The organism is Pseudomonas sp. 3296 (assembly GCF_031456615.1).
Classification (GTDB): Bacteria; Pseudomonadota; Gammaproteobacteria; order Pseudomonadales; family Pseudomonadaceae; genus Aquipseudomonas; species Aquipseudomonas mucoides.
In genome coordinates this window covers 346,029-403,699 of sequence record NZ_JAVDUY010000005.1, presented here as the reverse complement: position 1 = coordinate 403,699, position 57,671 = coordinate 346,029, and the positions used below count along the sequence as shown (strand labels likewise).

Sequence of the window (57,671 nt, the reverse complement as noted above, 5' to 3'; positions counted from 1 at the left end):
TCCTGAACAATTACGGCAGTTTCCTCTTCGAGGAAAAACGCTATAAAGAGGCGTACGAGCGCTTTGAACAGGCCGCCGCCGATACGCTGTATCCTGAGCGTTCGCGAGTATTCGAGAACCTGGGCATGACCGCTTCAAAGCTGGGCGAGCGTGATCTTGCACAGCAGCAACTTGAAAAAGCCCTGCGTTTGAATCGCCAACAGCCACGTGCATTGCTCGAAATGGCTGAGTTGTCCTTCGAAGACAGGCATTATGTGCCCGCGCGTGACTATTACGATCGTTTTAGCCTGCTGGCCGAGCAAAATGCACGTAGTCTATTGCTCGGCGTTCGGCTGGCAAAAGTGTTCGAAGATCGCGACAAGGCTGCAAGTGCAGGCCTGCAACTAAAACGACTCTATCCCGGTACGCCGGAATATCAGCAATACCTGTCGGAGCAATGATGAAAGCGGCGCATCCCGAAGTTGTAGCAGCGAATCGCGTTAACCCCGGTGAGACTTTGCGCCAGGCCCGCGAAAGCAATGGCTGGTCGCTGGCCGAAGTGGCCCTCAAGCTCAACCTCACCGTCACCTCCTTGAGCAATCTTGAAGCCGGCGCATTCGACAAGCTGCCTGGGCATACCTTTGCTCGCGGTTATATCCGTGCGTACGCCAAATTGCTGGGCATGGACCAGGCCGTTCTCGTCCAGCAGTTCGACCAGTCCACCGGCACCGATTCCCAGGGCAGCAGCGTTCACAGCCTGGGGCGCATCGAAGAGCCGGTGCGGGTTTCCCATACTATTTTGCGCATCGTCAGCCTGTTGCTGCTTATCGCGGTGATTGGTGGTGGTTTTGTCTGGTGGCAGGATCAAACCTCGCTGCGCACCAAGGATTCGATCGGCCTCGCCCCGGAACATGTGGAAGTTGAAGGCGCCGACGGCACCACCCAGATCCATCCGCTGGACGAGCCGGAAGACCAGGCCGTCGCGGAAGGTCAGGCGGAAGGCACTACGTCGCTGGCATTGCCACAAGCCGAGACCTCCTCTGAAGCACCGGCTGAAGCTGAAGCAACCGTACCGGCTGCTCCGGTAGTATCGACACCGGTGGCTCCGACGCACAACGCCGCTCCTGTTGTTGCTGCTCCAGCCCACAACACCGCCCCAGTGGTTGCGACGCCGACGGCTCCAGCGCCGGCTGTTCCAGCGGTTCCGGCACCGGTTGTGACCGCTCCGGTTGCTCCTGCCGTACAAGCGCCGGTTGCAACAGCTCCAGTGGCCGGCCAGGGCCAGGTTCAGCTGCAGTTCACCGCCGATTGCTGGACGCAAGTGACCGATGGCACCGGCAAGGTGCTGTTGAGTGGTCTCAAGCGTAAAGGCGATAGCGTTTCCGTCAGCGGCAAGCCGCCGTTTGCCGTGCGCCTGGGCTTCGCCCGTGGTGCGCAGGTCAGCTACAACGGCCAGGCGGTTGATGTCGCTCCGTTCACCAGTGGCGAGACTGCTCGCCTGAAGTTGGGTCAATAAGTCATGCACGGCGAATCTCCAATCAAACGTCGCGAATCCCGCAAGATCTGGGTCGGTAACGTGCCTGTTGGCGGCGATGCGCCTATCGCTGTGCAGAGCATGACCAACAGCGATACCAATGACGTCGCCGCCACCGTGGCCCAGATCAATCGTCTGGAAGCCGCTGGCGTCGATATCGTGCGCATTTCCGTGCCGGACATGGATGCCGCTGAAGCCTTCGGCAAGATCAAGAAACTGGTCAAAGTGCCCTTGGTGGCCGACATCCACTTCGACTACCGGATCGCATTGCGCGTGGCCGAGTTGGGTGTGGACTGCCTGCGGATCAACCCGGGCAACATCGGTCGCGAAGACCGCGTCCGCGCGGTGGTCGATGCCGCCCGTGATCGCGGGATTCCGATCCGCATCGGCGTCAACGCCGGTTCCCTGGAAAAAGACCTGCAGAAGAAGTACGGCGAGCCGACCCCGGCAGCGCTGGTTGAATCTGCCCTGCGTCACGTCGAGCACCTCGAACGCCTGAATTTCCAGGACTTCAAGGTCAGCGTGAAGGCCTCTGACGTGTTCATGGCGGTCGAAGCCTACCGTTTACTGGCCAAGGAAATCGTCCAGCCGCTGCACCTGGGTATCACCGAAGCGGGTGGTTTGCGTTCAGGCACAGTGAAATCCGCCGTGGGCCTCGGTATGCTGCTCGCCGAAGGGATTGGCGATACTATTCGCATCTCGTTGGCGGCTGACCCGGTCGAGGAAGTGAAAGTCGGCTACGACATTCTCAAATCCCTGCATCTGCGTTCCCGTGGCATCAACTTCATCGCCTGCCCGAGTTGCTCGCGGCAGAACTTCGATGTGGTCAAGACCATGAACGAGCTGGAAGGGCGCCTCGAAGACCTGCTGGTGCCGCTGGATGTTGCGGTCATCGGATGTGTGGTCAACGGGCCGGGTGAAGCCAAGGAAGCCCATATCGGCTTGACCGGCGGCACGCCAAACCTGATTTACATCGACGGCAAGCCGTCGCAGAAACTGACGAATGACAATCTGGTGGATGAGCTTGAACGCTTGATCCGCCAGAAAGCGGCCGAGAAGGTCGAAGCTGACGCTGCCGTTATTGCGCGTGGCTGAGCCGGGCTCAAGAGCCGAACCAATTTAAGGATTTATTGTGAGCAAGTCTCTGCAAGCCATTCGTGGCATGAACGACATCCTGCCCGAACAGACTCCCCTGTGGCGTCATTTCGAGGGCACTGTTTCGCGTCTGCTGGATAACTACGGTTACAAGCAGATTCGGATGCCGATCGTCGAGTTCACCGAGTTGTTCAAGCGCTCCATCGGTGAAGTGACCGACATCGTCGAAAAAGAGATGTACACCTTCGAAGATCGCAACGGCGACTCCCTGACCCTGCGTCCGGAAGGCACGGCTGCGTGCGTGCGAGCAGTGCTCGAGCACGGCATCACCGGCGGTGGCCAGGTGCAGAAACTCTGGTACATCGGCCCGATGTTCCGCCACGAACGTCCACAGAAAGGCCGGTATCGCCAGTTCCACCAGATCGGTGTCGAAGTGTTCAACCTCGACGGTCCGGACATTGATGCCGAGCTGATCGTGCTGACCTGGCGCCTGTGGGGCGAGTTGGGCATCCGTGATGCGGTCAAGCTCGAGCTCAACAGCTTGGGCACTGCCGAGTCCCGTGGTCGCTACCGCGAAGCGCTGGTCGAGTTCCTGTCCGCGCATCTGGACAAGCTGGACGAAGACAGCCAACGCCGTCTGAAGACCAACCCGCTGCGGGTTCTGGACACCAAGAACGCCGACACCCAAGCGATCCTGGTCGACGCGCCGAAAATGGCCGACTACCTGGACGACGAGTCCCGCGTGCACTTCGAGGGCCTCAAGGCTCGTCTGGACGCCGCCGGCATTCCTTACGTGATCAACCCGAAGCTGGTTCGCGGGCTGGATTACTACAGCAAGACCGTTTTCGAATGGGTCACCGACAAGTTGGGCGCCCAGGGCACCGTGTGTGCCGGCGGTCGTTACGACGGTCTGGTCGAGCAGATGGGCGGCAAGCCAACCACGGGCGTTGGTTTCGCCATGGGCATTGAGCGTCTGGTGCTGTTGCTTGAGACCCTGGAGCAGATCCCGGAAGAAATCTCCCGTCAGGTCGATGTCTACCTCTGCGCCTTCGGCGAAGCGGCGGAACTCGCCGGCCTGACCCTGAGTGAACGCGTTCGTGATCAATTGCCCAACCTGCGCCTGCAAGTCAATGCCGGCGCCGGCAGCTTCAAAAGCCAGTTCAAGAAGGCCGACAAGAGCGGTGCGCTGTATGCGCTGATCCTCGGTGACGATGAGATGGCCCAGCAAGTGGTAGGTTTCAAACCCCTGCGTGGCCAGGGCGAACAACAAAGCATTGCCTGGGATGCGCTTGCTGCACACCTGGCCACCTGCGTCGTGCAGGGTTGAAGCTGTCAAACAGCCGATTTAGCGATTAAGGAGTATTGGGGTGTCGAGTACCGAAGACGAACAACTGGCGGATTTGAAGGACTGGTGGTCACGCAACGGCAAGCCCCTGGTTACTGGCGGCCTGCTGGCGCTGGTCATCGTGTTCGGCTGGCAAGCCTTTCACAAGTATCAGAGCAATCAGTCGCAAGGCGCCTCGATGCTCTATCAGCAACTGCTCGAAACCACGCTGACGCCTGACGGCAAGCCTGACGCAGCCCGTGTTGCCGACCTGGCTGGCAAGCTCAACAGCGAGTTCGCCGGCAGTGCCTACGCGCAATACGGCAGCCTGTTCGTGGCGAAAGTCGCGGTCGACAGCGCCAAGCTGGACGACGCCGCCACCGAGCTCAAAGCCATTGTCGCCAAACCGGCCAACCCGGCGCTGGGTGAAATCGCCCGTCAGCGTCTGGCGCAGGTACTGGCCGCGCAGAACAAGGCCGATGAAGCCCTGAAGTTGCTCGAAGGCGATGCCGACAAAGCATTCCTGGCCACTCGCGAAGAACTCAAAGGCGACCTGCTGGTGCAGTTGGGTCGTACCGACGAAGCGAACACGGCGTATCAAAAAGCCAAGGCAGCCCTGTCGGATGAAGCGGCGGTCGGCGGCCTACAAATCAAGCTGGACGATCTGGCCAAAGGGGATGCGTGACGTGATTCGTTGGAAACATGCAGCATTGCTGGCCCTGGCCATTTTGGCCGCGGGTTGCAGCAGCAACAGCAAAAAAGAATTGCCGCCTGCCGAGCTCGTCGACTTCAAAGAAGAAGTGGTCTTGCACAAGCAGTGGAGTCGTTCGATCGGTGACGGTCAGGGCGAAACCTACAACATGCTGGTACCGGCGATTGATGGCGACACCATCTATGCTGCCGACGTCACTGGTGTGGTGGTCGCGATGGATCGCAGCAATGGCGACGTGAAATGGAAGAAAGATCTCGAACTGCCTGTATCCGGCGCCGTTGGCGTGGGTTACGGGCTGGTCATGATCGGCACGCTCAAAGGCGAAATCGTTGCCCTGGACGCGATCAACGGTGAAGAGAAATGGCGCGCTCGCGTGACCAGTGAAGTCCTCGCACCGCCGGCCAACAACGGTGACGTGGTTGTCGTTCAGACTCAGGATGACCGTCTGATCGGTCTGGATGCCGCGACCGGCAACCAGCGCTGGTTGTATGACAGCACCCCTGCGGTCCTGACCCTGCGCGGCACCAGCGCACCGATCGTCACCAACCGCCTTGTGCTGGCTGGCCTGTCGACCGGTAAAGTGGTTGCTCTGGACATCACCAACGGCGTGCCGGTGTGGGAACAGCGAGTGGCGATTCCACAAGGTCGTTCGGAGCTGGAGCGTGTGGTCGATATCGACGGCGGCTTGCTGCTGTCCGGCGGTACTTTGTACGTTGCCAGCTATCAGGGTCGCGTTGCGGCACTGGACCTGGAAAGCGGTCGTCAGCTCTGGCAGCGTGATGCTTCCAGCTATGCCGGTGTCGCCCAGGGTTTTGGCAATGTCTACGTGAGCCTGTCTTCGGGCACCGTTGAAGGCGTCGACGAGCGTTCCACCACTGCATTGTGGAGCAACGATTCGCTGGCCCGTCGTCAACTGTCGGCTCCGGAAGTGTTCTCCAGCTACGTTGCAGTCGGCGACATGGAAGGCTACCTGCACCTGCTGAGCCAGGTAGATGGTCGTTTCGTCGGCCGCGAAAAGATCGACAGCGACGGCCTGCGTGCCCGTCCGCTGGTGGTGGGTGACACGATTTATGTGTATGGCAACAGCGGCAAACTGGAAGCCCTGACCATTAAGTAAAGGTTTGACTATGCTTGGGGTTAATCCCCAGGCAGCCCCGTTGTACGGGGTTCGCAGCGCCCTCAAGCGTTGCCCCGAGCACCAGCCGCTGCCTCGCAGCGGCTTTTGTATTTTCTGAAATAACGAAGTGGAGAGCCGCATGGTTCCCGTAATCGCCCTGGTGGGCCGACCGAACGTCGGCAAGTCCACCTTGTTCAACCGCCTGACCAGGACTCGTGACGCCATCGTCGGCGACTTGTCCGGTCTGACCCGTGATCGCCAATACGGTGAGGCCAAGTGGCAAGGGCGTTCCTACATTCTGGTCGACACCGGCGGTATCTCCGGTGACGAGCACGGTATGGACGAAAAAATGGCCGAGCAGTCGCTGCTGGCCATTGAAGAAGCGGATGTCGTTCTGTTCCTGGTAGATGCCAAGGCTGGTTTCACCGCCGCCGACCAGATGATCGCCGAGCATTTGCGCAAACGTAACAAGCGCTCCTACGTGGTTGCCAACAAGGTCGACAACATCGACCCTGAAATGGCCCGCGCCGAGTTCGCCCCGTTGGGCATGGGCCACGCGATTCCTATCGCCGGTGCTCATGGTCGTGGCATCACCCAGATGCTGGAAATCGCCCTGAGCGATTTCCCGAAAGACGAGGAAGAGCCGGAAGACGGCGAAGAAGAGATCGTTGCCGAAGGCGAGGAAGCCAAGCGCATTCCTGGCCCAAGCGAAAAAGACGGTATCAAGATCGCCATCATCGGTCGCCCGAACGTCGGCAAGTCGACTCTGGTCAACCGCATGCTCGGTGAAGACCGGGTAATCGTGTATGACCAACCCGGCACCACCCGCGACAGTATCTACATCCCGTTCGAGCGTAACGAAGAGAAGTACACGCTGATCGACACCGCCGGTGTGCGCAAGCGCGGCAAGATCCACGAAGAAGTTGAAAAGTTCTCCGTGGTCAAAACCCTGCAAGCGATCAAAGACGCCAACGTGGTGATCTTCGTCATGGACGCCCGCGAAGGCGTGGTGGACCACGACCTCAACCTGCTGGGCTTCGCCATTGAGTCGGGTCGCGCGCTGGTGATCGCGATCAACAAGTGGGACGGCATGACGCCGAGCGAGCGCGACTTCGTGAAGGTCGAGCTGCAACGCCGACTGTTCTTCGTTGATTACGCCGACATCCACTTCATCTCGGCCCTGCACGGCACGGGCGTGGGCAACCTCTACGCCTCGGTACAGAACTCGTTCAAGTCCGCCGTGACCCGCTGGCCGACCAACCGCCTTACCCAGATTCTGGAAGATGCGGTCGGCGAGCACGCGCCACCGATGGTCAACAACCGCCGGATCAAGCTGCGTTACGCCCACTTGGGTGGTGCGAACCCGCCGATCATCGTGATCCACGGTAACCAGATCGAGAAGGTGCCGAAGTCTTACGTTCGTTACCTGGAAAACACGTACCGTCGTGTCTTGAAGCTGGTTGGTACGCCGATCCGCATCGAGTTCAAGGGCGGCGAGAACCCGTTCGAAGGCAAAAAGACCACGCTGACCGACCGCCAGGTCAACAAGAAGCGTCGCATGATGTCGCACCACAAAAAGGCCGACAAAAAGCGTCGCGATAAGAAATAGAAGCAGCTTTAAGTTTCAAGCTGCAAGTTAACGCAAGAAAGGGTCCTGTTCGGGACCCTTTTTTGTGCCTGAAGGTTTGAGGCTTGACCGCTCGCAGCTTGTCGCTGGAAACTTGCAGTTCACCTGCAGGGGCTACCGATGATCACCAGTAAGCTGCCGAATGTCGGCATCACTATCTTCACTCAGATGTCTCAACTCGCGGCGCAAACCGGGGCGATCAACCTGTCCCAGGGTTTTCCCGATTTCGACGCCCCGCAAGCCCTGTGCGATGCGGTTGGCCGGCACATCGCCAAGGGCCATAACCAATATTCGCCAATGACCGGCCTGCCAGCGCTGCGCCAGCAAGTGTCGGCGAAAATCGCTCGCAGCTATGGCATCAACGTCGATGCCGATCACGAAGTCACCATCACTCCCGGCGCCACGCAGGCGATCTTCTGCGCGATTCAGGCGGTTATTCACAACGGCGACGAAGTCATCGTGTTCGATCCTTGCTACGACAGTTATGAACCGTCGGTGGAACTGGCCGGTGGACGCTGCGTGCACGTGCAGCTCGGGCTGAACGATTTCTCCATCGACTTCCAGAAACTGGCTGACGCCATTACCCCGCGCACGCGGATGATTGTGCTCAACTCGCCGCACAACCCGAGTGGGGCGTTGATCAGCCGGGCCGAGCTGGATCAGTTGGCGGATTTGATTCGCGGTCGCGACATCTATCTGGTCAGCGATGAGGTCTACGAGCACCTGGTGTTCGACGGCGTGCCTCATGTCAGCGTGCTCAATCACGAAGAGCTGTATCAGCGCGCGTTCGTGGTCAGTTCCTTCGGCAAGACTTATCACGTTACCGGCTGGAAAACCGGCTATGTGGTCGCTCCACCGGCGCTCACTGCCGAGCTGCGCAAGGTACATCAATACGTCAGTTTCTGCGGCGTTACTCCGCTGCAATTTGCCTTGGCCGACTTCATGGCGGAGCACCCGGAACACATCGAAGAGTTGCCAGGTTTCTATCAAGCCAAGCGTGATCTGTTCTGCGACCTGCTGGCGCCATCGCGTTTCAGTTTCACTCGCGTGACCGGCACTTATTTCCAGTTGGTCGACTACTCGCAGATCCGCCCGGACCTCAATGACGTCGAGGTGGCGCTGTGGATGACCCGCGAACATGGCGTGGCGAGCATCCCGATCTCTGTGTTCTACCAGACCCCACCCGAAGGCCAGCGCCTGGTGCGCCTGTGCTTCGCCAAACGCGAGGAGACCCTGCGCGAAGCAGCGGCAAAACTATGCGTGATCTAAGTGCACTGCCCAATCTGAATGTCGCGTTGATCCAGACCACGCTGGCCTGGCACGACCGGCAAGCCAATCTGGAGCATTTCGAACAGTTGCTGGAACAGGCGCGCGGCGCGGACCTGATTATCCTGCCGGAAATGTTCACCACCGGTTTCTCCATGGCGTCGGAAACGCTGGCGGAGGCGGAAAACGGTCCGACCAGCAAGTGGCTGCGCGTTCAGGCGGCGAAGCTCGACGCGGTCATCACCGGCAGCATCATTGTTCAAGCCGCAGACGGCAGTCATCGCAATCGCCTGCTGTGGGCGCGGCCGGACGGGGAGGTGTGGCACTACGACAAGCGCCATCTGTTCCGTATGGCCGGCGAACATAACCACTACACGCCGGGCGAGCGTCAGGTGCAGTTCGAACTCAAGGGCTGGCGCGTGCGGCCACTGATTTGTTACGACCTGCGCTTTCCGGTCTGGAGCCGCGATGCCCAGGACACTGATTTGCTGCTGTACACCGCCAACTGGCCGGGGGCCCGGCGTCAGCACTGGAATCGTTTGCTGCCAGCGCGAGCGATCGAGAACCTTTGCTATGTGGCGGCGGTGAATCGCGTGGGTACTGACGGAAAGGGTTTTGCCTACACCGGTGATAGCCAGGTGTTGGATTTCCAGGGGGAGACCTTGCTTAGCGCAGGCGAGGCGGATGGGGTGTTTCAGGTTGTTCTGAATGCAGCCGACCTTCAAGCTTATCGCACGCGGTTTCCGGCGAATCTGGATGCCGATACCTTCGAGTTCACGTAAAACGCTCTGCGTGGGAATGTCTCTACGGACGCTCTGCGTTCAGCTTCTGATGGGACGCGGAGCGTCCCGGGTTGCATTCCCACGCAGAGCGTGGGAACGATCAAAGCAAACAAAAGGCCCCGAGGTTCGCACCCCGGGGCCTTTTGCATTTCGGCGAAGGTTTACGCCGCTTTCGCTTCCGGCTGGCTCAGCGAGCGGTTGAGCGCGCTGAACAAAGCCTTGAAGCTGGCAGTGGTGATGTTTTCATCAATACCTACACCGTGCACCGCACGCTCGCCGTTCACACGCAGTTCAATGTAGGCCGCTGCCTTGGCATTGGTGCCCGCGCCGATCGCGTGTTCGTTGTAGTCCATGATCTCCACCGGAATCGGCAGGCCGGCCACCAGGGCTTCCAGCGCGCCGTTGCCCTTGCCGCGCCAGTGCAGGTTGGTTTCGCCCTGACCTTTGCTGGAGACTTCCACTTCCACGGCGCTGTGACCGTTTTCTTCCTGCAAGCGATGGCTGACCAGCGCGTACGGGGTGTTGGCCTGCAAGTACTCGCTATGCAGCAATGCGTGGATCTGCTGAGCGGTCATTTCCAGGCCCAGGCGATCGGTTTCACGTTGTACAACCTGGCTGAACTCGATCTGCATGCGGCGCGGCAAGTTGATGCCGTATTCCTGTTCCAGCAGGTAAGCGATACCGCCCTTGCCCGACTGACTGTTGACGCGGATCACCGCCTCGTAGCTGCGACCGATGTCGGCCGGGTCGATCGGCAAGTACGGCACTTCCCACAGGGCATCCGGTTTCTGCTGAGCGAAGCCCTTGCGGATCGCATCCTGGTGGGAGCCGGAGAACGCGGTATGCACCAGGTCGCCAACGTACGGATGACGTGGGTGCACCTGGATCTGGTTGCACTCTTCGACGACCTTGCGCACGCCGTCGATGTCGGAGAAGTCCAGCTCAGGGTGCACGCCTTGGGTATAGAGGTTCAGCGCCACGGTCACGAGGTCGACGTTACCGGTACGCTCGCCGTTACCGAACAGGCAGCCTTCGACACGGTCGGCGCCGGCCATCAGGCCCAATTCGGTAGCGGCAACACCGGTGCCACGGTCGTTGTGGGTGTGCAGGCTGATGATCACGCTGTCACGACGGTTGATGTGACGGCCGAACCATTCGATCTGGTCGGCATAGATGTTCGGGGTGGCGCATTCGACGGTGGCAGGCAAGTTGAGGATCATCTTGTGCTCAGGCGTCGGGTTCCAGACCTCGATCACGGCATCGCAGACTTCCTTGGCGAATTCCAGTTCAGTAGCGCTGAATGTTTCTGGCGAGTACTCGAAGGTCCACTCGGTGTCTGGCTGCTGGGCGGCGTATTTGACGAACAGCTTGGCAGCGCTGACGGCGATTTCCTTGATTCCGTCCTTGTCCTGATTGAAGACAATCCGGCGGAAGGAAGGGGAGGTCGCGTTGTACAGGTGAACGATGGCTTTCTTCGCGCCACGCAAGGATTCGAAAGTGCGTTCGATCAAGTCTTCACGGCCCTGGGTCAGCACCTGAATGGTGGTGTCGTCCGGGATGTGGTTGCCTTCGATCAGGGTACGCACGAAATCGAAGTCGGTTTGCGATGCGGCCGGGAACGAGGCTTCGATTTCTTTCACGCCGACAGCCACGAGGGTTTTCCAGAAGCGCAGCTTCTTGACCGCATCCATTGGCTCGATCAGCGACTGGTTGCCATCACGAAGGTCAGAGCTGCACCAGATCGGAGCGGCGGTGATGGTCTTCGACGGCCAGGTGCGATCAGGGATATCGATGGTCGGGAACGCGCGGTATTTCGAAGACGGGTCTTTGAGCATGCTCATCGGGGTAATCCTTATTGTGTGGGCCGAAAAAAGGCGGCCTGCCGGTGGATCAAATGTTCTTGGGGAAAAGCGTGGGGCGAGGCACCGCGATTCAGCCTGGCAGTCGTGCGCTGACGAGGCACAAGCTGCGGTGCTGGCGAAGCTGAATGAGGGTGTGAAAGGTTTTCATGCCTTCAACCCTAACCGCGAGGGTGAAGGATGGCAAGCGGTCGAAAAAAATTGAGAGGAATACCCGAAAAGGCAGTTTTATCGAGATTTTATTGCTGTGAGCGGCGCTGATTGTTTTGATGATTGCGCGAGGTTTGAGCCCTGCGCAATTGTAGAATTGCGATGGCGACCGCTTGAGCGCGGCTATGCTTAAAGCCTGATCAAGGCAGGAGTCGGACATGAACGAGTCGGACTGGAAGCGGTATAGCGCGTTGCGGCCGTTGGCCCATGAGCGGATGTGTATCCGGATCATGGAGGAGGTCGAGCGCACCGTGGCGGATAAAAGCCTGACGCCTTACGAGCGGATTGAAGCCACTGAAGAGCTGCTTCAGTGCAGGCAAAAGGAGCTGTATTGGGCGTTTGGTGTGTTCAGGTTTTCACGGCATGAGGCGCGCTCGCACTTGCTTGGGTTGTGCGCGCGGGAGTTGATTACGTCTGAGGAACTGGCGGGGTTCTCGGCGGAGACTCAGGAATGGATCAGGCATTGCCTGGCGGACCGGCAAGCCCATGGGATTGAGGATCTTGAAGCTGAATAGAAGGCGTCTGTGATGCCGCCATCGCGGGCTTGCCCGCGAAGAGACCATCAGCCTTTCCACAAAATTCAGGGTTGAAAGGCCCCAATAAAAATCGCCGGATCCACCCGCGCATCATTCAGGCTGACATTCCAGTGCATATGCGGCCCGGTCGCACGGCCCGTCGCCCCGACTTTCCCGACCACTCCACCACGCGCCAACTGCTGCCCAACCTTCACATCGATTTTCGACATATGGCAGAACATGCTGATAAAGCCCTGGCCATGATCGACAAACACCGTGTTGCCGTTGAAGAAGTAGTTGCCGATCAGAATCACCTTGCCCGCGGCCGGCGTCTTGATCGGCGTACCCGCCGGCACGGCGAAGTCCAGCCCCGCGTGCGGATTGCGCTCTTCACCATTAAAGAAGCGGCGCACGCCAAACTTGCTCGACAGCGGTCCGTTGACCGGTTTGTCCAGCAACAGGTTGCTCGGAGTGTTCGGGCTGAAGCTGCGGTAGGCCTGGATCTGCTCGGCCAGTTCGCCTTCGATGCGCTTGAGGTTGTCCGGGTTCGGATTGACCTGCTGCGTATTTTTCAGCGTGATGTGCTGTTCAGGGTATTTCTTGTTGCCGACGGTGAAAGTCAGGCTGCGACCGCCGCTGCTGATCTGCTGCGTGCCCGGTTTCACGGTCAACGGCACGCCGACAATCGCCAGCCAGTTGTTCTGTTCCTTGACCACCAGCACCGGTTTGCCTTGATAGCTGGCTTTTGGCGCCTGGGCAGCGGCGCCCAGATCCACCACGGCCACGCCGCCCGGCACCGGTTTGTTCAACAGGCGAGTGATGTAGCTGTCGGCGTGGGCGTTGAAGGTCAGGCACAGCAACAGCAGCGGAGCTAAAAAACGCGGCATGGATCAATCCAGTAAAGAAAGGGTGACAGGCGTCAGGTGATTGTCTTCGACCCGAACTTGCAGTTCGCCGTCGCCGAGCTTGGCCTTCAGGCGCTGACCGTTATGAGTTTGTTCGGCGCTGCGGATCGCGTTGCCGCGCTCGTCCAGCAGAATGCTGTAACCACGGGCAAGGGTCGCCAGCGGGCTGACCACCTGCAACGTCTGCACTTGGCTTTGCAGTTGCAGGCGCCGCGACTTGAGGCCTTCGCGGATGGCACGGGGCAGGCGTTCGGCGAGGCTGTCGAGGCGCTGGCGGAGCATCGCCAGTTGCCGGCCAGGATGTTGCCCGGCGAGGCGGGTTTCCAGGCGAATCAAACGTTCGCGACGGGTGTTGAGGCTGCGTTCGAATGCACGACGCATGCGCATGTCCAGATCATCCAGGCGCTGCGCTTGCTGGCGCAGACGTTCGCCGGGGTGACGCAGGCGCCGGGAGATGCCTTCCAGACGCAGGCGGTCGCGCATCAAGCGGTCACGCATGCGCATCACCAGCCGGCGATGCAGGCTTTCGACCCTGCGCACCAGATCGCTGGAATCCGGGGCGAGCAGTTCGGCGGCAGCGGAGGGCGTCGGGGCGCGAACGTCGGCCACGAAGTCACTGATCGATACGTCGGTTTCGTGACCGACAGCGCTGACAATCGGTGTGACGCAGGCATCAACGGCGCGGGCCACCGCTTCTTCGTTGAAGCACCAGAGGTCTTCCAGCGAACCACCACCACGGGCCAGGATCAGCGCGTCGAAACCACGGGCGTCCGCCAGTTTCAGCGCGCGGACAATCTGCGCGGTGGCTTCGCGACCTTGCACGGCGGTGGGAATCAGCGTCAGCTGGATCTGCGGAGCACGGCGGCGGAACACGCTGATAATGTCGCGAATCACTGCGCCGGTCGGCGAACTGATGATGCCGATGCGTTGCGGGTGCGCTGGAAGCGGCACTTTGCGCTCGGCACTGAACAGACCTTCGGCGCTGAGCTTTTCCTTCAAGGCATCGAAGGCCAAACGCAGTGCGCCGTCACCGGCCGGCTCCACGGTGTCGAGGATCAGCTGATAATCGCCGCGCCCCTCGAACAACGAAACCTTGCCGCGGACTTTGACCGCCAGGCCATCCTTCAAGGCTTGGCGAACCCGCGCAGCGTTCTGCCGGAACAGCGCGCAACGCACTTGGGCGCCGCTGTCCTTGAGGGTGAAATACACGTGGCCGGACGCCGGGCGGGCGAGGTTGGAGATTTCGCCTTCGACCCAGATATTGCTGAACACGTCTTCGAGCAACACCCGCGCGCGGCCGTTGAGCTGGCTGACAGTCAGGACTTCACGGTCCAGGCCGAGTCTTGCAAAGGGATCTTTAATCATGGGGCGCAGTTTAAAGGCATTCGACTTCGAATCTCCATGAGTCAGCGCAAATCCCCTGTGGGAGCAGGCTCGCTCCCACAATGATCAGTGCAGACATCGATGAAGTGTTGAACCAGCGTCGTGGGATTCTGCCGGCAGGCGAGGGCGACGGTGCTGTGGCAATCCGGGTCTGCCAGGGGCAGGAAGTGAATGTCAGATGGCGCAATGTCCCGCATCGATTCCGGCAGCAGGGCGATGCCGAACCCGGCCTGAATCAATTGCAGTTGTGTGGTTTTGCGCGACACCACTCGGGCCGCTCTCGGGAAGAAACCCTGACGCATGCACAGCTCGGCGGATAGATAACTCAGGCCGCCGCGCTGGGGATGAGGAATGGAGATAAAGGCTTCATCCTTCAGTTGCGCCAGATCGATGCCCTGAGCGCAGTTATCCACAGCCAGTCGATGATTGGGGGGAACGGCCAGCAGCAAGCGTTCGCTGTACAACGGAACAATCTGCACGCCTTCACATTGGCGCAATACCGGCAGCCGCAGCAGTCCGACATCCAGCTGACTGTCGGCCAACGCTTCAAGTTGCGCTTCGGAAGACAGCTTGGCGATCTCCATGGACACGCCGACATGCTGGCTCAGATAGCCGCTGATGCCTCGCAGCAGGCGGCCACTCATGGGCACGGTGCTTGAGTGGCTAAGACGCAAGGTGCCGAGTTCTCCATTTCCGACCTGGGTCGCCATCTCACTGGCCTTGGTCAATTCGATCAGCAGGTTTCTGGCCCTGGGCAGGAAGGCCTCACCGGCCGCCGTCAGCCGGGGCAGGCGTGCAGTGCGTTCGAACAAGGGGGTTTGCAGACGGGTTTCCATGTCCTTGATCTGCCGGCTCAAGGCTGACTGTGCGACAAACAAACGCTCAGCGGCTGCACTGAAACTCCCGCACTCGGCGATTTCCACGAAGTAACGCAATTGACGGGTTGAAAGCACGAGGCATGCCTTTTTGAGATGAGAGGGCGACTTTGAAGATATTAGTCGCAAGACTCGGCGCTGGCTAAAGTCATTACAGGTATTTAATGAAGGCGTGCAGATGAACCTGTTTGAGATGTTGCACCAATGGCCCTTCGGCACAACGGATTGGCTGGTCATCGGGCTGGGCATCGCTCTGGCTTATATCGTGTTCGGCATTGCCGGCTTCGGCACCGCGCTGGTGGCGGGGCCGATTCTGATTCTGTTCATGCCGTTGTCGAAGATCGTGCCATTGCTGGTGCTGCTGGATTTTGTCGCGGCGTTCGGCAATCTGCTGCCCTCGCGGCGTGATGTGGCGAAACCCGAGTTGCTGCGGTTGCTACCGTGCATGGCGGTGGGGTGCACGCTGGGGGTGATCTTTCTGCTGAACCTGAAATCCGACGTATTGCTGCTGCTGATGGGGCTATTTATCAGTGCTTATGCGATTTACAGCCTGTGGGTCAAAACCCGTCCGACACAGTTATCCGCCGGGTGGGCGGTACCGATGGGCACGGTGGGCGGGATGTTCGGGGCGTTGTTTGGCAGTGGCGGCTTTTTGTATGCGATCTATTTGAACAGTCGCCTGCCCAAAGAGGCGGCCCGCGCAACCCAGAGCGCGCTGATCAGTTGCAGCACGGTGGTGCGCTTGAGCCTGTTTGCCGTCGCAGGTGTGTACGCCGAGCTACCCTTGTTGGTATTGGCGTTATGTTTGTTGCCGGCCATGGCCTTGGGGCTATGGATCGGGCGGCGATTGACCATGAGGTTATCGCGCGAAGCGTTTGTGCGACTGGTGACCTGGTTGGTGTTGGCCAGCGGGATTGCCTTGATCGGGCGCTATCTGAGCACTTGACCTGAGAGTGTCAGGGATTAAGCTGCCACCCGAAAATCCTACAAGGGTGAATATTCAGTATTTGCAGGGCTGTGCCATGAACTCCCAAAGCATCATCGTCCCGAAAATTTCCACGCTGCCAGTGCACGAACCCCGGGCCCGGGCGGTCGTGCGGTGGCTGGTGCGCAAAAACATCATCAAGGAAGAGCTCACGACGTGCGGCCGCACCGGCAATCGCATGGGCCATGCCATCGCCGACGGTGCCCGCGCTGTGGTCCTGCACCCCGAAGCGCTGCCATTTGGCGAGCCAATCAATGGTCTGGAGATCATCACCAAGCGCTGCATCTACACGCCGGCCAAAGGTTTCTTGAGCGAGGCGGGCTGCGCCGAGTGCCGCAAGGAAGTCGGCGAAGCGCTGTTCGAAAGCCTGGAAGACTGGATGCCCGGCCGCACCGATAACTTCACCTGTCCCGAATGCGGGCATGAAGATGACATCAACGGGTTCCTGTTCCTGCAGGAATGCGGTTTTTCCAACCTCGGATTCATTTTCAATAACTGGGCAGAAGCCGGGTTCAAGCAGAGCTTTATCGACGAATTTTCCGATTGGCTGGATCAGCCGGTGAGTTGGGTCAAAGTTGAATTGTAGGCCGCGAGAAATCCCGTATATCAGTAATGCTAATAATAGACAGAGTTTTACATTGAACCCGAGGGGGTGTCTGACTATAATGGCGCGCTTCCATTTTCCCGCTCGGGAGCCCCCGCGATGCTGCGTATCAGCCAAGAAGCTCTGACATTCGACGACATTCTCCTAGTGCCCGGTTATTCCGAGGTACTTCCTAACGAAGTCAGTCTCAAGACCCGCCTAACCCGTGGCATCGAGCTGAACATTCCTCTGGTTTCTGCCGCCATGGACACCGTTACTGAAGCCCGTCTGGCAATTGCCATGGCTCAGGAAGGTGGCATCGGCATCATCCACAAGAACATGACCATCGAGCAGCAAGCTGCCGAAGTGCGTAAGGTCAAGCGTTACGAAGCCGGCGTGGTCAAGGACCCGATCACTATCGAGGCTGACGCCACGGTTCGTGAACTGTTCGAACTGACCCGCATGCACAACATCTCCGGCGTTCCGGTACTGCACAATGGCGACCTGGTCGGCATCGTCACTTCCCGCGACGTGCGCTTCGAGAACCGCCTGGACGTCTGCGTCCGTGAAGTGATGACGCCTAAAGAGCGTCTGGTCACGGTCAAGGAAGGCGCCGACAAGAACGACGTTCGCGAGCTGTTGCACAAGCACCGCATCGAACGCGTACTGATCGTCGACGACAAATTCGCCCTCAAAGGCATGATGACCGTCAACGACATCGAAAAAGCCAAGGCTTACCCGCTGGCCAGCAAGGACGATCAAGGTCGTCTGCGTGTAGGCGCTGCAGTCGGTACCGGTAAAGACACCGGTGATCGCGTCGCAGCCCTGGTCAATGCCGGCGTTGACGTGGTGGTGGTCGACACCGCTCACGGTCACTCCAAAGGCGTGATCGACCGCGTTCGCTGGGTCAAACAGAATTTCCCTGAAGTGCAGGTCATCGGCGGCAACATCGCCACCGGCGCTGCGGCCAAGGCCCTGGCCGAAGCCGGCGCTGACGCCGTCAAGGTCGGTATCGGCCCTGGCTCGATCTGCACCACCCGTATCGTCGCCGGTGTCGGCGTCCCGCAAATCAGTGCCATCGCCAACGTCGCCGCTGCCCTTGAAGGCACTGGCGTTCCGTTGATCGCCGACGGCGGCATCCGTTTCTCCGGTGACCTGTCCAAGGCCATCGTTGCCGGTGCTTCCTGTGTGATGATGGGCTCGATGTTCGCCGGTACTGAGGAAGCGCCGGGCGAGATCGAACTGTTCCAGGGGCGTTCGTACAAGGCTTACCGTGGCATGGGTTCGCTGGGCGCCATGTCCCAGGCTCAAGGTTCCTCCGATCGTTACTTCCAGGACTCCTCGGCAGGTGCCGAGAAACTGGTTCCGGAAGGCATCGAAGGGCGTGTTCCTTACAAGGGCACCCTGAGCGCCATCATCCATCAACTGATGGGCGGCCTGCGTTCCTCGATGGGCTACACCGGCAGTGCCGACATCGAAGAAATGCGCACCAAGCCTGAGTTCGTGCGGATCACCGGCGCTGGCATGGCCGAGTCCCACGTACACGACGTACAAATCACCAAAGAAGCGCCAAACTACCGCGTAGGTTGAGGCTTCAAGCAAAAAGTTAAGTAACCGGGGCTGTTTTATTCAGCCCCGAGTTGTTTCTGAACTACATAGACGAGACTGACTTCATGGCCCTCGACATTCACGCCCACCGCATCCTGATCCTCGACTTCGGTTCCCAGTACACCCAGCTGATTGCCCGCCGCGTGCGTGAAATCGGCGTGTACTGCGAACTGCATCCGTTCGACATGGACGACGAAGCGATCCGCGAATTCGCTCCAAAAGGCGTCATTCTCGCCGGCGGCCCCGAGTCCGTGCACGTCGCTGACAGCCCGCGCTGCCCGCAAGCGGTGTTTGACCTGGGCGTACCGGTCTTCGGTATCTGCTACGGCATGCAGACCATGGCTGAACAGCTGGGTGGCAAGGTCGAAGGTTCCGAATTGCGTGAGTTCGGTTACGCTCGCGTTGACGTCGTCGGCAAGAGCCGCCTGCTCGACGGCATCGAAGACCATATCGACGCCGACGGCCTGTTCGGCCTCGACGTGTGGATGAGCCACGGTGACAAAGTCACCAAGATGCCGCAGGACTTCCACATCCTGGCCAGTACCCCAAGCTGCCCGATCGCCGGTATGTTCAACGACGCTCGTGGCTACTACGGTGTGCAGTTCCACCCGGAAGTGACCCACACCAAGCAGGGCGGTCGCATCCTGTCGCGCTTCATCCTCGACATCTGTGGCTGCGAAGCCCTGTGGACGCCTTCGAAGATTGCTGAAGACGCCATTGCCAACATCCGCGCCCAGGTCGGCACCGACAACGTACTGCTCGGCTTGTCCGGTGGCGTTGACTCCTCGGTGGTTGCCGCGCTGCTGCACAAAGCCATTGGCGACCAACTGACCTGCGTCTTCGTCGACAACGGCCTGCTGCGTCTGCACGAAGGCGAGCAAGTGATGGCCATGTTCGCCGAGAACATGGGCGTCAAGGTGATCCGCGCCAACGCAGAAGACCAGTTCCTGAACAATCTGGCTGGCGAAAGCGATCCAGAGAAGAAACGCAAGATCATCGGCCGTACCTTCATCGACGTCTTCGATGCCCAGTCGAACAAACTGGACAACATCAAGTACCTAGCCCAAGGCACCATCTACCCGGACGTGATCGAGTCGGCTGGCGCCAAAAGCGGCAAGGCTCACGTGATCAAGTCGCACCACAACGTGGGCGGCCTGCCGGAAGAAATGAACCTCAAGCTGGTTGAACCCCTGCGTGAACTGTTCAAGGACGAAGTCCGTCGTCTGGGTCTGGAGCTCGGCCTGCCGTACGACATGGTCTACCGTCACCCGTTCCCGGGCCCGGGCCTGGGCGTGCGCATCCTCGGTGAAGTGAAGAAGGAATACGCCGACCTGTTGCGTCGTGCCGACCACATCTTCATCGAAGAACTGCGCAAAGCCGACTGGTACCACAAGGTCAGCCAGGCGTTCGTGGTGTTCCAGCCAGTGAAATCGGTTGGCGTTGTGGGCGATGGCCGTCGTTACGCCTGGGTCGTGGCCCTGCGTGCGGTGGAAACCATCGACTTCATGACTGCGCGTTGGGCGCACCTGCCTTACGAACTGCTGGAAACCGTCAGCGGCCGCATCATCAACGAAATCGAAGGCATCTCCCGCGTTACCTATGACGTGTCGAGCAAGCCACCAGCGACAATCGAGTGGGAGTGATCCCGGTTTCAACTGATCGTCCGTAACACCTGAAAGGCCCCGTGAGCGTAAAGTTCACGGGGCCTTTTTGCGATCAGGCCGCTACAGAGGGCAGGCGCCCTTCAAGGGTCAGGCCCATGCGGTTGAGTGCGTGGACAAGGTTGATCAGATTCGCGTAGGTGATCTGATGCACGGCAGTCCAGGCAGGACGGTTAATCAGAAAGCCGCCATCCGCCGTTCGCGCAATCATCGTTCGCACAATCTGGTTGGTCCGGCTGCGATGAATCAGCGTCAACGTGTCTTCCGAACTTTCAATGGTGAACATGCCTTGGCGGAACAGCAGCTCATTGATTTGCTCGGGTGATCGCTGGATGAACTGAGTTGGAATCTGCAGGCTGATGTCGGCATAAAGGGTGTCGACATTACCGCCCATCAGGGGTGCGATTTCTGTCACTTCACGGCCGACTTCGGTGCCTTGGTCGATGTCGAGGTGAAGGCGCTGGTCAGGGCCCACTTCTTCGATGCGTAGACCGATACCCCCCTCGGTTTCGCTGATGCCGGCCATTCCCCTGAACGTGTTGGTACTCTCCTGGTCGGTGAGTACCACCCATTTGCCGCCACCATTGCGGGCTTGAGTCGCCTGCATGATGGTATGGGTGAGGTAGGTCCTGACGGATTGCCGTGAGATGGCGCGGAAATTCGAGTCTGTATAGCGATAACTGGCCAGGCAATCGGTGGCCTGGATTCGAATGCCGTTCTGTTGGGCGGTCTTGACGACTTCGAGGGGGGTGAACTGTCCTGCAGGATCGCCTGGCAGTTTTTGCAGGTACTTCCCCAGCATCCCATGCATGTCCCCGGTTTCGGCGAAATGGTTCAGGTCGACTTGATTGAAGTCGTTGAGCAGGCGATGCATGTAGATCGTCTTGACGCCTTGCTTCGCCAGCGTCGGCATGTTTTCGATCAGGAACCGCATGCTTGCAATGCGGTCCTGACTCTCACCAATTACCAGACCGGGCGCGGTGTTGAATATTTTCTCGATGAGTTCCGTAACGGTCGTGGAGGGCGTGATGACGGGCTGAATCGGGCGGGCCGGTAACGAGGCAAAAAAATTCTTCGGGATCTGGAATCCGATGGCATCCCTGATCAGGACCGCTCGACGCCCGGCGACATACTCTTCATAGGGAGAAACCCCTCTGAGGACCCCGCCAGGTGCGGCAACGACTTTTATATGGGTTTCGGGCTTTCCCAGAGCCAGGAAGTTCAGCGAGCGTCCATTGGGGGCGTCGTATCTCGTCAAGTGGCTGGAAAAATCAGACGTCGGCCGGACATGATTTGTCGGCTTCGAGGGGCCGGGAACAGGCTTGCTGAGATTTTTGCCGCCACCCTTCAATCCCGCATCGGGCGCCAGCTCCCATTCGCCCTCGCCATTCAATCGCACCGGCATTGACCCCGTGGAGGCATGCGGGTTAGCCGGGTCGATGATGGCCCAAGTGCCGCCTCCATTGATATCGGCTTCGTAGCGAACGTAGTAAGCCTGATCGTTCATCAGGATTGCGGTGGACGGGTTTGAGTTCAGCGAATAAATGCCCTTGAATTTTCCGTCGGTGGCCAGAAGGTCCTGGCCTTCCAGAATTTCATTACACTGCCAGTGCTCCGGCACCGAGGCCTGTGGCTCGATATCAGGCAGAGTCGGAATGAGCGTTTCGAGCACCTCGCTTGTCCCTGATGCCTCGGAGCTTATGTTCCGAGTTACGGCTTGTTCAACGGTATCCACCGCTTTGGACGGTTGAGCAGGCCAACCCATGAGTCTCATGCCCTTTGCGGCCAGTGCATTCTTCAGCGCTTCAAGATTATTGAAAGGCTTGAAGACGAAGTCCGGCCATATAGGGGAATCGAGTTCGATGTATCCGCCGGGCATCGTTTTGATAATGGTTTCTTCTATCTGCTTGTTGCCATTGCGATAGACCAAAAGCACGGCACTGTCCGAACGCTGAAAGGTGTACATGCCTGGCTCCGGCAACAGGGCTTTGAGGTTTGTCGAGGATCTATAGGTCCAGGGGTTTTCCACTTGCAACCGCCAATCGCCTTTGATGGATGAGGTTACGGTGTTCGAGTCCTCAAAGGGGGCGTCCTGAAGATCATAGACAGGCGTGTCCGCAGAGTCCTCATACACCACCGCTGCTCCGGAATCGGCTGTAATGGGATCCGCCAGTCCGGGGCTCACCTCATCGATGCGCACGCTCACTGCACCCACCTGTTCACTGATGCCTTGATAACGCCTGAAGGTGCTCATGTTTTCCCGATTGACCAACGCCACCCAATTGGCTGATCCGTGCGCCTGCTCATTGAGTTGAATGACTTCGCTGGCAAAAAAACTTCGTGCCATTTGTTGTTGCGGCTCGAGGCTGACATGACCGTTGATGTTGTAAGTAATCGCGCAGTCGACGGCTTGAACGCGGATATGCTGCGCATTGGCGGCCTTCACGAGTTCCAGGGAAGTGAACTTGCCCTCCGGGTCGTGACCCGTCTTGAGATCGAGATTCTGCAGGTAGTCTTCGAGTTCTGCGGGCATTTCCCCGGTGCGAGCGAAAGTGTCCAGATCCATTTGATTGGCGTTGGTCAGCAGCTCTTGCAGATAGAGCCTCTTGAACCCAAGTTTCGCCAGTGTCGGCATATATTCGATCAACAATTTTCTACCGGCGATGCTGCCCGGTGTCTGACCCAAGACCAGCCCGGACTTTTGTTCGGATACTGTTTGAAACAGCTCTGCCGCCGTTTTGAACGGAGGGGGGGAAGAAGTTTGCACGGGTGGCAACGGTGGATGAGCTTCGTAATAGGCTTCGGCGTCGTGTATCAGCCGGTTACGAGCAATACGCTGATGCCAGGCAAATCGACTGGTCCGTACTTGCTGTCCTTCTTCCTCAATAACCGTAATAAACTCATCCGGACCGCCCAGCGCCCATTCCCTCATGCGGGGAGTTCGCAGTTTTTTTACATAAGTACCGGGTTCCTGCGCCCATGCCCCGTCTTGGTGGAGAGAGGGCTCACCCAACTGGCTGGTGGGCGGCGATTGCATTCCGCCTTTCAGTCCTGTCCGGGGCATCAGTTCCCACTGACCGTCAGCGTTCAGGCGAACGGGAAGCGAGCCCGAGAAAGCGGCGGGGTTTTCTGGATCAATAATTGCCCATTTGCCGCCACCGTTGGCGTCGGCTTCGAAGCGCACGTAATAGGCTACGTCGTTCATCCTGATCGCGGTCGATGGGTTGGAATTGAGCGAATAGATTCCCTGAAATTTTCCGCTCTGGGCAGACAGCATTTCGCTTTCCAGCGGCTCATGGCATTGCCATTGTTCAGGCACTTCAACCGGTTCTCTCGGCGATATAGGTGACCCGTCGGGTTGGGGGCGACTCGACTCTGCGCCATCGGGCTCACGCGGATCTTCCGTGACGGTAGATTCAGCGGCGTCCGACTCCCTCAGCGAAGCCATTTCGACGGCTTCGGCGGCATCCACTGAAGCCCCGACTTCTTCCAGAACACTGGCTTCCTTGAGCATCGGGATATTGAACAGGGCATTGATGCCATCGAGCACCGCGCCGATGATGCCAGCCTTGCGTTGCGCCGCCGTTTTGCCATTGACCGCCTTGTCGATGTTCAAGCCCATCGCGGCGATACTGGCCCCGATCACCGGCAACGCGATTGGCCAGCCCATCACCGCCAAGGGGCCAAATACATGCAGCCCGGCAGTCAGGTAACCCAGCCAAAGTTGTTTGCGCATTTGTCCGTGGGTCACCAGCGTCAGATCGGCCTCTTCCAGCATCGTGCTCTGGACCGCCCGGCTCTGCCAGGTGAAGGGATCGCCGCTGATGGTAATGTTTTTCTGATTGATCAAATGGTGGTCGTATTTTCCCCAGGTGCCGACCAACTGGTTCATCAGCGGGGTGATGTTGTCGTGGACTTCCTTGCGTACCGACAGCGGGAAATGGGTCATGAACTCAGTGCGCGGTTGCTCTTCATTCATTTGCAGCAAGATCCACCAGTGCATATCCGTCGCTGTCGGCTGCACGTGGAACGCCTGTGCGGCGCCGGGAACGTAAGTGATCTGCCGACCACTGCGGTCAACGATGCGCAGAATATCGGTGGCGACATGACCTGCGACATCCAGCGCGCAGATACGAAGATCTGCAGGCGAAGCGGTTTGGGACTGCAGGGTCGCCAGGGTGATCGGCCAGGTTGCACCACCGACGACGGCCCTGACGACGGTCTGGAAATCCTCCTCTTGCAGTTGGCCGTTTTGCCGCGCCTCGACGGCTTTGCTGAGGTAGTTGGATTTGGCCAGGGTCCGGAAGTCATCGAAATGAGTCGCCCAGAATGCGTTCAGTTTATTCAGATAGCGTTCACTGAGGTTCTTGTCCCACAGATCCGTAAGGACCTTGCTGGGATACATCCGCACTTCGTTGGTTTCATTGAAGATGCTGGCGCTTGCATCTGCCGTGTAAAACCCGCCGTTACTGTTCAGTTCGAGGGCGTCGTCTTGATCGGTGACGCGGTATCCCTGGATCACCAATTGCGTCAGGGTCAGGGATTCACAGGGTTTGGGGGCGTGCTCCCAACCCAGAAAGGCCTTGGTGCTGCTGGCCGAGACGTTATCGAACCGGTGCCACCAGACCTGATCCGGGTCCAGGCCGGTGATGCCGTGTTTTTGCAGGATTTCGCTGGCGACCGCGTGGGCTTCTTCCTTCAAACCCGGGCAGGCGGTCACAACGACGGGGGCAATCGTTTTCAGCCGCTCCTTGTCGGCAGCATTGGGTAACGCTTCGGTACTCTGATCAACAGGCATGCTCTCGCTCCTTGAGAAATGGGTCGTGAGGATGACCCGTTTGCTCAGGGCAAGTGCACTACATAGTTATGCCCACATGCCTTTCGTGACCGTGTAGGGGCACGCAACGATTGCGTCTGCAGCGGCCATCCGCCGCTCCACCCTTACTGTTTCTCAACCGCAGGTGTATCGTATTCGCCTTTTCAGGCCCTCGTGCCTGTCGCTGATACGTGAGGTAGTTAAGTTCATGTCGTTTACCCGTCGCCAAATCCTCGGTGGCCTGGCCGGTCTTGTTGTCGTTGGTGTCGGAGCGGGGGGCGCGTCGCGGTACTGGCTGGGCAAGATGGCTGACGCTGACGCAGGGCACGACTACGAGCTGATCGCAGCGCCGCTGGACGTCGAGCTGGTGGCCGGGCACAAGACCGAGGCCTGGGCGTTCGGCCCGTCGGCACCGGGCACCGAGTTGCGGGTTCGCCAGGGCGACTGGCTGCGAGTGCGTTTCATCAATCACCTGCCTGTGGCGACCACCATTCACTGGCACGGCATCCGCCTGCCGCTGGAAATGGACGGTGTGCCGTACGTCTCGCAATTGCCGGTGCTGCCGGGTGAATACTTCGACTACAAGTTCCGTGTGCCCGACGCCGGTAGCTACTGGTATCACCCGCACGTGAACAGCAGCGAAGAACTCGGTCGCGGGCTGGTCGGTCCGCTGATCATCGAAGAGCGTGAGCCGACCGGTTTCAAGTACGAGAAAACCCTGAGCCTCAAGAGCTGGCACGTCGATGAAGAGGGCGCTTTCGTTGCCTTCAGCATTCCTCGTGAAGCCGCGCGCGGCGGTACGGCGGGACGTTTGTCGACCATCAATGGCGTCTCGCAGGCGGTGATCGACTTGCCCGCCGGGCAGATCACCCGCGTGCGCGTGCTCAACCTTGATAACACGCTGACGTATCGCCTCAACATCCCCGGTGTCGAAGCGCAGATCTACGCACTGGACGGCAATCCTATCGAGCCGCGTCCGCTGGGCAAGGAATACTGGCTTGGCCCCGGCATGCGTATTTGCCTGGCGATCAAGGCACCGCCGGCCGGCGAGGAATTGTCCCTGCGCAACGGCCCGGTTCGCCTGGGCACCTTGCGCTCAGTGGCGAATACCGACGCACCGACACCATGGCCGCCGGCACTGCCTGCGAACCCGATCGCCGAGCCGGACCTGGCCAACGCCGAGAAACTCAACTTCAATTTCGAGTGGGTGGGCTCGGTGTCGGTCAACGTCGACAACGGTAAACCGCCGAGCCTGTGGCAGATTAACGGCAAGGCCTGGGACATCACGGACAAGACTTGTGCCGACCGCCCGATTGCCAAGCTTGAGAAGGGCAAGAGCTACATTTTCGAATTGAAGAACATGACTCAGTATCAGCACCCGATTCACTTGCACGGCATGAGCTTCAAGGTCATTGCCTCGAACCGGCACAAGGTCATTCCGTACTTCACCGACACGTATCTGTTGGGCAAGAACGAGCGTGCGCAAGTGGCGCTGGTAGCGGATAACCCGGGCATCTGGATGTTCCATTGCCATGTTATCGATCACATGGAAACCGGCCTGATGGCCGCTATCGAGGTGGCCTGATGCGACAGATACGTCCCGCCGCGATCATCGATCGCAGCCGTGATCGCGACTTCATGCGCGAAGCCCTGGCCTTGGCTGCACAAGGCGCAGCGTTGGGTGAAGTGCCCGTGGGCGCTGTGTTGGTGCAGGACGGCGAAATCATCGGTCGCGGCTTCAATTGCCCGATCAGCGGCAACGACCCGAGTGCCCACGCCGAAATGGTCGCGATCCGCGCCGCAGCCTTGGCCGCGAGCAACTATCGCCTGCCGGGCAGCACGCTTTACGTGACGCTGGAGCCGTGCAGCATGTGCGCCGGGCTGATCGTGCACTCGCGAATTGCGCGGGTGGTGTATGGCGCGCTGGAGCCCAAGGCCGGGATTGTGCAGAGTCAGGGGCAGTTCTTCACCCAAGGTTTTTTGAACCACCGGGTGTTGTTTGAAGGCGGGGTGTTGGCGCAGGAGTGTGGGGCGGTGCTTAGTGAGTTTTTCAAGGCTAGACGCGCCAAACCCACTGAATAAACACAGAGCCCAATGTAGGAGTGAGCCTGCTCGCGATAGCGGTCTGACAGTCAATATTGAGGTGACTGTCAGACTGCTATCGCGATCAGGCTCACTCCTACAGGGTTATGCGGTGTTTGATAGTTTTACTTGCGGGCCACGATGACGGCACGCATCGGCGCCGGCAGCCCTTCAATCGTTTTGCTGTGATCGTCCGGATCCAGGAAGTCGCTCAGCGACTGATACTTCATCCACTCCGTCCCGCGTTGTTCCTCGACCGTGGTCACGCTCACGTCCACGCAACGCACATCGGTAAACCCGGCACGGCGCAACCACAATTCCAGCGCCGGCACCGACGGCAGGAACCACACGTTGCGCATCTGCGCATAACGGTCTTCCGGCACCAGCACCTGCTGCTGATCGCCTTCGATCACCAGCGTCTCCAGCACCAGTTCACCGCCTTTGACCAGGCAATCTTTCAGCGCCAGCAAATGCTCGATTGGCGAACGGCGGTGATAGAACACGCCCATGGAAAACACCGTATCGAAGCCTTCCAGCTCCGACGGCAAGTCTTCGAACGGGAATGGCAGGTGCCAGGCATTCGGCTCTGACAAGTAACGCTGCACCGCCTGGAACTGGCAGAAGAACAACCAGTTCGGGTCAACGCCGATCACGCTGTCGGCACCGGCGCCGAGCATGCGCCACATGTAGTAACCATTACCGCAGCCGACATCGAGGATGCGTTTGCCCTTCAGGTCCAGGTGCGGCGCAACACGCGACCATTTCCAATCCGAACGCCATTCGGTGTCGACGTGCACACCAAACAAATCAAACGGACCTTTGCGCCACGGCGACAAACCCATCAGCGCAGTACGCATCTGTGCGCGGGTTTCGTCGTCGCACTCGGTGTCCAGCATCAGGCCGTTGAGCAAGTCGACGACCCTCGGCTGAATCTTCGGCAATGCATCCAGTGCACTCTGCCAGCGTTCCAGGTCGCCATGACCCTTTTCCATTTTCTTGTCGAGTTGTGCTTGCAGGGTGTTGGCCCAGGCGGCCAGTGGTGTACCGGCCAGGCGGCGGGCGAGGGGGGACAGATCAATCATGGCAAGGCAATCAACGAGGCAAAGTTAAGACACTGGAACCACGGCACGACTTTCGAGAACCCGGCGGCCAGCAGGCGCTCGCGGTGTTCTTCGAGGCTGTCGGGCTTCATGACGTTTTCGATGGCGCTGCGCTTTTGGGCGATTTCCAGTTCGCTGTAGCCGTTGGCGCGTTTGAAGGCGACATGCAGATCGGTGAGCAGCGCGTGTTCTTCGGGATCGTTGAAGCGCAGCTTCTCCGACAGGATCAGCGCGCCGCCCGGCAACAACGATTGGCGGATGCGCGAGAGCAATGCGGTGCGCTGGTCCGGGGCGATGAATTGCAGGGTGAAGTTCAGCGCCACCACCGAGGCCGGCTGAAACTCAAGGGCGAGGATGTCGCCTTCGATCACCTCCACCGGTAGCAACTCCTGGAACATCGAGTCCTGACCGTTGAGGTATTCGCGGCAGCGTTCGACCATTGCCGCCGAGTTATCCACAGCGATAACGCGACAACCGTCGGTGCGCACGTGCCGGCGCAAGGCCTGGGTCACGGCGCCCAACGACGAACCGAGGTCGTAGAGCACGCTGTTGGGCTGGGCGAATTGCGCGGCGAGCACGCCGAGGTTTTCCACGATGGTCGGATAACCTGGCACCGAACGCTTGATCATGTCCGGGAACACCCGCACCACGTCCTCGTTAAAGGCGAAGTCAGGCACCTGGGCCAGAGGCTGGGCGAAAAGGCGATCGGGTTCTTTGCTCACGGCGGTTCCAGCGGCGTTGGTGGAAAAGGCCGGCATTTTAGCCAAATTGACGGGGGGATGCGCGGGTTGTCTGATAAACCGCGCAAAGGAGTACGCAATCCTGTAGCAGCTGCTACAGAGTGTGGCGTTCTTCAAACTTGGGGCCGAACGCCGACGCCGTGATCCCCCACTGCCCCAGCCAGTAACTGACGATGATCACGTAAGGCGCCGCATCGAACGGCGCCACAAAGCGGCTGATACCAATCACGCTATCGGAGAATACAAACGCCAGCGCACCTGCCGCCGCCAGCAGTGCCGAGCGTTTTGGCACATCCGTGCCCAAGCGAGCCAGTGCCCGCCAGAGCATTGCGCTGATGGCCAGGCCATAAACAATCACCGGAACCAGCAATGGGCCGAGACCGTGGGAAATCAAAATCCCCAACAATACTGCGCCGACGCCCAGGGCAATCACCAAGGGCAACACCGCCAACCGCCGGCAATCGCTCAAATAGGCTTTGAGATAAGCCAGGTGTGCAACCAGAAACGCCCCGAGACCAAACACAAACAGATCCCCCGGCCAGGCCAGCAACACATCGCCCAGCAGCGAGAAAATCAGGCCAAGGCTGATCCAGCGTCGATAGTCGCTGGGCGGCGCGTCATGCAGCCAGCCGAGCAGGGCCAGCACTGGCAACGGTTTGACCAGTAGACAGAGCAACGTCGCGTGCACGCTTACGCCATACAGGAAGGTCACCGCGCCCATCAGCGCCAGAATCAGCCAGCCCACGATCAGTTGACCGAGATCGCGCAATCGAAGGTGTCGACCGGCAACACTTCCGGCGCCCAAGGCTGCTGCGAGGTCAGGCGCAAACGCCCGGTGCCGGCGGCAAATGCCTGAAAGCGCCAGGTCGAAATACCGGCGCTGCCGACGATGCCGGCGTCCTCGGGGTTGCTGTACACCTCGGGGCTGAGCGCATGCAGCACACCACCGGCCGAATCCTGGATCGCCCAGCGATAACCCGTACTCGGGTTGCTCGGCAAGGTCAGGATCAGGTTTTGCCCGTTGTTGAGTTTCACCGGGCATTGGCTTTGTTTTTCCACGGTCACGTTCTGTTTCGGCTGCGTGGCGCAGGCGGCCAGCAAGGAAAGGGCGAGGGGGACAAACAAGCGAGTGGGGGACATAGGGTCAGCGGCTCCGGCGTTCACGACGAACGGCGAGCATAACTGAAGATGAGACAAAGTGTGACAGCGCTGGGGATTTGCGCCGTCAGTGCAGACGCCTTCACGGGCAAGCCCACTCCCACAATGGATTGCAATAACCCTGTGGGAGCAAGCTTGCTCGCGAAAGAGGTGGTCCAGGCACTACATAACGATCAGAACAATATCTTTGCCACATCCGCAAAGCGCTTGGCGAAATGTACGGTGATCCCTTCTTTCAGATAATCCGGCAGCTCCTCAAAGCTGCCACGGTTAGGCTCCGGCAAGATCAGCTCGAAGATCTTCTGCCGCCGCGCCGCAATCACCTTCTCGCGTACCCCGCCAATTGGCAGGACATGCCCGGTCAGCGTCAGTTCGCCAGTCATGGCCACGCCTTTTTTCGGCGGCTGGTTGCGTGCGAGCGAGAGCAGGGCGCTGGCCATGGTCACGCCGGCGCTCGGGCCGTCTTTCGGGGTGGCGCCTTCCGGGACGTGGAGGTGGACGAAGGCTTCGTCGAAGAATTTCGGATCGCCGCCAAACGATTTCAGGTTGGAACTGACGTAGCTGTAGGCGATTTCCGCCGACTCTTTCATCACATCACCCAATTGCCCGGTGAGTTTGAAGCCACGGTTCAGCGTGTGGATACGCGTCGCTTCGATCGGCAAGGTCGCGCCGCCCATGCTGGTCCAGGCCAGACCGGTGATAACGCCGATGCCAGACAACACTTGCTCGTTGCGAAACACCGGATGACCGAGTGAGGTTTCGAGGTCTTTGGGGCCGAGTTTGATGACGGCTTCGGGGTCGTCGATCAATTTCACCACGGCTTTGCGCACCAGTTTGCCCAGTTGTTTTTCCAACTGGCGCACGCCGGCTTCGCGGGCGTAACCGTCGATCAAGGCTTTGAGCGCGCTGTCGCTGATGCTCAGGCTGCCTTTGGACACGCCGGCCTTTTCCAGTTGTTTCGGCCACAGGTGACGTTTGGCGATGGCGATTTTTTCTTCAGTGATGTAACCCGACAGGCGAATCACTTCCATCCGGTCCAGCAACGGGCCGGGGATTGAGTCCAGGGTGTTGGCGGTGCACACGAACAGCACTTTCGACAGGTCCAGACGCAGGTCCAGATAGTGGTCGAGGAATTCGACGTTCTGTTCCGGATCGAGGGTTTCCAGCAGCGCCGAGGCCGGGTCGCCCTGATAGCTTTGGCCCATCTTGTCGATCTCATCGAGCATGATCACCGGGTTCATCACTTCGACGTCTTTCAACGCCTGCACGAGTTTGCCCGGTTGCGCGCCGATGTAGGTGCGGCGGTGGCCCTTGATCTCGGCTTCGTCGCGCATGCCGCCAAGGCTGAAGCGGTAGAACGGCCGGCCAAGGGATTCGGCGATGGACTTGCCGACGCTGGTTTTACCCACGCCCGGCGGGCCGACCAGCAGCACGATAGAGCCGCTGATCTCGCCTTTGTAAGCACCGACTGCGAGGAATTCGAGGATGCGGTCCTTGATGTCGTCCAGGCCGGCATGGTGTTTGTCCAGTACCTTGCGAGCGTGCTTGAGGTCGAGTTTGTCTTCGCCGTACACGCCCCACGGCACCGAGGTCGCCCAGTCGAGGTAGTTGCGGGTGACCGCGTACTCCGGCGAGCCGGTCTCGAGGATCGACAGCTTGTTCATTTCCTCTTCGATGCGTTTCTGCGCCTGCGGCGAGAGCACCTTGCCGGTGAGGCGTTGCTCGAACTGCTCGATGTCGGCGCTGCGGTCATCCTTGGTCAGGCCCAGCTCTTGCTGGATGACCTTGAGTTGTTCCTTGAGGAAGAACTCGCGCTGATGTTCGCCGATCTTGCGGTTAACTTCGGCGGAAATCTCTTTCTGCAGGCGCGCAACTTCGACTTCCTTGCGCAACATCGGCAGGACTTTTTCCATGCGCTTGAGCATGGGCACGCAGTCGAGCACTTCTTGCAGTTCGCCACCGGTGGCGGAGGTCAGGGCGGCGGCGAAGTCGGTCAGCGGCGACGGGTCGTTGGGGCTGAAGCGGTTGAGGTAGTTTTTCAGCTCTTCGCTATACAGCGGGTTGAGCGGCAGCAGTTCCTTGATCGCGTTGATCAGCGCCATGCCGTAGGCCTTGACCTCGTCGGTCGGCTCGGTGGGCTGGTGCGGGTATTCGACTTCCACCAGGTACGGCGGGCGATGGTGCTTGAGCCAGGTCTTGATGCGCACCCGGGTCAGGCCCTGGGCGACGAATTGCAGTTTGCCGTTTTCACGGCTGGCGTGGTGCACCTTGACCAGGGTGCCGTACTCGGGGAGTGCGCCGGTGTTGAAATGGCGCGGGTCTTCCTGGGGCGTGTCCATGTAGAACAGGGCCAGGGAGTGGTGATCGGCCTTGCTGACCAGGTCGAGGGTTTCGGCCCAGGGTTCTTCGTTGACGATGACCGGCAGTACTTGGGCCGGGAAGAACGGGCGGTTGTGGATCGGGATGATGTACACCTTGTCCGGCAGGTTCTGGCCGGGCAGGGCGAGGCCTTTGCCGGTGGCGTGGTGTTCGATTTGCTCGGCTTCGTTGTACTCGCTCGGGTCTTCGGGGAAGTCTTGCTGGTCGCTCATGGGGCACCTGCGCAATGGGGTATGGGTGTTAGATGGGGCAGGTGGGGGGCGGTTTCAATGGCACGGGATATTTCAAGTTGTGTGTTCAGGGTCTGGACAGCTGAGCCTATTGACCTGTCCAGTGTAGATGCACCGAGCCAACTTGCCCGCCTGATAGCCAACCTAGCAGTAGCAGATGAACCCGGTCCAATTGTAGGAGTGAGGTGACAAAAATAGTGGCCACAAAAAAAGGCGACCCCCTCACAAGAGTCGCCTTTCCATTGACCGCCGCTAGAACTTACTCGGACAGTTTGTACGCCATCACATAGTCGCCTTGCTTGGTGCCCAGCGACCCGTGACCGCCCGCAACGACCAGCACGTATTGCTTGCCGTCCTTGCCGGTGTAGGTCATCGGTGTGGTTTGTGCGCCGGCCGGCAGGCGGCCTTCCCACAGTTGCTTGCCGTTTTTCACGTCATAGGCGCGCAGGTATTGGTCGAGGGTGCCGCTGAGGAACGCAACGCCACCGGCGGTGGTGAAGGTGCCGCCCAAGCTGGGTACGCCCATGCTCAACGGGATCGGAACCGGTGAGCTGTCGCGTACGGTGCCGTTCTTGTGCATCCAGATTTTTTCATGGGTGGTCAGATCGACCGCGGCCACGTAACCCCACGCCGGTGCCTGGCACGGCAGGCCCATAGGCGACAGCAGGGGTTCGAGGACGACGCCGTACGGCGCGCCTTTGTTTGGCTGTACGCCTTCGGTTTCGCTTTTACGCGGGCCTTGGGCGGCGATTTCCGCAGCCGGGATCAGCTTCGATTTGAAGGCCATCCAGTCCGGGTTCACGAACAGGATCTGACGCACCGGATCCACCGAGACTCCGCCCCAGTCGAACACGCCGAAGTTACCCGGATAAACGATCGAACCTTGCAGCGATGGCGGGGTGAACGGGCCGTCGTAACGCAGGGATTTGAAGGTGATCCGGCAGACCAGTTGGTCGAACGGCGTGACACCCCACATGTCGCGTTCTTTCAACGGCGGCGGCATGAAGTTGAGGTCGGACTTGGGTTGGGTCGGCGAGGTGTGATCACCGGTGACAGCGCCTTGCGGCACCGGCACTTCGTTGATCGGCACAATGGCTTTGCCGGTGCTGCGGTCCAGCACGTAGATGCTGCCTTGCTTGGTGGACGCGAGTACCGCCGGCTTCACGCCGTCAGCGGTTTTCAGGTCCATCAGGGTTGGCTGGCCGCCGACGTCCATGTCCCACAGGTCGTGGTGGGTGAACTGGAAGTGCCAGCGCACTTTGCCGGTGGCGATGTCCAGCGCGGTCAGGCCGGCGGCATGCAGTTCCGATTCAGGGGTGCGTTCGCCACCGAACTGGTCCGGGGTCTGGTTGCCCATCGGCAGGTAGAGCATGCCGAGTTTTTCGTCGACCGCGAACATGGACCACATATTCGGCGAGTTGCGGGTGTAGGTCTGGCCTTCGGCAATCGGCGTGGTGTCGTCCGGCTTGCCGCTGTCCCAGTTCCACACCAGTTTGCCGGTGTGCACGTCGAACGCACGGATCACGCCGCTTGGCTCGTCGGTGGAGACGTTGTCGGTGACGTGGCCGCCAATCACCACCAGGTCTTTGGTGACCGCAGGAGGCGAGGTGGAGTAGTAACCGCCGGCGGTGAAGCCGCCGATGTTGGCACGCAGGTCAACCTGGCCCTTGTCGCCGAAGTCTTCGCACATCTTGCCGGTGTCGGCGTTGAGGGCGATCAGACGGGTGTCGGCGGTCGGCAGGAAGATCCGGCGTGGGCAGGCGTTGGTGACAGCGGCGCTGGCGCTGCCGGTCGGGCTCTGCTCGGAAGCGTAGACGGCGTCATCGTGGTACGACACGCCACGGCAGGTCATGTGCGCCCACCCCTTGAAGTTCGCCGCGTTTTGCGTGGAGAGCTTAGGGTCGAAACGCCAGATTTCCTTGCCGGTGTCCGGGTCCAGCGCGATCACCTGGCTGTGCGGCGTGCACACGTAGAGCATGCCATTGACTTTCAGCGGGGTGTTTTCAGCGGTGGTCTCGCCCGGATCGTTCGGGCCCGGCAGATCGCCAGTGCGGTAAGTCCACGCAGGGACCAGTTTGTGCGCGTTTTGCGGGGTGATCTGTGCCAGGGGCGAGTAACGATCACCGTGGGCGCTGCGGCCGTAGGAGTTCCAGTCGCCGTCGGGCATGGCCGGCGCGGTGTTGGTCATGCCGGGCACGCTGTCGCGGTCCAATTGACCCTTGATTTCACCGGGGTTGGTGAACTGGCTGGCCAATGCGGCCACCCCCGCCACGACCACGGCGACGCTCAGGGCGCCGGTGCCCATCGGTGCAGCGTCTTCTCGCAGCAGCGGGCGACGGAACCATGGCAGCAGCATGACGATACCCAGCGCAAACCACAGCGCCAGACGCGGCACCAGTTGCCACCAGTCGAGGCCGACTTCCCACAGTGCCCAAACGGTGCTCGCGAACAGCACCAGTGCGTAAAGGCCCAGCGCAGCGCGGCGGGCCATAATCAGCAGCACGCCGGTCAGCGTCAGGCCGATACCGGCCAGCAGGTAATACAGCGAGCCGCCGAGCATGCTCAGCTTGATCCCGCCTGCCAGCATGGCCAGGCCCATTAGCAGAAGCAGGATGCCGAGCAGGCTCGGCAACAGACGGCTTCGACTCAAAGCACCATCAGTGCTCATAGTGTGGTTCTCCGTGACGTTTTAAGTAGTCCCGCGCAAGTTCACTGTAGATGACGATCTGGCGTGGGCATGGTTCATATAAAAAGTGTTTGGTTGACGCATTCCCCTGTAGTAACCGAGCAAGCTCGGCTCCTACAGGGGGTGTGGTGTGGGTCAGAAGGACGAGGTGATCTTGATCCCGCCAATCAGGGCGTCGTCGACCTGGTCCACGCCACCGGGATGGCGGATGTATTGCAGGTTCGGGCGCACGGTCAGCCAGTTCGTGACGTGCACGCCGTAGTAGAGTTCAGCGCTGTATTCAGTGTCTTGCGGCGGCAGGTACGACGGATCGTCGTAGTTGTAGACGGCGCGGGCCTGATTGGTCGCCTCGGCGTTTTTGCGGTAAGCCGGGTTGACGTGAACCCGGGCCAGGGCGAAGCCGATGTCGTCTCTGGCGCGCGCGTCGAACAAGCCCTTGTAGACCACGCCAGCCTGGACGTAGTTGTCGATGGCGTTGGTCTTCTTGTCGTGCATCGTGCCGTTGGCAAACACGTTCAAACCGCGGCTGTTATCGCTGGCGACGCTGGTGATCTGCTGCTGAATGCCAAGCCACACACCGTGTTTGCTCGATGCACTGCGATAGGCTTCGCCACTCAGGGCTGCCGGCTGACCATTGCTGTCCTTATAGACATCGGTGGCGCTGGCGCTGCTGTAGTAATAACCGGCGCGGTATTCACCCGGCAGGCCGTTGAGTTTCGGCGTCCACACCAGTTCCACCGGCAAAATTGCGCCCTGGGTGCCGCTGCCGCTGAGCTTGAAACCGTTGTCGCGATCCAGGTTCGACGGGTTTTGCTCGTAGGCACCGACCTGCGCATACAGCTCCGGTGTCAGGTGGTATTTAACGCGTAACGCCCATTGGCTGACTGGCCAGTTGTACCAGATGTCGCCGACCCAGTTTCCGACTTGGGAGCCGCAGAACGCCAGGTTCTGGAAGTCGCACGGGAAGCTATTGAAGTCTTCGCCTTCGCCAAAACGACCGGCCTTGATGTCGAGCTTCTGGTCGAAGAATTTCTGCTGGTACCACATCTGCGTCAGGCGCCAGGTTTGCCCACGGCCCCAGACTTCCTGGGCCGAGGTAAAGCCGCCCACGCGCGGATCGTTGATGCGGTCGTTGCTGATGTTGTTGCCGTTGCGCTCGGTGATGGTCAACTGAAATTCAGCGTCGTCCCAACCGAGGATTTTCTGCAAATTCAGGTGCGTGCCGAAACCGAACTGGTCGCTGTAGCGCGCGGTGCGGTCATGGTCGTAGCCGCCGTGCAGGTTGCTGCCCATTTCGCCGGTGTAATCGACTTTGAAGTCGTAGCCTTTTTCCGCAAGTTCGGTGCGCGTGCCGTTCCAGTCGCCGAGCATCCACGGTGAATCGCTATCGAAGGCGGGTGTCGCCTGGGTGCAGGTGGCGAAGCCCAGTGCGGTGAATCCACCGATCAGATTCAGGGCTTTTCGGCTGGCGATAGCTGCGCAGACAGCGCTGTCTCGCGAAGTTTGAAAGTAAGGCATAGAGAAGAAATTCTGGTCTTTTTCTAGGAAGTTATGGAGTGCAGCAGGGCGTAAAGCAGTTGGCAGAAGCGTTTCAGCTGGGCGGCGCAAGGATAATGTTCTGTTACAAATAGAGAAAGGGCTTTTATGGACATGGATCGTTTCAGATTTGGTAACAGTGTCGGGCGGTGATCTTCAACATCACCTACATTGACTGATAGCGCACGCAGCGCTTCCACCCGATCACACCCTCGGCTAAGGTGCGCGGCTTCCCACTCCTTACATCGCTCGAAGGCCCGGCATGACCGAACAGAACAACAACCCGCTGCATGGCGTGACGCTGGAACAGATCCTCAACGCCCTGGTTGAACATTACGAATGGTCGGGGCTGGCCGAGCGCATTGATATCCGCTGCTTCAAGAGCGACCCGAGCATCAAGTCGAGCCTGACGTTCCTGCGCAAAACCCCGTGGGCCCGGGAGAAGGTCGAGCGTTTGTACGTGAAGTTGATGCGCACCAAGCGACCGGTCTGATCATGACTCTGCAACTGACGCCAGGTTCTGCCGCAAGGCGTCGTTTTGTTGCCGTGGCTGCGGTGTTGGGCTGGGTAGGGTTGAGCGTTCAGCTGTACCTGATTCTCTACTCACGCTGGTCTCTTGACGCCCGTTTGATTGGGGGAGTGGTGAGTTTTTTCAGCTATTTCACGGTGCTGACCAACACGCTGGTGGCGACGGTACTGACTTGCGAATGGACGTCCCGCGAGTCCGCGGCCCGACGCTGGTTTTTGCAGCCGTGGGTGAGTAGCGCGATTGCAGTGAGCATCGCTGTGGTGGGGTTGGTGTACAGCGTATTGCTGCGGCATTTGTGGCACCCCGAAGGCTGGCAGTTTCTGGCGGATGAAGTGCTGCACGACATCATGCCGCTGCTGTTTCTGGCGTATTGGTGGTTCTGCGTGCCCAAAGGCACCCTGTGTTTGCGGCACATCGCGTTGTGGATGATCTATCCATTGATGTACTTCGCCTACGTATTGTGGCGCGGGCACCTGCTGGCGGTTTATCCCTATCCCTTTATTGATGTCGACAAGTTGGGTTATCCACAGGTGTTTGTGAATGCGGGTGGGTTGCTGGTCGGGTTTGTGGTGGTTGCTTTGTTATTGTTGGGAATTGATCGCAAGCTTGGGCGGCGCCAGTAACGCCGCCTTCACGAGTCACTCGTCGTCGCTGTCATCCAGCCGCCAGTAGCCGACCGCTTTGACGAACTGCTCATTCAAACCATGCTCATCCAGCAACACCCGCCGAATCTGCCGCGACACTTTGGTCTCCGTCGCCACCCACGCATACAAATTGCCGCTCGGCACTTGCAGTTGCTTCACGGTGGTCAGCAGGTTGTCCTTGCCACCTTCGCGCAACACCCAGATCACATTGACCTGCGCGGCGCTTTCCAGGCGTTGTTGTTCAGCGCCGTTCTCCACTTCCACAACTACCAGCGCACGGCGATTGGACGCCAGGCCTTCAAGGCGACGGGCGATGGCGGGCAGGGCTGTTTCGTCGCCGATCAGCAGGTAGCTGTCGAACATGTCCGGCACGATCATCGAGCCGCGTGGCCCACCGATGTGCAGGAACTGGCCGGGTTTGGCTTGCTCGGCCCAGGTCGAGGCGGGGCCGTCGCCGTGCAGCACGAAATCGATGTCCAGTTCCAGCGTGTCGAGGTCGTAACGTCGTGGTGTGTAGTCGCGCATCGCTGGCATCGGCCCGTTGTCCTTGCCCGCGCCGAGTACCAGCGTTTCCAGCGCCGCGTGTTCCGCCGCGGTCTGCGGGAACAGCAGTTTGACGTGGTCGTCCGTACCGAGGCTGACGAAACCGGCCAGATCCGGCCCACCCAAGGTAATCCGGCGCATGCGCGGCGTCAGGTCGACCACGCGCAACACTTGTAGACGACGGCGTTTGATTTCATGCATGACACGGTGGATGGATTGCACGATCACTTCACTCATTCGGCTTGCTCCTGAACGGGTTGAACGGCAGGGCCGTCGACGATGGCCTTGGCGGTGTTGTTGAGCAGGTCTCGCACCCGCAGGATTTCTTCCGGGCTCCAGCGGCCGTGGTGCATCTGCAAGGCGTGACGCAAGTTGTGTACCGCCTCGTGGATCTCTGCAGGGCGGTCATGACCGCGCAACGAGCGTTTGCTGACCTCGATGCGCATCCGCACGCCGTCAAGCGCAATCGCTTGCTCGGTCAATGACACACGTCCGGCGTCGGTGATGGTGTAGCGTTTTTTGCCGCCTTCGGCATCGCCCAGAATCATTTCGCTTTCTTCGAGAAAGGTCAGGGTCGGGTAGATCACGCCGGGGCTGGGGCAGTAGGCGCCGTCGAACATGCTTTCGATCTGACGGATCAGGTCATAGCCGTGGCAGGGCTGCTCCGCGATCAACGCCAATAGCAGCAGTTTCAGGTCGCCGGGGGCGAACACCCGGGGGCCGCGGCCACCGCGTTCACGGCCGGGGCCAGGGCGTTTTTCGAAGCCATCGCGGCTATCGCCGTGGTCTCGGTGGGAATGATGGTCTCTCATTTTTGCGTCTTCTCTCGTCGTGTTTAGATACAACTTAAGATATATCTTGTGGCGAGAGCAAGGTTGCAGGACGAACGGTCATGGTGAGGGAGGCGCGTGCGAGGAGCGGCAGGCAGGAATCGTACTCTTTTAGAGTAATAAAACTAATCGGGCGAGTTTGAAGGTTTATCAAGGGCTTATTAGTGTGTGAGTAGTATTGATCTTACGGAAGTTTGATTAGTTGTCGTCTGTGTGGGTTTTTAGTCAAAGCTGTGTGTAGTACTTCTCTGAGGGTCAAACAGCGCAATTAGTGTTTTTCTGTCTTTTTTCCTGTTGTTCGAAGGCCATTGTTACTACATGTTCTTCGGAACTTACGTACTTACTTTCTTTGGGGGTTGGTCGATCATGCTCCGGCGTCGAAAGTTAAGCCGGTACACGATGAATCGCACTGGCTTGTTCAGACTTTTTCGGCCCAATCCTTTGAAAAGACAGGTACTCAACAATGCTCAATAAGTTTGCAATCGCCGTCCCGATGACCCTCTTGGCACTCAGCTCTTCGGTGGCGTTCGCTGCGGAAGAAGCACGCACCTCCATCAACATCAGCGCCACGATCCCAACCCAGGTATTCCACGCCCAACCGGTGAATCCTGACTTCGGTAAAGATGAAAAAATGGCCTACAACCTGGTGGCTGGCACCTTGAACCCGCTGCGTGCTACCTACGATATTCGCCACACTAACGGTTCTGTCAATGCTTATGTAGAAGGTGGTCCGCAACCCCTCTTCAACGGTAGCAACAACATCCCGCTGACCTACTCCTTCAACGGCGTAACCTTGACTGGCGCTTCCCAGGAAGTGGTCGGCGATACCGAATCCAACGGTGGCATGCGGGCTGATCTGGTGATTGCCGCTGCCAAACCGACCGCCACTCAGACCGGTCTTTACACCGCCAATCCAGTCGTAGTCTTCGATGCCATGCCGCGCATCCCGTAACACCGTTATGAAGTAATGCTCGTTCCTATTTAGATAACACTTGCCGGTCGACAGGCAACTTCTGTCGACCGGGTTTTAACGTGCTTATATTCAGAGTATTTCGTTCATGTTCCCGATGACTCCCATCGCGACGGCGCTTGCCCTGCTTTGTTGCGCAACCGCTTTGGCCGCGCCAGCAGATAATGCGTACACCCCCCGAAGTCTGTTGGCACAAGCCAAGGGTTTGCCGACCGAGTTTGAAGAACACTTCTTCGATGTGCCGCTGGCAGTGCGTGTGGAACTTGATCAACAGTTTCTGGGTGAGGCGATGGTTGTGTTGACACGCGATGATCGCATTACCCTCGTCGACTTCACGGATGTCAGCGACAGCCAGTTCAAACCCAGTGAGCGCGACATTTGGTCTGGGTATCTGAAACAAGGTGTGGCCCTGGGCACCTGCGAGGCCAAATGTCCCGAACAATTGTTGGCCGTGCACTACAGCCTCGAAAACTCCTTGGTCTCGATTCTCACGCAAAATGCTGAGCGTGACGACCAGGTGCAACGCTATTACAACCTGCCTGAGGGGGGCAGCACCGGATTGATCGTGCGCAACCAACTCAACCTTAATGGCGGCCAGGACCAGGACCTCGGTGGGCGCTACGGTCTGGAAGCCAGCAGCAGCCTGGGCAATTGGACCCAAGCGGTCAATATTCAGCTGTCGCGACTGGGCGGCATGGATAACACGCTCTACCACGCCGTCAATGAGCTTTATACCCAACGCGAACTGGAAGGCAATTTTCTGCGCCTGGGTTATTTCACCCCCTCATCCGAGGGCCTGACTCGCCAACCGCGCACCTTTGGTACCAGCCCCGACACGGCGTTGGGCGTGATGTATGGCAGCTCCGACAGTCTGGCCATCAATAACCCGAAACCGGCGGTTTATCCGATTTACGTCACCGCCAATCGCCAGGGGTCCGTGGAGATTTATCGCGACGGTCTATTGATCAATACCCAGGCAATGCCTGCCGGTTTGCAGACCCTCGATACCCGTCCGCTACCGGGGGGAATTTACGAAGTGGAAGTGCGCCTGATCGAGGACGGCCAGATCACTTCCAGCACTCAGGAACTGGTCTACAAGCCGAACAACTGGCGCAATCACGACGAGCGCTGGCGCTATAACCTGTTCGCCGGCCGTGAATCGGGCTTGCTCAGCAACTGGGATCAACCCGACGATGGCGATATGACCGCCGGCGCGGCGCTCAACTACTTGCTGCACCCGCGAGTGATTCTCGGCCTGAGCGGTCGACAAGTGAGCGATAGCCTGCAACTCGGTACGTCGGTCGACTGGGCCATCGTCAATAATGCCAGCCTGTATGCCAACGTCTACCAGACCGAAGACTACGGCACCGGTCTCGACGTGCAGGGCCTGTATTCCTACGCCAGCGGCAGCCTCGTCGCCAGCTATAACCGCAGCTGGCTCGACACCACAAAATTGTATGACACCCTGCCCGATGGCACGCGGGTGCGTCAGCCCAACGTATTTATCGGGCAAACCAGCAATTCTTCGTTGTCGATCAACCATCGACTGACCAGCAAAAGTTCGGTCAATGCGCGGGTATCCCACAGCGAGGGCAACACCAATGGCACGGGCGTGGACCTGGGCTGGACCCAGCGCACCCGGCTGTTTGACAGCGATGCCAACTGGCGATTGTCCCTGTTCGATCGGCCGGGCAGCATCAGTTCGGATGACGACCGCAACCGTGGTATAGACCTGAGCGTCAACATTGCCCTGGGCGGCCCCGGTGAACAGATCTCCGGCAGCATCGGCACCCGCACGGCCCGCGACGGTGGCCGGGATAACAACGCCTCGGTCACCTACCGCAAAGACCTGCAGGATCACATTCTGCAAAACGTGTCCGCCACAGCCATCACGGACACCTACGGCATCGGTCTGAACACCATGGCAACGATGCAATCTGACCTGCTCAATGCCGATGGTTTCATTCAACGCTCGTCCTTCAACAACAACTTTACCGGTGGCCTGAACCTGGACAGCACCGTGGCCGTCGGCGCACGGAAAATGGTCGTGACCAGCCAGTACCATCGCAACGGCGCGGGCATGATCATCGATGTGGAATCGGATATCGAAGACATCGCCCTGCGCGCGGACGATTTGAGCGGCGGCAGCGCGGTCCTCAAGCCCGGGCGCAATTTTGTGCCGATCACGGCCTACAAAAGCAGCTCTGTCAGTTTCGATTTCGAAGGCAACCACGTGCCGGCCGCGACCATTCAGCCGGCGCGTTCCAGCTATCACTTGAACAAGGGGGGCGTGGATTATCGCCAGATTCGTGTGATGCGAACCCTCACGGTCCTCGGCCGCCTGATCGACCCTCAGGGCAACCCGCTCAAGGGCCATCACATCATCAACCACGCCAGTCGCGGGGTGAGTGAGGTGGACGGTTTCTTCTCGATGGAAATGAACGCCGGTTCACCCACCCTGGAAGTGCGCCACGGCAACCAGCTGCTGTGCCAGTTCCGGCTCGACCCGAGCCGTGGCCGCACGGAAAACAACGTGCTGATGATCGGCGATCTGCGCTGCACGCCAGACACATTGGCGGACCTGACGCTTGAGACGCCGACGGCAGGCTGATGCCCGGCACCCCGCACTTTTTTATGAGGTAAATGACGATGAAACGTCGGTTGGCACTGATTGGTTTTTGTTTGTTCACTCAGACGGCGCACGCCGGACCGAGCATCAATATCGGCACGGTGTACGACTATCTGGACGGGGACAAAAGTACCTACCTGAAGCGGGTTTTCAACGGTGGCGACAGCACCGCGTTTGTGAAGGTCAACATTCTCGAAATCCTGTACGACGCCGATGGCAAATCACAGGAAGTACCGCTCAAGGCTCAGGCCGATGGCAGCGCCCGTGATGGCTTGATGGCCAGCCCGGCGCGGCTGATCGTGCCGGCCAACGGCATGCAAGGCACGCGATTGCTGTACATGGGCGAGCGCGACAAGGAGCGCTATTTCCGCGTGCGTTTCGTGCCGGTGGTGCCCGAGAAAGAGGACGAGTTTGCGGTCTCCGTTGAAGAGCGCGAGGAATACAAGAAAACCCTGTCCGCCGGAGTTACGGTGCTGGCCGGTTATGGCGCGGTGTTTTTCGTCCGCCCCAAGGACTCGCGCTACGCCAGCGTGATCGAGAACGTGGCGGCCAGGTACCGGATCCGCAATACCGGCAACACCGTGGTGGTGATCGACGAGTTCAAGGATTGCTCAGTCAAGAACGACCAGGACTGCCAGCCCACTACCAAGCATCACATTCTGGCGGGCCGCACTTTCGAGTTCGAGAAACAGGCCGGTCGCGAGTACCGCTTCACCCTGGTGGAAGGCGAGAGCCGCAAGAAACTTGATGTGAAAGGCTGATGACTATGTTCAGAAAACTGACGGTCCTGATGGTGTTGGCGGTGGCCTGCCATTCAGCGTATGCCGCCCGCGAAGTACAACACTTCGAAGTATTCGTGACGATCCCGAGCCAGGCGTTCTACGTCATTCCCTCAGACCCCGGCTGGATTCATCGCGAACAGCAATTACCGTGGAACCTGGCGACCTCGACCCTGGGCAGCTTGCGCAAGTATTTCGATGTGAAGAACGAAGCCGGCTCCATCGAAGCCCGTCTGGAGGGCAGGCCCTACTTGTCCAACGGGACGGATGCCCATGACATCGGTTTGCGCGTGCTGTTCAACGACAAGTTGTTGAGCGAAGGGCAAAGCAGCGAGGTGGTTTCGTTGAGTGAAGCGGCACCGGGAAAGCGGGTTTTGCTGCAAATCGTGCCGGTGCCACCCGCCGATGGGGTTTATAAACCCGGCAGCTATTTTGGCAGCGTCAACATGGTTTTCAACGCAGTGCTGCCGGGGGCGTGATGCCATGAACGATCGGCTGTCCATCTCACTCGTTTCAGGGAAAAAAACATGAAGTACTCACTGTGCCCGGGGCGACAGTTGCGTTGCTGTGTCGGGATCGGGATTTTATCGTTGCTCACCTGTTCTTCAGCCTGGTCGGAAGAAGTCTCGATCCTGGCATCGTTCAGGCCGGATTCGGCAAACCCTCAGCAGAACAAATTCAGGAATGACACACCTCCCAGCGGTTATTGCGCGGGTTATCCCACCGAGTGCCGTGACAACGAGATGTTCAGCCTGCGCGTGCCGATTCAGTTCAACTCCAATGCGCCGATCCAGGCGAATCACCCGTCGTCGCGCCAGGGTGCCACTTTCAAAGTCCCGGCGCAGTGGCGCGAGTTGTCCGTGGTGCATGAGGCGACGGGGGAGCCCGAGACGGTCAAGGTTCGAATTGCAGGTCTGGGCTCCCAGTATGTGACGGAGGACGTTCTCAGCCTAGTCGGTGGAGGTAGCAGCTATCAACTTGCGCACGCTCAGCTGTGGGGCGCCAGTTGGGTGTATGCGCCCGCCCCCTGTCTTTATAGTGGCGTAGGGCTTTTCGGGCAGACGAGCTATGCCTTTTTCTGGAAAACACCCCTCGAGGCCAGTTGCGATAAGCAGGCCCGGTTCAACGTGCCCTGGTTGCGTTACAGCTATCTGGATTTCGCCTATGAACTGATCACACCGAACCCCTTGGGTATGTCATCGGGCCGTTATTCAGGAACGCTGACCTACAGCGTCGGACCGAACGGCGATTTCGACATGGGTGACGTCATGCAGCCAAGCGATTCAGCGCTCACGCTGAATTTCAATCTGGATGTGCAACACACACTTAAAGTCGAGATTCCCCCTGGTGGCAATCGCGTCGAACTGGTCCCGCAGGGCGGCTGGCAAGCCTGGCTGACGCAGGGGCGCAAGCCGACACGGTTGTTTCGTGATCAGACGTTCAATCTCTCGTCGTCGAGTCGCTTCAAGATGAGTCTGGACTGCCAGTACAGCACCGATGGCAACCGTTGTTCGGTACGCGACCCGGCTTCGGGTCATGTCGTGCCGCTCGACGTCAGCCTGACCCTGCCCAATGGCCTGGTGGATGCCATCGATCAACCGGTCAGCCGTCGGCCGTTGCGGCGCGATGGCAGTGGCACCGAGCTGTTCCAGCCGCGCTTTTATGTCGATCGCAAACCGGGCACGTTGCACTTCGAGATTGCGCAGGATGAGGTCGAGGAGATGATCAAGCCCGGTGTCGCCAGAACGTACTCGGGCACTGTCACGGTGGTTTGGGATTCGCAGGTGGGTTAAGCGTGAACCCTGATGCATCACCCGATGCATCAGGGATTGCCGTTTATTGCTGTGCGTGTTTTTGCAGCGCTGCGCGGGTGAGTTTGCGGCTCAGCTCTTTTTCTTCGTAACCCATGTCGTGGAGCAATTGGCCGTAGACCTCATCGGTCATGTCCTGGTCCGTCAATACCACCCTTTCATCGACATTCAGGCGATTGGCAAGGTCTTGCAGGCGCTGTTTGAGCGCTCGTCGTTGTGCAATTTGCTGGCCCTTGGAACGGGTCCAGGCGTGCTGGACTTCGCGTAACTCATCGAGCAAGTCGCTCCTGATTTCGTAAAACCGGGTATTGCGCCGGAACTCGTTCGGATACGTGTCCTGCAGGTATTTCTGCCAGAACGGCTGTTCGATCATGTCGTTGACCAACCCATCGCCGCCCTCCATCGACATCACCGTCTCGAAGGCAGTGTCGAGTGTTTTGGCACTCACGCCGGCCATGGGGCGAAACAGCATCGACTCCGATTGCCACGGTAAACCAAGGCGTTGAGCCAGGCCGGTTTCGTAGGCGAGATACACCTCGACCTCATCGGGGTTGCCCGGGCGTCTACCGAAATCGGCCCGGGCAATGTCATCCACGCGCGCGAGGCGAGCAGCACCCTTGGCCAGATTCAACAGCTTGCTTTCAAGCACGGCGTTGGACGTCGACAAGGCATAGGCTTCGGAGGCGAGCACCTTGATGCCCATGTGGTTGAATACTTGAGCCCCGGCATCGGCGCAGGTAGTAGGCGCCCTGGCCATTTCGAACAGATCCTTGCGCAATCCGGTGTCCAGGTCGATGGCTTCGATCATGCGCCAGACCCGGTTGCTGAGCTGCTGACGCAAATCACCACCGGCCTTGTAATCGGCCGAGCGGGTCTGTTTCTGGATCAATGCAAAAAAATCCTCGGAGCCAGGCTCGGTCATCAAGTCGTGCCAGGCTTCCACCCGGAAAGTACCCAGCCCTGAGACCTCGGCACTCCACCATGCCGAGTCGTCGTTAATGGGCCACAGGTACATCGCGTCCCGTGCTGCATTGGCGTAGACCTGCTCGGGCGAGATGCCGACGGATCGTCGATACGCTTTGAAGGTGATCCGGTTGGCCTCCGAGAGCCGCTCGTCGTACAAGCGGGTCCGCGCCAGGAGGAAGGCATCTTCCGAGCCGGGCACGACCTTGGGAATGACGCTGATCGGGTTTTCCTGCAAATCCAGAAAGAAGCCGCGCGGTCGACGTTTGTTGGCAGGCCCGAACAGGCCATCGGGCCAGGTGGTGGCCCCGGTGTTGCTCAAACTCAGGATACTCAGTCTGGGCATGCGTGCGACGTCCGGGAGAAGGCCCAACTGCCGGTTGTCATCGAGCCTGAGGGTTTCCATGCGGGTCAGGTTTCGCAGTTGCTCGACGGCCGACGGAGTCAACGTGATGTTGTTGTTCATCAATCGCAATGTGCGCAGGTGGTGCATCTTGCCGATGGCGTCGGGGAGTCGCGTCAAGCCGCAACTGCGGGCACTCAGTTGCTGCAGATGAGGGAAGTCACTGAGCAGGCCGGGACCGCTTTCAAAAAAGGTCGTGCGGTCCAGATTCAAGGTGCTGATCTGATCGAGGTAGCGCTTGATATCCGGCAGTTCCTTCCACCAGCGTTCGAGGTCAAGCAAATTGAACTCTGTGGACAGGTCCAGCGCATAACCACCGCCGGCCGTGATACTGCGTTCACCAAAGACTGTGGGCTTGCGTTTGAAACAATCGATTAACCGTTCAGCAATGTGCAAGCCGCCACTGTTGACGAACCCGCGTTGATCCGGGCCCCAGGTATCTGGCTGCTGGTAGCGCCAGCGATTGAACAATACTCGCAGGTCGTCCAGTTCGCGGTCCAGTCGGGTCAGTGTCTGGTGCCCTTGCTCCTGCGAACCGAGGGACCGAACGAAGGTATTGACCTCGCGGTCGTTGAAGTGAGGGTAAATATCCTGCACCCGTTCGGTGAGCGTGGGGGCAACGGTGGAGAAGCCGGGACCGCGCAACAGGATCATGTCTTCATGGTCAGCCAGCGGACGGATCGGCGGTGCGGCGAGCGCGGTGCGGCGCTGCGCCGGTGTCTCGGTCTTGGCCATCACCCATTGCTTGAAGAACCCCCCCTGGCCGGGCCGATAACCCAACTGCGCTTGTTTGTTTTTCGGCAAGGCGTTGAGAACGGCTTCGTAAAAATCAGTGGCGTCGAGCAGTTTTCGGTTGTCACCGTCCCAGACTTCGAACCGGTTGCCATCGTCCTTGACCAACACCCGGACCATCGATGCGTCCTCTGCACCCACTCGGCTACGCAAGGGGCCGGCATCGTTGCCTGCGCGAACCTCGATGCGCAATTGGGCGAACGTGTCGGTATGAATCCTCAAGGCGTTCAGCACCAGGCTTTCGGTTTCGGCCACCCACTGCGCGCCGTCATGGAAGCCTTCATAGGCGTGGTTGGTCCGGGCTTCGAAGGCCGCCTCACGGGCGCGGCTCTTGAGGCTCAAGGGCAGTCGTTGCGTTTGGGTCATGCGCTTGAGGTCGGCAGCGTCGGTGGTGTTCAGCAGCGTCGTTGCGGCACGGGACGGCAACTCGGGAAAGGTGTGGCGCATGAGTCGCAGCGGCGGATCGTCGAACGCCTGGGCCCCCAGGTAAAGCTGATTGATGATGTCTGGGGTCATTCGATCGGCTTCGTCCGCCAGTCGATTGCGCAATGCTTGCACCCGTTCACGTTGGGCGGTGGACCGACCGAGCACGGCGTGCAGCTCTTCTTCGTTGAGAAACCCGGCAAGGTCGGGCGCAAATTGCTCGCTCATGAGGTTGGACAAACTGGTGGACAGGGTCTGTTCGGCCGTCGCATCGGCGTTGCCGTACTGGCGGAACCGGCCACTCGTGTCAGCGTTTTCGTAGACCTTCAGGGCTTTATCCGCGGGCCAGCCGTCCAGGTAAGTCGCCAGCGGTTCAAACCAGTAGGAGGAAGGATCCAGAGGCTGGCCTGAGCGAATCCTCCTGATGGCCTGGCGGGTCTGGCGCTGGATCTTCAAGCGGGTGAGGCTGTCGTCGAGTAACGGTGGCGGGGCCGTGTTGTCGACGTACATCCGGCGCAGCGCACCGTCGTCGATACCACTGGCAATACGAACCGCTTCGAGTTCCGCGTCGCTGAAGCCTTCCACGGCGTGGCCGAGACGGCGCATCAACGTCGGACGATCCCAGGCTCGCGGGGTCTCGGCTTCATGGGTCCAGGCGCCGAGGCCGTTGTGTTTCAACTCGGGCAGGTAAGCATTGTCGCGATGCGGGTGTTTGATCCGGTAGTTGCCGGTTTGCGGATCCTTTTGCACGGCATAGTGCTTGTCATCCAGCGGCAGAACAGCCTCGCCCTCGTGAGCGTGAAGCCCCAGCGCGTCAGGTCTGGCGTCGGGCGATATCTGCACATCGGGCCATTCATAAGGTTTGAGGTCGGGGTGCCACAACCGGGGTTCGCCGTTGGGCAGCGTGACCGGTTTCATGCTTTCGATCAGCGGCGACAGTTTCAGGCGTGCCAGCGCACCGATCTGCGCACCGGCGGCGAACGCTTCCAGCTGAAGAACGTCGGTGACCACGCCGACAATGTGTTCGGTGGCTTCGGTCCACAGCCCCAGGGTCATGTCGACGAGTCCTTCGATGGCGTCGCTGGCCATCTGATAAACCATGTAGCCCATCATCAGCTGACCCAGTCCGGGCACGAACGGCGTGACGACCATCAGGGCGATGTTGAAGATGTCCGAGACGATTTTCTTGAAGTTCTCCCACCAGGCCCATCGTGCATGGGTATCGGCATCGGCGGTGGACACGGCGATGTGACGGGCGTCATTGAGAACCTTGTTGAGCTTTTGCTCGAACAGGTACTGCCAGAGTTCGCCGGTGATCGGAGCGGTGTTGAACTGCAGACGAGGAGCAGTGACAGCCTCTTCGCGCCAGCTCGGCCTCGGGTCCAGCGGCTCTTTGCGATGCCATTTCACTTGGAACAGGCGTTGTTGCAGCCCGCCGAAAAAATGCCCCCGATCGGATTGATCGACGAACCGGCTGAAGAATTGCTGGTAGGTCATGCCGGTGGAGGAGATGACATCGTTGTCGCGCAGCTGACGCGTCAGTTCTTTCATCAGCGCGAGGGTCGAGGGGTACTCTTTCAGCGGGTGTTCGGGGTCTTGTGGGACATACGCGAAGATCGGCACCACCTCATGGACCCGGTTCAGATCCGGCGTAATCAAGACGATGCCGGTCAGCTGGCTGTCGAGCATGGACAGTTTGGCGAACTGCATGATTCGGCCTTTGCGTGTGAGGTTGCGCTGGCCATCGAGCATCATCAGGATCAGGTCACCAGCATCGGCGTCGATGTCGCCTTTCAGGACGGCCAGTCTGGCGGCGGCTTTAAACGCGGCTTTCTCGTTCTCGATGATCTTGTGTTTTAAAACCACCTGGGCGAGGCCATCCCTGGGCCGCAACTGTTCTTCGAGGTATTTCGTGTAGCGCGCGCCAATGTCCAGCGTGCGACACAGGGTCTGGAACTGGGCGATGGACATTTTGCGTTTGATCGGCAGGATGTCGAAATGCCCGCGGGCATCGGGCTGGCTGATAAAGTCCGATTCTGGCTCGCAGGTTTCCTTGCTCGCGAAGTTGTGCAGCGCCGCGTCCAGCAGTGAAACGGTGCGGGTCACCACGCCGTTGAGGTTGCTGGCATACCAGGGAAGCTGTTTGGGTAGATAAAGGTGCAGGTAAGTGGTCTTTACATCGACGTCGACACCGAACTGATCCAGCAATGCCCTGGTCAGCAATGGTTCGGCGAACTCGTCAACGCCTTGGACCTTGTCCATGACCCGGTCGACGGTGTTTTGAGCGGACCAGAGGTCGAGGTTGGCATGTTGTAGCGGGGTGTGATCCAGCCCCCTGATGTTCTGTATCCAATACCCTGAAGCCGTTTGCGTGAGGCTCAGTTCCCGGATCCGCCGCACTGATGCGTCCTTGAACGTGGGGTGGATACGGCTTTTGATGAAATCGTAGTGGCGACCTTTTTTGTCATCGGCCCCCGGTGTCGGTCGCGCTGATATACGTCCGTGTAAGTCAGTCATGCTTTTAATAAACCTTGAGCGTTAAGTGGAGTGACCAGCCTAACGCCCGAGGCTCAAAGTAAAAGCCTGAATTACCGCTGCTTAATCAGTGTCAGCCGCCCAAAAACATTGGAATTACCAATGCCGAAAATAGGTAATTACCACCTTTTTTTCAGCGCCGTGCGACCTCCACCGGCAGGCATTGCGTATGCGTACCCGGTTGCAGATAGGGCGTGAGAATCGGCGCCATGCCCTTGAGCACCTGCACGGGCAGCGCGGAGGTGAACGTGAAGGCCTCGGCGGTGCGCCCGGGCACGAAAGCGGTCAACGTACCGAAGTGGCTATCACCGATATAGAACACGAAGGTGGCCGTGCGGTTGATCGACTTCGAACTCAGAATCCGCCCGCCGGAACCAATGGCTTCGATGCGGTTATCCCCGGTCCCGGTCTTGCCGCCCATCGCCAGGGGTTTGCCATCGGGGGTGATGAAACTGCCGGAAACACGTTTGGCGGTACCGGCGTCCACCACTTGCGACAAGGCCTCGCGCATGGCCGTGGCCACTTCGGACGGCATCACCCGTTTGCCGGCGACCGGGTCATTGATCAGTTTGGTTTCGTATGGCGTATTCGCCGCGAAATGCAGCGTGTCGATGCGCAATGTCGGCATGCGCACGCCATCGTTGAGAATGGTGCCGATCAACTCGCCCAGCGCTGCCGGGCGGTCGCCGGAGCTGCCGATGGCGGTGGCCAGCGACGGCACCAGGTGATCGAACGGATAGCCGACTTTCTGCCAGCGCTGGTGGATGTCGAGGAATGCCTCGATCTCGAGCATGGTGCGGATACGACTGTCGCGGGCGCCCTTGTGCTTGCTTTTGAACAGCCAGCTATAGACTTCCTGACGTTCGAACTGGCTGGCTTTGACGATCTGGCCCCACTTGGCGTCAGGGTTGTTCAGCAGGTAACCCATCAGCCACAGGTCCAGCGGGTGAACCTTGGCGATAAAGCCCTGGTCCGGCAGGTCGTAGGTGCCGGGGCTGTAGCTTTCGTACAGCCGTTGCAGGCGTTCGTCAGTGAGTTTTTCAGTGAGCTTGGCGCCTTTGAGGTGCGAGCGCACAAAGGTGTTAAAGCTTTCCTGGCTGGCCTGTGGCAGCAGATACCGGTGCACTGCCGCCAGGCGGATCGGCGTCGGGCGCATGCTATCGAGGAAGGTGTCGAGCCGTGCCTGGGTGTCCTTGTTTTTGTACTTTTTCCAGAACTTCAGCAGAAACGAAGTGCCTTCTTTGTCGGCGAAATCGGCCAGGTATTCCTGACGCCGGGGATCGCGGTCGTCCTTGAGCAGTTCGGCACTGTTGTTGGGGCCGGAATAGGTGGTGTAGCGCACCAGGTCGCGCATCAATCGAATGAATGGCAGGTTGATGGATTCACGCAGGGCATCGCGCAGGGTCGGTATGCGGCCGTTGTCTTCCTTGCGGAAGTTATGGAACACGTGCAACCCACCACCGGTGAAAAACGCTTCACCGGGGCTCGCCGAGTATTTGCGATCCAGCGCGGCACCGAGCATCGCCGGCAGGTTGCGATCCTTGTTTTCGATCAGGTAGTCAACCGCCCAGCGGCTCAGGCGGTCCTGCTCGGGGACATCGACTTTCTTCAGTTCCGGGATGCTCATCCCAGCGTATTTATCGTGCAGTTCCGCCATGATTTGCAGGTAGGTGGTGAGCACACGCATTTTCGCGGTGGAGCCCAGTTCCAGCTTGCTGCCTTCGTTGATGTCGAACGGCTGGTCGGTGCTGTCGGTCTGGACCCGCACGCGCGCGCCGTCCGGCGTCAGTTCAAACAGGGTGAAGCTGTAGCGCACCTGAGTGGTACTGGTGGGGGTGAGCAGGCGTTCGCCCATCAAGCCGATCTGCGTGGCAAACGCCGGGTCGGCCAGATGCTTGAGGTACTCGGTGGCCTTGGTTTGCAGGTCGCCTTGCAGGGTGCTGGTGGCGGACAGGTCGAGGCGGTCGAGGTCGTATAGCGGACGATTGAGCAATCCGCCCAACCGGCTGCGCGCCACACTGATGCCTTTGTTGGTTTCGATCGGCTGAATGGTCGGCTGGGTTTGCCAGTCGCGGTAAGTCACCTTGCTGGCCAGTGCTGCTGTCGCGAAAGGCGCATCGATCACGTTGTTCTGGGCGAGCAGGCGAATGTGGCTGTCGGTGAGGTCAGCCAGTTCATCACGGCCCTTGGTCAGGTAGTGGGAAGGGCGACGCTGGGCAATCATCAATGACAGGATTTCACGCAAGGCCAGACCTTTGGCGGCCATCGTCTTTGGATCGGTGGCAGGGCTGGCCAGCGTTTCGTTGGCCTTGTCGAAGTCGGCGCCGTACCAGACGCGCAACCCTTCAGCCATGCCATGCACTTCACCGTGGCCAGGCACGGCGGAGAGCGGCACGCTGTTGAGGTAGTCGCGGACCACATTTTTCCGGGCCTCGAGGGTGTCCGGACCTGCCTGATAGGCCCGCACGGTGGCGGAGATCATCTGCCGGATCTTTTCCGCACCCGACACCGTCAGGCCATCGGGCGAATGCCGATACTTTTCAAGCTGTGTCGCCAGGGTACTGCCGCCTGCCGATTGACCCGGCAGGTGAATCAACTTGGCCACCTGCGACCATGCGGCCATGCCGAAGCGCGGCCAGTCCACGGCGGGGTTGGCCAAGGGTTGCTTGGGGTCAAGCAGAAAGCGGTTCTCGATGAACAGCAGGCTGTTGACCACCACCGGCGGGATCGCATCAAAGCTTGAATAAAGCTGTTGTGGGTATTTGAACTGGTAAAGCGGCATCGCGCGACAGTCGGTGATCGACAGGCCGGCCTGGATTTTCTCGGAGTAGGGCACGAAAAGGCCCTTGCCGCTGTAGTCCATCAACTTTTTGGAAAAACGGGTTTGGGCGGCAATCACGTAATCGCGCTTGAGCAGCCGGGGCAGGAACTCATCCAGTGAGCTGTAGCCCAGACGCAAATCAAAAGGGCCGGCGCCAGGGTAACGAATGGCATCGCTGGGGCCTGGTTCCAGGGAATAGCTCAGGGAGGCGGCAAATTTGCTGACTTCGCGGGATTGGAATTTCGAAGTGCGCATTTCCTTGGCGGCCGCCAGTCCCACGACAATCGCGATGATCAGCAGCAGCAACCAAAACGCCTTCCAGCCGTGTTTGACACGACGGGTGCGAGGTTTTTCAGGTGACGGCGCTTCATCCACACGTTCAGTCGGGACCACAGTTTTACTCGTATCGGTTTGCCACAAAGCGCCCATAGCCGATTGATCCATTCACGCAGATTGATCTGACTTGTCTGAAGCTTAGACGGTGGTTGGGGATGGTGAAAAAATTGTGCGTGCACAATTTTCCAATCTGTTTTGTTTTTTGTGGCGAGGGAGCTTGCACCCGCTGGGCTGCGAAGCAGACCAATAAGCGCAATGACGTTCTTTCAGATAATCCTTTGAACACAGAATTGCGACTGCTACGCAGTCGAGCGGGAGCAAGCTCCCTCGCCACAGGGGGTTGGTGTCTGAAATGGCTGAGCCAGACACGTCGCCGGGTAAATGCGGCGAAGGTCTGGGCATGACGATGCACCAATGCTGTGCAATACTCGGCGCCGTTTTCTGTCACGGGTGAAATCACTTTTAGCCAGTTAAACCCTCTCCGTAAAACCGTCTTTTGCCGAGAGTTGTGGCTGCATTTTGTGATTTATAGAGTGAAAACACCTGGGCAATGCTTTTTATACTGCACGTCCCGCTGATCCTGGAGGTTTTGTCCTACAGGACGGTCCTGCTCACGAAGCAAGGCCGGTTTCAGGCAAGCAATGGCTTATCGGTCAGCGCTTCGACACTCGGTGGCTATATCCAATAACAAGACGAGGATGTCCCTATGCCTGCTGGCAATCACCTGCCCCACGGCGAGACCGCTCAGGGCGGCCCGCTTAAACGCGAACTCGGCGAACGGCATATTCGCTTGATGGCACTCGGTGCCTGTATCGGCGTCGGTCTGTTCCTGGGGTCGGCCAAGGCCATCGAAATGGCCGGCCCCGCCATCATGCTCTCCTACATCATCGGCGGTCTGGCGATCCTGGTGATCATGCGCGCCCTCGGCGAGATGGCCGTGCACAACCCGGTCGCCGGCTCGTTCAGCCGTTACGCCCAAGACTACCTCGGCCCCTTGGCGGGCTTCCTGACCGGCTGGAATTACTGGTTCCTGTGGCTGGTAACCTGCGTCGCGGAAATCACGGCGGTAGCGGTGTACATGGGCGTCTGGTTTCCCGATGTGCCGCGCTGGATCTGGGCGCTGTCGGCGTTGATCAGCATGGGCACCATCAACCTGATCGCGGTCAAAGCCTTCGGTGAATTCGAATTCTGGTTCGCCCTGATCAAGATCGTCACCATTATTGCGATGGTGGTGGGCGGTATCGGCGTGATCGCGTTCGGTTTCGGCAACGACGGCGTGGCGCTGGGGATTTCCAATCTCTGGGCCCACGGTGGTTTCATGCCCAACGGCGTGCAAGGCGTGTTGATGTCCCTGCAAATGGTGATGTTCGCCTACCTTGGCGTCGAGATGATCGGCCTGACCGCCGGTGAAGCGAAGAACCCGCAGAAGACCATCCCGGATGCCATCGGCTCGGTGTTCTGGCGGATCCTGCTGTTCTACGTCGGCGCGCTGTTCGTGATTCTGTCGATCTACCCGTGGAACGAAATCGGCACCCAGGGCAGCCCGTTTGTGATGACGTTCGAGCGTCTGGGTATCAAGACCGCCGCCGGCATCATCAACTTCGTGGTGATCACCGCCGCACTGTCGTCCTGTAACGGCGGCATCTTCAGCACCGGACGCATGCTCTACAGCCTGGCGCAGAACGGCCAGGCCCCGGCCGGTTTCGCCAAGACCTCGAGCAACGGCGTGCCGCGTCGCGCCTTGCTGCTGTCGATGGGCGCATTGCTGCTGGGCGTGTTGCTCAACTACCTGGTGCCGGAGAAGGTCTTCGTCTGGGTCACCGCGATTGCCACCTTCGGTGCGATCTGGACCTGGGTGATGATCCTGCTGGCCCAGCTGAAATTCCGCCAAGGCCTGAGCGCCAGCGAACGTGCCGGCCTCAAATACAAAATGTGGCTGTACCCGGTCAGCTCGTACCTGGCGCTGGCGTTCCTGGTGCTGGTGGTCGGCCTGATGGCGTACTTCCCGGACACCCGCGTGGCGCTGTATGTGGGCCCGGCGTTCCTGGTGCTGCTGACGGTGTTGTTCTACGTGTTCAAGTTGCAACCGACCAATGTGTCGCAAGGTGCGGTGCATTCGGCTTCGTAAGACGTAACGTTTGAAATGCAAAAAGCCCCGGTCGAGATGACCGGGGCTTTCTGGTTTCAGGCGATTGCGTTTTGCGGTGATCGTGTCAGGCGTTTATTGAACTCCAGCCAGACCGCCAACAACCCCATCATCCCGGCCCCCACCAGCGCGGTGAAAATCTGCATGGCAAACGCATCGTCGGTCAGGGCGTTGACCATGTCGGCCAACGGCGCCAGCAACACGCCGAGGCAGAACACCTCCAGCGAATAACGCCCCATGCGCGAGCATTGCCGGGCCAGCCAGTGTTGCGTCCAGCCCGTGTCCGGCAACAGTTTCGCGGTGACATACGCCAGGGCCAGAAAGTGCAGCAGGCGCACCGGCGACAGGTCGGTCTTGCTGATTGGGTACAGCAGATTACTTAGCAGGGTTGGCATCACGGCATCATGTATTTCCGGCCAGCGCCAGGACACGGTGATCACCCCGGCCAGCACCGCATAGATCGCCGCACCGACAAACAACGGCTGGCGCAGCAGCGGACGCGTCTCGGCCGCCCGGGGCTTTTGCCCGTGAATCGCCGCCGCGCCACCGAGCACAAACAGCAGTTGCCAGGTGACAGGGTTGAAGTACCACACGCCGTCCTTGATCGCGGCCAGGTTCCAGCCAAACGAAGGCGCCAGCAGGTAAACAGTCAACGACACCGCCACCACCGCCCACGCTTTGCGCACCAGCATCGGCAGTACCAGCGGCAACCCGGCCAGCAGCACGATGTACAGCGGCAACGGGTCCATCAGGTTCGGCTTGAAACGCAACAGAAGTTCATCCGTCAATGCTTGCTGCGGGTTGCTGATGAAGTGGTGCAGGCCCATTTCCTCGACCAGATCACGGGTTTCCACATGGCTGTTGGCGAAAAACACGATGCCCATCAGCATCGCCAGCAGGAAAATGTGCACCACATACAGCACCCAGGCGCGGCGCAGGATTTTCACGCAGGCGATCAGATAACCGTCGCGCGCGAGGATCTTGCCGTAGGCCAGGACCGCCGCATAACCGGCCAGGAATACAAAGATTTCCGCCGCATCGCTGAAGCCGAAATTGCGCAGGGTGATTTGACCCAGGGGGTTGTGGGGCACGTGATCCCAAAAAATGAAGATCAGCGCCAGGCCTCGGAAAAAGTCGATTCGGTGATCGCGTTCAGTCGTCATGGCGGCGGGCTCTTGAACGGTTTTGAAGTAGGAGCGAACGGCGCCACAAAAGGTAGCGCGCCGCACATCGGCGGCGCGCAGGGTGCCGTGATTCAAGGGTAATTGCAAAAGTCCGGGTATTACCGAATGTCTCTGAGCATCGTCGAACGATAACCGCCTGTCTAAAAGACGCGCGGCCCCGCGATCTCTGGCTACCGTCGGGATTCAAAGCTTTATCGATTGAAGGCGGAAATCCAATGAGGCGCCGGCATGAAGATCCGCGATTGGCTCGACAAAGAACTCGCAGGCCGTCAGGTCTGGTTGCTGTTTCTTCTCGCGACGCTGCTGTATGCCCTGCCGCTGATCCTCGCGGATTACCCCTACATCGATGACAATTGGCGCTCCCTCGCCGCCGGTGCGGCGTGGACGGAGGAGGGCCGCCTGTTCGCGCAATGGTTCTATTACCTGCTGACCTTCAGCGGTGCCGCGCCCAATATTTTTCCGTTGCCCCTGTTGATTGCCACCCTGGCCATGAGCGCCGCCCTGACGCGCCTGACGTTCCACTATTTCCCCGAACCGACGTTCGGCCATTGCCTGGTGTTGCTGCCACTTTGGTACAACCCGTTTT

42 protein-coding genes (2 of these 42 cut by a window edge) are annotated in these 57,671 nt (G+C 59.4%); 25 read left to right on the top strand and 17 right to left on the bottom strand.

What is annotated here, in order from left to right; all coding sequences use genetic code 11:
• From pilW to J2X66_RS15780, 9 genes are all read left to right on the top strand, one after another.
• Positions 1 to 440: the 3' portion of a type IV pilus biogenesis/stability protein PilW gene (pilW, locus tag J2X66_RS15820; RefSeq protein WP_310265918.1), read on the top strand. Its footprint begins 319 nt before the window's first position; 440 of the gene's 759 nt are visible here — the last part of the coding sequence; its start codon lies beyond the left edge, outside the window; the stop codon is at positions 438 to 440.
• On the top strand, positions 440 to 1,495 hold the full coding sequence (locus J2X66_RS15815; protein WP_310265916.1) for a helix-turn-helix domain-containing protein: 1,056 nt from the start codon (positions 440 to 442) through the stop codon (positions 1,493 to 1,495). The genes pilW and J2X66_RS15815 overlap by 1 nt, the downstream gene beginning before the upstream one ends.
• Positions 1,496 to 1,498: 3 nt before the next feature.
• On the top strand, positions 1,499 to 2,608 hold the full coding sequence (gene ispG / locus J2X66_RS15810; protein ID WP_027922758.1) for a flavodoxin-dependent (E)-4-hydroxy-3-methylbut-2-enyl-diphosphate synthase: 1,110 nt from the start codon (positions 1,499 to 1,501) through the stop codon (positions 2,606 to 2,608).
• Between the two features lie 37 nt (positions 2,609 to 2,645).
• Positions 2,646 to 3,935 (top strand): histidine--tRNA ligase, encoded by a 1,290-nt coding sequence (hisS, locus tag J2X66_RS15805; protein ID WP_059182204.1) that lies wholly within the window; start codon positions 2,646 to 2,648, stop codon positions 3,933 to 3,935.
• A gap of 40 nt (positions 3,936 to 3,975) precedes the next feature.
• Positions 3,976 to 4,617 (top strand): tetratricopeptide repeat protein, encoded by a 642-nt coding sequence (locus J2X66_RS15800; protein ID WP_027922760.1) that lies wholly within the window; start codon positions 3,976 to 3,978, stop codon positions 4,615 to 4,617.
• On the top strand, positions 4,610 to 5,761 hold the full coding sequence (gene bamB / locus J2X66_RS15795; RefSeq protein WP_310265911.1) for an outer membrane protein assembly factor BamB: 1,152 nt from the start codon (positions 4,610 to 4,612) through the stop codon (positions 5,759 to 5,761). The genes J2X66_RS15800 and bamB overlap by 8 nt, the downstream gene beginning before the upstream one ends.
• A 139-nt stretch (positions 5,762 to 5,900) precedes the next feature.
• Positions 5,901 to 7,370, top strand: coding sequence for a ribosome biogenesis GTPase Der (gene der / locus J2X66_RS15790; protein WP_310265908.1), 1,470 nt, complete (start codon positions 5,901 to 5,903; stop codon positions 7,368 to 7,370).
• Between the two features lie 138 nt (positions 7,371 to 7,508).
• Complete coding sequence (locus J2X66_RS15785; RefSeq protein ID WP_310265906.1) at positions 7,509 to 8,657, top strand: pyridoxal phosphate-dependent aminotransferase; 1,149 nt, start codon at positions 7,509 to 7,511, stop codon at positions 8,655 to 8,657.
• Complete coding sequence (locus J2X66_RS15780; protein WP_310265904.1) at positions 8,645 to 9,436, top strand: amidohydrolase; 792 nt, start codon at positions 8,645 to 8,647, stop codon at positions 9,434 to 9,436. Before J2X66_RS15785 ends, J2X66_RS15780 begins: the two co-directional genes overlap by 13 nt.
• 161 nt (positions 9,437 to 9,597) lie before the next feature.
• Here the strand turns inward: J2X66_RS15780 and leuA are convergent, their stop codons facing one another.
• A complete protein-coding gene (leuA, locus tag J2X66_RS15775) occupies positions 9,598 to 11,277 on the bottom strand; it encodes a 2-isopropylmalate synthase (RefSeq protein WP_027922764.1) in 1,680 nt (559 codons plus the stop codon).
• Between the two features lie 386 nt (positions 11,278 to 11,663).
• On the opposite strand from leuA, the gene J2X66_RS15770 reads away from it, so the two are divergent.
• The gene (locus J2X66_RS15770; protein WP_310265902.1) at positions 11,664 to 12,020 is read left to right on the top strand and encodes a hypothetical protein; all 357 of its coding nucleotides are present in this window, start codon (positions 11,664 to 11,666) and stop codon (positions 12,018 to 12,020) included.
• 65 nt (positions 12,021 to 12,085) lie between these two features.
• On the opposite strand, the gene J2X66_RS15765 is transcribed toward J2X66_RS15770, so the two are convergent.
• Genes J2X66_RS15765 through J2X66_RS15755 form a run of 3 tightly spaced genes read right to left on the bottom strand, consistent with a single transcriptional unit; the run spans position 12,086 to position 15,261 of the window.
• Positions 12,086 to 12,907 (bottom strand): peptidoglycan DD-metalloendopeptidase family protein, encoded by an 822-nt coding sequence (locus J2X66_RS15765; RefSeq protein ID WP_310265900.1) that lies wholly within the window; start codon positions 12,905 to 12,907, stop codon positions 12,086 to 12,088.
• Positions 12,908 to 12,910: 3 nt separating this feature from the next.
• On the bottom strand, positions 12,911 to 14,290 hold the full coding sequence (gene xseA / locus J2X66_RS15760) for an exodeoxyribonuclease VII large subunit (RefSeq protein WP_123435013.1): 1,380 nt from the start codon (positions 14,288 to 14,290) through the stop codon (positions 12,911 to 12,913).
• A gap of 41 nt (positions 14,291 to 14,331) precedes the next feature.
• The gene (locus J2X66_RS15755; RefSeq protein WP_310265897.1) at positions 14,332 to 15,261 is read right to left on the bottom strand and encodes a LysR family transcriptional regulator; all 930 of its coding nucleotides are present in this window, start codon (positions 15,259 to 15,261) and stop codon (positions 14,332 to 14,334) included.
• A 100-nt stretch (positions 15,262 to 15,361) separates the two neighbouring features.
• Here J2X66_RS15755 and J2X66_RS15750 point away from each other — a divergent pair, with 100 nt between their 5' ends.
• The 4 genes from J2X66_RS15750 to guaA all read left to right on the top strand — a co-directional run bounded on the left by J2X66_RS15750 (position 15,362) and on the right by guaA (position 20,002).
• Positions 15,362 to 16,129: a sulfite exporter TauE/SafE family protein gene (locus J2X66_RS15750; RefSeq protein WP_310265895.1), complete on the top strand. Its 768-nt coding sequence runs from the start codon at positions 15,362 to 15,364 to the stop codon at positions 16,127 to 16,129.
• A gap of 76 nt (positions 16,130 to 16,205) precedes the next feature.
• Positions 16,206 to 16,754 (top strand): sugar ABC transporter ATPase, encoded by a 549-nt coding sequence (locus tag J2X66_RS15745; protein ID WP_310265892.1) that lies wholly within the window; start codon positions 16,206 to 16,208, stop codon positions 16,752 to 16,754.
• A 117-nt stretch (positions 16,755 to 16,871) separates the two neighbouring features.
• Complete coding sequence (guaB, locus tag J2X66_RS15740) at positions 16,872 to 18,341, top strand: IMP dehydrogenase (RefSeq protein ID WP_310265890.1); 1,470 nt, start codon at positions 16,872 to 16,874, stop codon at positions 18,339 to 18,341.
• Between the two features lie 83 nt (positions 18,342 to 18,424).
• Positions 18,425 to 20,002, top strand: a complete 1,578-nt coding sequence (guaA, locus tag J2X66_RS15735) for a glutamine-hydrolyzing GMP synthase (protein WP_027922773.1) — start codon at positions 18,425 to 18,427, stop codon at positions 20,000 to 20,002.
• Between the two features lie 73 nt (positions 20,003 to 20,075).
• Here the strand turns inward: guaA and J2X66_RS15730 are convergent, their stop codons facing one another.
• The gene (locus J2X66_RS15730; RefSeq protein ID WP_310265885.1) at positions 20,076 to 24,818 is read right to left on the bottom strand and encodes a membrane-targeted effector domain-containing toxin; all 4,743 of its coding nucleotides are present in this window, start codon (positions 24,816 to 24,818) and stop codon (positions 20,076 to 20,078) included.
• Positions 24,819 to 25,044: 226 nt separating this feature from the next.
• Between J2X66_RS15730 and J2X66_RS15725 the strand changes: the two genes are divergently transcribed.
• Positions 25,045 to 26,421, top strand: a complete 1,377-nt coding sequence (locus J2X66_RS15725) for a multicopper oxidase family protein (protein WP_310265882.1) — start codon at positions 25,045 to 25,047, stop codon at positions 26,419 to 26,421.
• On the top strand, positions 26,421 to 26,918 hold the full coding sequence (gene tadA, locus J2X66_RS15720; RefSeq protein WP_140668421.1) for a tRNA adenosine(34) deaminase TadA: 498 nt from the start codon (positions 26,421 to 26,423) through the stop codon (positions 26,916 to 26,918). Before J2X66_RS15725 ends, tadA begins: the two co-directional genes overlap by 1 nt.
• 125 nt (positions 26,919 to 27,043) lie before the next feature.
• Here tadA and cmoB read toward each other — a convergent pair whose 3' ends face one another.
• From cmoB to J2X66_RS15685, 7 genes are all read right to left on the bottom strand, one after another.
• Positions 27,044 to 28,000 (bottom strand): tRNA 5-methoxyuridine(34)/uridine 5-oxyacetic acid(34) synthase CmoB, encoded by a 957-nt coding sequence (gene cmoB, locus J2X66_RS15715; protein ID WP_310265879.1) that lies wholly within the window; start codon positions 27,998 to 28,000, stop codon positions 27,044 to 27,046.
• Complete coding sequence (cmoA, locus tag J2X66_RS15710; protein ID WP_310265875.1) at positions 27,997 to 28,776, bottom strand: carboxy-S-adenosyl-L-methionine synthase CmoA; 780 nt, start codon at positions 28,774 to 28,776, stop codon at positions 27,997 to 27,999. The genes cmoB and cmoA overlap by 4 nt, the downstream gene beginning before the upstream one ends.
• A gap of 76 nt (positions 28,777 to 28,852) precedes the next feature.
• Positions 28,853 to 29,503, bottom strand: a complete 651-nt coding sequence (locus tag J2X66_RS15705; RefSeq protein ID WP_310266213.1) for a lysoplasmalogenase — start codon at positions 29,501 to 29,503, stop codon at positions 28,853 to 28,855.
• A gap of 2 nt (positions 29,504 to 29,505) precedes the next feature.
• Complete coding sequence (locus tag J2X66_RS15700; RefSeq protein WP_027922780.1) at positions 29,506 to 29,898, bottom strand: protease inhibitor I42 family protein; 393 nt, start codon at positions 29,896 to 29,898, stop codon at positions 29,506 to 29,508.
• A 191-nt stretch (positions 29,899 to 30,089) separates the two neighbouring features.
• Positions 30,090 to 32,507 carry an endopeptidase La gene (lon, locus tag J2X66_RS15695; RefSeq protein ID WP_310265871.1) on the bottom strand — a complete coding sequence of 806 codons (2,418 nt, stop codon included), beginning with the start codon at positions 32,505 to 32,507 and terminating at the stop codon, positions 30,090 to 30,092.
• A gap of 277 nt (positions 32,508 to 32,784) precedes the next feature.
• Complete coding sequence (locus J2X66_RS15690) at positions 32,785 to 35,193, bottom strand: glucose/quinate/shikimate family membrane-bound PQQ-dependent dehydrogenase (protein WP_310265869.1); 2,409 nt, start codon at positions 35,191 to 35,193, stop codon at positions 32,785 to 32,787.
• A 153-nt stretch (positions 35,194 to 35,346) separates the two neighbouring features.
• Complete coding sequence (locus J2X66_RS15685) at positions 35,347 to 36,729, bottom strand: carbohydrate porin (protein ID WP_310265867.1); 1,383 nt, start codon at positions 36,727 to 36,729, stop codon at positions 35,347 to 35,349.
• Between the two features lie 280 nt (positions 36,730 to 37,009).
• Between J2X66_RS15685 and J2X66_RS15680 the strand changes: the two genes are divergently transcribed.
• Positions 37,010 to 37,240: a VF530 family DNA-binding protein gene (locus J2X66_RS15680; protein ID WP_007944895.1), complete on the top strand. Its 231-nt coding sequence runs from the start codon at positions 37,010 to 37,012 to the stop codon at positions 37,238 to 37,240.
• Positions 37,241 to 37,242: 2 nt separating this feature from the next.
• The gene (locus J2X66_RS15675; protein WP_310265864.1) at positions 37,243 to 37,899 is read left to right on the top strand and encodes a Pr6Pr family membrane protein; all 657 of its coding nucleotides are present in this window, start codon (positions 37,243 to 37,245) and stop codon (positions 37,897 to 37,899) included.
• 15 nt (positions 37,900 to 37,914) lie between these two features.
• On the opposite strand, the gene J2X66_RS15670 is transcribed toward J2X66_RS15675, so the two are convergent.
• Both J2X66_RS15670 and J2X66_RS15665 read right to left on the bottom strand, forming a co-directional pair.
• Positions 37,915 to 38,700 (bottom strand): siderophore-interacting protein, encoded by a 786-nt coding sequence (locus tag J2X66_RS15670; protein WP_310265862.1) that lies wholly within the window; start codon positions 38,698 to 38,700, stop codon positions 37,915 to 37,917.
• Positions 38,697 to 39,275 carry a PadR family transcriptional regulator gene (locus J2X66_RS15665; RefSeq protein ID WP_310265860.1) on the bottom strand — a complete coding sequence of 193 codons (579 nt, stop codon included), beginning with the start codon at positions 39,273 to 39,275 and terminating at the stop codon, positions 38,697 to 38,699. The genes J2X66_RS15670 and J2X66_RS15665 overlap by 4 nt, the downstream gene beginning before the upstream one ends.
• A gap of 481 nt (positions 39,276 to 39,756) precedes the next feature.
• Here J2X66_RS15665 and J2X66_RS15660 point away from each other — a divergent pair, with 481 nt between their 5' ends.
• The 5 genes from J2X66_RS15660 (at position 39,757) to J2X66_RS15640 (ending at position 45,464) form a co-directional block, all read left to right on the top strand.
• Positions 39,757 to 40,245, top strand: a complete 489-nt coding sequence (locus J2X66_RS15660; RefSeq protein ID WP_310265858.1) for a CS1 type fimbrial major subunit — start codon at positions 39,757 to 39,759, stop codon at positions 40,243 to 40,245.
• A gap of 106 nt (positions 40,246 to 40,351) precedes the next feature.
• A complete protein-coding gene (locus J2X66_RS15655) occupies positions 40,352 to 42,874 on the top strand; it encodes a TcfC E-set like domain-containing protein (protein ID WP_310265856.1) in 2,523 nt (840 codons plus the stop codon).
• A 38-nt stretch (positions 42,875 to 42,912) separates the two neighbouring features.
• The gene (locus J2X66_RS15650) at positions 42,913 to 43,653 is read left to right on the top strand and encodes a molecular chaperone (protein ID WP_310266210.1); all 741 of its coding nucleotides are present in this window, start codon (positions 42,913 to 42,915) and stop codon (positions 43,651 to 43,653) included.
• 5 nt (positions 43,654 to 43,658) lie between these two features.
• Complete coding sequence (locus J2X66_RS15645) at positions 43,659 to 44,150, top strand: CS1 type fimbrial major subunit (RefSeq protein WP_310265855.1); 492 nt, start codon at positions 43,659 to 43,661, stop codon at positions 44,148 to 44,150.
• Between the two features lie 48 nt (positions 44,151 to 44,198).
• A complete protein-coding gene (locus J2X66_RS15640; protein WP_310265853.1) occupies positions 44,199 to 45,464 on the top strand; it encodes a hypothetical protein in 1,266 nt (421 codons plus the stop codon).
• 43 nt (positions 45,465 to 45,507) lie between these two features.
• Here J2X66_RS15640 and J2X66_RS15635 read toward each other — a convergent pair whose 3' ends face one another.
• A complete protein-coding gene (locus J2X66_RS15635) occupies positions 45,508 to 50,580 on the bottom strand; it encodes an NEL-type E3 ubiquitin ligase domain-containing protein (protein ID WP_310265851.1) in 5,073 nt (1,690 codons plus the stop codon).
• A gap of 151 nt (positions 50,581 to 50,731) precedes the next feature.
• Positions 50,732 to 53,848, bottom strand: a complete 3,117-nt coding sequence (locus J2X66_RS15630; protein ID WP_310265849.1) for a transglycosylase domain-containing protein — start codon at positions 53,846 to 53,848, stop codon at positions 50,732 to 50,734.
• A gap of 613 nt (positions 53,849 to 54,461) precedes the next feature.
• On the opposite strand from J2X66_RS15630, the gene J2X66_RS15625 reads away from it, so the two are divergent.
• The gene (locus J2X66_RS15625; protein ID WP_310265847.1) at positions 54,462 to 55,883 is read left to right on the top strand and encodes an amino acid permease; all 1,422 of its coding nucleotides are present in this window, start codon (positions 54,462 to 54,464) and stop codon (positions 55,881 to 55,883) included.
• Positions 55,884 to 55,939: 56 nt separating this feature from the next.
• Here the strand turns inward: J2X66_RS15625 and J2X66_RS15620 are convergent, their stop codons facing one another.
• Positions 55,940 to 57,064 carry an OpgC domain-containing protein gene (locus tag J2X66_RS15620; RefSeq protein WP_310265845.1) on the bottom strand — a complete coding sequence of 375 codons (1,125 nt, stop codon included), beginning with the start codon at positions 57,062 to 57,064 and terminating at the stop codon, positions 55,940 to 55,942.
• 249 nt (positions 57,065 to 57,313) lie between these two features.
• Between J2X66_RS15620 and J2X66_RS15615 the strand changes: the two genes are divergently transcribed.
• A protein-coding gene (locus J2X66_RS15615; RefSeq protein ID WP_310265843.1) for a glucosyltransferase domain-containing protein crosses the window boundary here: on the top strand, positions 57,314 to 57,671 show its 5' end (the start). 1,148 nt of this gene lie beyond the right edge of the window; the window shows 358 of its 1,506 coding nt (coding positions 1-358); its start codon is at positions 57,314 to 57,316; the stop codon falls past the right edge of the window.

Coding starts and splice junctions, on each gene's coding strand:
- J2X66_RS15815 (WP_310265916.1), top strand. CDS start 440: ATGAAAGCGGCGCATCCCGAAGTTGTAGCAGCGAATCGCGTTAACCCC.
- J2X66_RS15660 (WP_310265858.1), top strand. CDS start 39,757: ATGCTCAATAAGTTTGCAATCGCCGTCCCGATGACCCTCTTGGCACTC.
- J2X66_RS15675 (WP_310265864.1), top strand. CDS start 37,243: ATGACTCTGCAACTGACGCCAGGTTCTGCCGCAAGGCGTCGTTTTGTT.
- J2X66_RS15750 (WP_310265895.1), top strand. CDS start 15,362: ATGAACCTGTTTGAGATGTTGCACCAATGGCCCTTCGGCACAACGGAT.
- J2X66_RS15785 (WP_310265906.1), top strand. CDS start 7,509: ATGATCACCAGTAAGCTGCCGAATGTCGGCATCACTATCTTCACTCAG.
- J2X66_RS15745 (WP_310265892.1), top strand. CDS start 16,206: ATGAACTCCCAAAGCATCATCGTCCCGAAAATTTCCACGCTGCCAGTG.
- bamB (WP_310265911.1), top strand. CDS start 4,610: ATGCGTGACGTGATTCGTTGGAAACATGCAGCATTGCTGGCCCTGGCC.
- J2X66_RS15700 (WP_027922780.1), bottom strand. CDS start 29,898: ATGTCCCCCACTCGCTTGTTTGTCCCCCTCGCCCTTTCCTTGCTGGCC.
- J2X66_RS15680 (WP_007944895.1), top strand. CDS start 37,010: ATGACCGAACAGAACAACAACCCGCTGCATGGCGTGACGCTGGAACAG.
- J2X66_RS15770 (WP_310265902.1), top strand. CDS start 11,664: ATGAACGAGTCGGACTGGAAGCGGTATAGCGCGTTGCGGCCGTTGGCC.
- J2X66_RS15655 (WP_310265856.1), top strand. CDS start 40,352: ATGTTCCCGATGACTCCCATCGCGACGGCGCTTGCCCTGCTTTGTTGC.
- J2X66_RS15620 (WP_310265845.1), bottom strand. CDS start 57,064: ATGACGACTGAACGCGATCACCGAATCGACTTTTTCCGAGGCCTGGCG.
- J2X66_RS15665 (WP_310265860.1), bottom strand. CDS start 39,275: ATGAGAGACCATCATTCCCACCGAGACCACGGCGATAGCCGCGATGGC.
- J2X66_RS15730 (WP_310265885.1), bottom strand. CDS start 24,818: ATGCCTGTTGATCAGAGTACCGAAGCGTTACCCAATGCTGCCGACAAG.
- J2X66_RS15640 (WP_310265853.1), top strand. CDS start 44,199: ATGAAGTACTCACTGTGCCCGGGGCGACAGTTGCGTTGCTGTGTCGGG.
- J2X66_RS15780 (WP_310265904.1), top strand. CDS start 8,645: ATGCGTGATCTAAGTGCACTGCCCAATCTGAATGTCGCGTTGATCCAG.
- cmoB (WP_310265879.1), bottom strand. CDS start 28,000: ATGATTGATCTGTCCCCCCTCGCCCGCCGCCTGGCCGGTACACCACTG.
- J2X66_RS15690 (WP_310265869.1), bottom strand. CDS start 35,193: ATGAGCACTGATGGTGCTTTGAGTCGAAGCCGTCTGTTGCCGAGCCTG.
- J2X66_RS15685 (WP_310265867.1), bottom strand. CDS start 36,729: ATGCCTTACTTTCAAACTTCGCGAGACAGCGCTGTCTGCGCAGCTATC.
- J2X66_RS15725 (WP_310265882.1), top strand. CDS start 25,045: ATGTCGTTTACCCGTCGCCAAATCCTCGGTGGCCTGGCCGGTCTTGTT.
- J2X66_RS15645 (WP_310265855.1), top strand. CDS start 43,659: ATGTTCAGAAAACTGACGGTCCTGATGGTGTTGGCGGTGGCCTGCCAT.
- guaB (WP_310265890.1), top strand. CDS start 16,872: ATGCTGCGTATCAGCCAAGAAGCTCTGACATTCGACGACATTCTCCTA.
- J2X66_RS15630 (WP_310265849.1), bottom strand. CDS start 53,848: ATGGGCGCTTTGTGGCAAACCGATACGAGTAAAACTGTGGTCCCGACT.
- xseA (WP_123435013.1), bottom strand. CDS start 14,290: ATGATTAAAGATCCCTTTGCAAGACTCGGCCTGGACCGTGAAGTCCTG.
- lon (WP_310265871.1), bottom strand. CDS start 32,507: ATGAGCGACCAGCAAGACTTCCCCGAAGACCCGAGCGAGTACAACGAA.
- J2X66_RS15635 (WP_310265851.1), bottom strand. CDS start 50,580: ATGACTGACTTACACGGACGTATATCAGCGCGACCGACACCGGGGGCC.
- guaA (WP_027922773.1), top strand. CDS start 18,425: ATGGCCCTCGACATTCACGCCCACCGCATCCTGATCCTCGACTTCGGT.
- J2X66_RS15625 (WP_310265847.1), top strand. CDS start 54,462: ATGCCTGCTGGCAATCACCTGCCCCACGGCGAGACCGCTCAGGGCGGC.
- tadA (WP_140668421.1), top strand. CDS start 26,421: ATGCGACAGATACGTCCCGCCGCGATCATCGATCGCAGCCGTGATCGC.
- J2X66_RS15650 (WP_310266210.1), top strand. CDS start 42,913: ATGAAACGTCGGTTGGCACTGATTGGTTTTTGTTTGTTCACTCAGACG.
- J2X66_RS15765 (WP_310265900.1), bottom strand. CDS start 12,907: ATGCCGCGTTTTTTAGCTCCGCTGCTGTTGCTGTGCCTGACCTTCAAC.
- der (WP_310265908.1), top strand. CDS start 5,901: ATGGTTCCCGTAATCGCCCTGGTGGGCCGACCGAACGTCGGCAAGTCC.
- leuA (WP_027922764.1), bottom strand. CDS start 11,277: ATGAGCATGCTCAAAGACCCGTCTTCGAAATACCGCGCGTTCCCGACC.
- J2X66_RS15670 (WP_310265862.1), bottom strand. CDS start 38,700: ATGAGTGAAGTGATCGTGCAATCCATCCACCGTGTCATGCATGAAATC.
- ispG (WP_027922758.1), top strand. CDS start 1,499: ATGCACGGCGAATCTCCAATCAAACGTCGCGAATCCCGCAAGATCTGG.
- cmoA (WP_310265875.1), bottom strand. CDS start 28,776: ATGCCGGCCTTTTCCACCAACGCCGCTGGAACCGCCGTGAGCAAAGAA.